The sequence below is a fragment of the Delftia sp. ASV31 genome (assembly GCF_016428765.1).
Taxonomy (GTDB): domain Bacteria; phylum Pseudomonadota; class Gammaproteobacteria; order Burkholderiales; family Burkholderiaceae_C; genus Comamonas; species Comamonas acidovorans.
Window position 1 is genome coordinate 1 of the sequence record NZ_JAELTK010000008.1, and the last position, 55,349, is coordinate 55,349.

General features: G+C 68.0%; 52 protein-coding genes and 2 pseudogenes (1 of these 54 running past the window's edge). 33 read left to right on the plus strand and 21 right to left on the minus strand.

The window, feature by feature from the left end:
• Nucleotides 1–729: AraC family transcriptional regulator (locus tag JHD82_RS04620; protein ID WP_199135550.1), on the plus strand; the 729-nt coding region annotated here is incomplete at its 5' end.
• A 76-nt stretch (nt 730–805) separates the two neighbouring features.
• Nucleotides 806–1,192, plus strand: coding sequence for a cupin domain-containing protein (locus JHD82_RS04625; protein WP_199135551.1), 387 nt, complete (start codon nt 806–808; stop codon nt 1,190–1,192).
• Between the two features lie 67 nt (nt 1,193–1,259).
• Here JHD82_RS04625 and JHD82_RS04630 read toward each other — a convergent pair whose 3' ends face one another.
• The 4 genes from JHD82_RS04630 to JHD82_RS04645 form a co-directional block, all read right to left on the minus strand.
• On the minus strand, nt 1,260–2,054 hold the full coding sequence (locus JHD82_RS04630) for an ABC transporter ATP-binding protein (protein WP_012206116.1): 795 nt from the start codon (nt 2,052–2,054) through the stop codon (nt 1,260–1,262).
• A 169-nt stretch (nt 2,055–2,223) separates the two neighbouring features.
• On the minus strand, nt 2,224–3,108 hold the full coding sequence (locus JHD82_RS04635; RefSeq protein ID WP_016446315.1) for an ABC transporter permease: 885 nt from the start codon (nt 3,106–3,108) through the stop codon (nt 2,224–2,226).
• 123 nt (nt 3,109–3,231) lie between these two features.
• Nucleotides 3,232–4,203, minus strand: a complete 972-nt coding sequence (locus JHD82_RS04640) for an ABC transporter substrate-binding protein (protein ID WP_012206114.1) — start codon at nt 4,201–4,203, stop codon at nt 3,232–3,234.
• A 404-nt stretch (nt 4,204–4,607) separates the two neighbouring features.
• Nucleotides 4,608–6,308, minus strand: coding sequence for an electron transfer flavoprotein-ubiquinone oxidoreductase (locus tag JHD82_RS04645; protein ID WP_034394846.1), 1,701 nt, complete (start codon nt 6,306–6,308; stop codon nt 4,608–4,610).
• A gap of 217 nt (nt 6,309–6,525) precedes the next feature.
• Here JHD82_RS04645 and JHD82_RS04650 point away from each other — a divergent pair, with 217 nt between their 5' ends.
• Together JHD82_RS04650 and JHD82_RS04655 are read left to right on the plus strand one after the other, a co-directional pair.
• On the plus strand, nt 6,526–6,945 hold the full coding sequence (locus JHD82_RS04650; protein WP_141831558.1) for a thioesterase family protein: 420 nt from the start codon (nt 6,526–6,528) through the stop codon (nt 6,943–6,945).
• A gap of 148 nt (nt 6,946–7,093) precedes the next feature.
• Nucleotides 7,094–7,675 carry a GDSL-type esterase/lipase family protein gene (locus JHD82_RS04655; protein ID WP_199135552.1) on the plus strand — a complete coding sequence of 194 codons (582 nt, stop codon included), beginning with the start codon at nt 7,094–7,096 and terminating at the stop codon, nt 7,673–7,675.
• Nucleotides 7,676–7,801: 126 nt separating this feature from the next.
• Here JHD82_RS04655 and argC read toward each other — a convergent pair whose 3' ends face one another.
• Nucleotides 7,802–8,776, minus strand: a complete 975-nt coding sequence (gene argC, locus JHD82_RS04660) for an N-acetyl-gamma-glutamyl-phosphate reductase (RefSeq protein WP_199135553.1) — start codon at nt 8,774–8,776, stop codon at nt 7,802–7,804.
• A 119-nt stretch (nt 8,777–8,895) separates the two neighbouring features.
• Here argC and JHD82_RS04665 point away from each other — a divergent pair, with 119 nt between their 5' ends.
• The 3 genes and pseudogenes from JHD82_RS04665 (at nt 8,896) to JHD82_RS04675 (ending at nt 11,720) form a co-directional block, all read left to right on the plus strand.
• Nucleotides 8,896–9,780 carry a LysR family transcriptional regulator gene (locus JHD82_RS04665; protein ID WP_012206110.1) on the plus strand — a complete coding sequence of 295 codons (885 nt, stop codon included), beginning with the start codon at nt 8,896–8,898 and terminating at the stop codon, nt 9,778–9,780.
• A 321-nt stretch (nt 9,781–10,101) separates the two neighbouring features.
• Nucleotides 10,102–11,028 carry an NAD-dependent epimerase/dehydratase family protein gene (locus JHD82_RS04670; RefSeq protein WP_199135554.1) on the plus strand — a complete coding sequence of 309 codons (927 nt, stop codon included), beginning with the start codon at nt 10,102–10,104 and terminating at the stop codon, nt 11,026–11,028.
• A pseudogene (locus tag JHD82_RS04675) lies at nt 11,025–11,720 on the plus strand (type 1 glutamine amidotransferase domain-containing protein). The gene JHD82_RS04670 and the pseudogene JHD82_RS04675 overlap by 4 nt, the downstream one beginning before the upstream one ends.
• 25 nt (nt 11,721–11,745) lie before the next feature.
• Here the strand turns inward: JHD82_RS04675 and JHD82_RS04680 are convergent.
• Nucleotides 11,746–12,240 (minus strand): MerR family transcriptional regulator, encoded by a 495-nt coding sequence (locus JHD82_RS04680; protein WP_199135555.1) that lies wholly within the window; start codon nt 12,238–12,240, stop codon nt 11,746–11,748.
• A gap of 222 nt (nt 12,241–12,462) precedes the next feature.
• Here JHD82_RS04680 and JHD82_RS04685 point away from each other — a divergent pair, with 222 nt between their 5' ends.
• Nucleotides 12,463–12,954: a hypothetical protein gene (locus JHD82_RS04685; RefSeq protein WP_199135556.1), complete on the plus strand. Its 492-nt coding sequence runs from the start codon at nt 12,463–12,465 to the stop codon at nt 12,952–12,954.
• An 86-nt stretch (nt 12,955–13,040) separates the two neighbouring features.
• Here JHD82_RS04685 and JHD82_RS04690 read toward each other — a convergent pair whose 3' ends face one another.
• From JHD82_RS04690 to JHD82_RS04710, 5 genes are all read right to left on the minus strand, one after another.
• Nucleotides 13,041–13,649: a DUF4337 domain-containing protein gene (locus tag JHD82_RS04690; RefSeq protein WP_012206105.1), complete on the minus strand. Its 609-nt coding sequence runs from the start codon at nt 13,647–13,649 to the stop codon at nt 13,041–13,043.
• Nucleotides 13,650–13,750: 101 nt separating this feature from the next.
• A complete protein-coding gene (locus tag JHD82_RS04695; protein ID WP_199135557.1) occupies nt 13,751–13,930 on the minus strand; it encodes a DUF2256 domain-containing protein in 180 nt (59 codons plus the stop codon).
• A gap of 20 nt (nt 13,931–13,950) precedes the next feature.
• The gene (locus JHD82_RS04700; RefSeq protein ID WP_199135558.1) at nt 13,951–15,009 is read right to left on the minus strand and encodes an NAD(P)/FAD-dependent oxidoreductase; all 1,059 of its coding nucleotides are present in this window, start codon (nt 15,007–15,009) and stop codon (nt 13,951–13,953) included.
• Complete coding sequence (locus tag JHD82_RS04705) at nt 15,006–15,638, minus strand: lipocalin family protein (RefSeq protein ID WP_233174623.1); 633 nt, start codon at nt 15,636–15,638, stop codon at nt 15,006–15,008. Before JHD82_RS04705 ends, JHD82_RS04700 begins: the two co-directional genes overlap by 4 nt.
• The gene (locus JHD82_RS04710; RefSeq protein ID WP_199135559.1) at nt 15,599–16,612 is read right to left on the minus strand and encodes a MerR family transcriptional regulator; all 1,014 of its coding nucleotides are present in this window, start codon (nt 16,610–16,612) and stop codon (nt 15,599–15,601) included. Before JHD82_RS04710 ends, JHD82_RS04705 begins: the two co-directional genes overlap by 40 nt.
• A 229-nt stretch (nt 16,613–16,841) precedes the next feature.
• Here JHD82_RS04710 and JHD82_RS04715 point away from each other — a divergent pair, with 229 nt between their 5' ends.
• Complete coding sequence (locus JHD82_RS04715; RefSeq protein WP_198819105.1) at nt 16,842–18,416, plus strand: methyl-accepting chemotaxis protein; 1,575 nt, start codon at nt 16,842–16,844, stop codon at nt 18,414–18,416.
• Nucleotides 18,417–18,501: 85 nt separating this feature from the next.
• Here JHD82_RS04715 and JHD82_RS30380 read toward each other — a convergent pair.
• Nucleotides 18,502–18,699, minus strand: a pseudogene (locus JHD82_RS30380) (hypothetical protein); the annotation flags it as partial.
• 308 nt (nt 18,700–19,007) lie between these two features.
• Here JHD82_RS30380 and JHD82_RS04725 point away from each other — a divergent pair.
• Genes JHD82_RS04725 through JHD82_RS04735 form a run of 3 tightly spaced genes read left to right on the plus strand, consistent with a single transcriptional unit; the run spans nt 19,008 to nt 23,585 of the window.
• Complete coding sequence (locus tag JHD82_RS04725) at nt 19,008–20,315, plus strand: dicarboxylate/amino acid:cation symporter (RefSeq protein WP_043782245.1); 1,308 nt, start codon at nt 19,008–19,010, stop codon at nt 20,313–20,315.
• A gap of 46 nt (nt 20,316–20,361) precedes the next feature.
• Entirely contained in the window at nt 20,362–22,242 is a 1,881-nt protein-coding gene (locus JHD82_RS04730; protein WP_012206097.1) for an ATP-binding protein, read from the plus strand.
• On the plus strand, nt 22,239–23,585 hold the full coding sequence (locus JHD82_RS04735; RefSeq protein ID WP_043821568.1) for a sigma-54 dependent transcriptional regulator: 1,347 nt from the start codon (nt 22,239–22,241) through the stop codon (nt 23,583–23,585). Before JHD82_RS04730 ends, JHD82_RS04735 begins: the two co-directional genes overlap by 4 nt.
• 6 nt (nt 23,586–23,591) lie before the next feature.
• Here JHD82_RS04735 and JHD82_RS04740 read toward each other — a convergent pair whose 3' ends face one another.
• Together JHD82_RS04740 and JHD82_RS04745 are read right to left on the minus strand one after the other, a co-directional pair.
• Nucleotides 23,592–24,749: a mandelate racemase/muconate lactonizing enzyme family protein gene (locus JHD82_RS04740; protein WP_199135560.1), complete on the minus strand. Its 1,158-nt coding sequence runs from the start codon at nt 24,747–24,749 to the stop codon at nt 23,592–23,594.
• 43 nt (nt 24,750–24,792) lie between these two features.
• Entirely contained in the window at nt 24,793–25,761 is a 969-nt protein-coding gene (locus tag JHD82_RS04745; protein ID WP_026061993.1) for a tripartite tricarboxylate transporter substrate binding protein, read from the minus strand.
• Nucleotides 25,762–25,990: 229 nt separating this feature from the next.
• Here JHD82_RS04745 and JHD82_RS04750 point away from each other — a divergent pair, with 229 nt between their 5' ends.
• Nucleotides 25,991–26,995 (plus strand): LacI family DNA-binding transcriptional regulator, encoded by a 1,005-nt coding sequence (locus JHD82_RS04750; RefSeq protein WP_199135561.1) that lies wholly within the window; start codon nt 25,991–25,993, stop codon nt 26,993–26,995.
• Between the two features lie 4 nt (nt 26,996–26,999).
• Here JHD82_RS04750 and JHD82_RS04755 read toward each other — a convergent pair whose 3' ends face one another.
• Nucleotides 27,000–27,794 carry an arylamine N-acetyltransferase gene (locus tag JHD82_RS04755; protein ID WP_199135562.1) on the minus strand — a complete coding sequence of 265 codons (795 nt, stop codon included), beginning with the start codon at nt 27,792–27,794 and terminating at the stop codon, nt 27,000–27,002.
• Between the two features lie 96 nt (nt 27,795–27,890).
• On the opposite strand from JHD82_RS04755, the gene JHD82_RS04760 reads away from it, so the two are divergent.
• Nucleotides 27,891–29,384, plus strand: coding sequence for a PLP-dependent aminotransferase family protein (locus tag JHD82_RS04760; protein WP_199135563.1), 1,494 nt, complete (start codon nt 27,891–27,893; stop codon nt 29,382–29,384).
• On the opposite strand, the gene JHD82_RS04765 is transcribed toward JHD82_RS04760, so the two are convergent.
• Both JHD82_RS04765 and JHD82_RS04770 read right to left on the minus strand, forming a co-directional pair.
• On the minus strand, nt 29,353–29,934 hold the full coding sequence (locus JHD82_RS04765) for a peroxidase-related enzyme (RefSeq protein ID WP_013801997.1): 582 nt from the start codon (nt 29,932–29,934) through the stop codon (nt 29,353–29,355). The genes JHD82_RS04760 and JHD82_RS04765 overlap by 32 nt on opposite strands.
• A 120-nt stretch (nt 29,935–30,054) precedes the next feature.
• A complete protein-coding gene (locus JHD82_RS04770) occupies nt 30,055–30,981 on the minus strand; it encodes a LysR family transcriptional regulator (protein ID WP_123693728.1) in 927 nt (308 codons plus the stop codon).
• Nucleotides 30,982–31,114: 133 nt separating this feature from the next.
• Between JHD82_RS04770 and JHD82_RS04775 the strand changes: the two genes are divergently transcribed.
• Both JHD82_RS04775 and JHD82_RS04780 read left to right on the plus strand, forming a co-directional pair.
• Nucleotides 31,115–32,017, plus strand: a complete 903-nt coding sequence (locus tag JHD82_RS04775; RefSeq protein ID WP_199135564.1) for an alpha/beta fold hydrolase — start codon at nt 31,115–31,117, stop codon at nt 32,015–32,017.
• Between the two features lie 469 nt (nt 32,018–32,486).
• A complete protein-coding gene (locus JHD82_RS04780) occupies nt 32,487–34,040 on the plus strand; it encodes a YdgA family protein (RefSeq protein WP_199135565.1) in 1,554 nt (517 codons plus the stop codon).
• A 40-nt stretch (nt 34,041–34,080) separates the two neighbouring features.
• On the opposite strand, the gene JHD82_RS04785 is transcribed toward JHD82_RS04780, so the two are convergent.
• Nucleotides 34,081–34,869 carry an IclR family transcriptional regulator gene (locus JHD82_RS04785; RefSeq protein ID WP_199135566.1) on the minus strand — a complete coding sequence of 263 codons (789 nt, stop codon included), beginning with the start codon at nt 34,867–34,869 and terminating at the stop codon, nt 34,081–34,083.
• 127 nt (nt 34,870–34,996) lie between these two features.
• Here JHD82_RS04785 and JHD82_RS04790 point away from each other — a divergent pair, with 127 nt between their 5' ends.
• From JHD82_RS04790 to JHD82_RS04830, 9 genes are all read left to right on the plus strand, one after another.
• Nucleotides 34,997–35,998 carry a tripartite tricarboxylate transporter substrate binding protein gene (locus JHD82_RS04790; protein ID WP_012206083.1) on the plus strand — a complete coding sequence of 334 codons (1,002 nt, stop codon included), beginning with the start codon at nt 34,997–34,999 and terminating at the stop codon, nt 35,996–35,998.
• A gap of 88 nt (nt 35,999–36,086) precedes the next feature.
• Nucleotides 36,087–37,022 (plus strand): amidohydrolase, encoded by a 936-nt coding sequence (locus JHD82_RS04795; protein ID WP_199135567.1) that lies wholly within the window; start codon nt 36,087–36,089, stop codon nt 37,020–37,022.
• Entirely contained in the window at nt 37,019–38,017 is a 999-nt protein-coding gene (locus JHD82_RS04800; RefSeq protein WP_199135568.1) for a tripartite tricarboxylate transporter substrate binding protein, read from the plus strand. Before JHD82_RS04795 ends, JHD82_RS04800 begins: the two co-directional genes overlap by 4 nt.
• 48 nt (nt 38,018–38,065) lie before the next feature.
• Nucleotides 38,066–38,752, plus strand: a complete 687-nt coding sequence (locus JHD82_RS04805; protein ID WP_199135569.1) for an RraA family protein — start codon at nt 38,066–38,068, stop codon at nt 38,750–38,752.
• Entirely contained in the window at nt 38,749–39,681 is a 933-nt protein-coding gene (locus JHD82_RS04810) for an NAD(P)-dependent oxidoreductase (RefSeq protein WP_199135570.1), read from the plus strand. The genes JHD82_RS04805 and JHD82_RS04810 overlap by 4 nt, the downstream gene beginning before the upstream one ends.
• Before the next feature lie 70 nt (nt 39,682–39,751).
• A complete protein-coding gene (locus tag JHD82_RS04815; RefSeq protein ID WP_199135571.1) occupies nt 39,752–40,756 on the plus strand; it encodes a tripartite tricarboxylate transporter substrate binding protein in 1,005 nt (334 codons plus the stop codon).
• Nucleotides 40,757–40,794: 38 nt separating this feature from the next.
• On the plus strand, nt 40,795–41,751 hold the full coding sequence (locus JHD82_RS04820; protein ID WP_088164457.1) for a tripartite tricarboxylate transporter substrate binding protein: 957 nt from the start codon (nt 40,795–40,797) through the stop codon (nt 41,749–41,751).
• Nucleotides 41,752–41,755: 4 nt separating this feature from the next.
• Nucleotides 41,756–42,673, plus strand: a complete 918-nt coding sequence (locus JHD82_RS04825; RefSeq protein WP_199135572.1) for an amidohydrolase — start codon at nt 41,756–41,758, stop codon at nt 42,671–42,673.
• Between the two features lie 22 nt (nt 42,674–42,695).
• Nucleotides 42,696–43,619, plus strand: coding sequence for an SMP-30/gluconolactonase/LRE family protein (locus tag JHD82_RS04830; RefSeq protein ID WP_199135573.1), 924 nt, complete (start codon nt 42,696–42,698; stop codon nt 43,617–43,619).
• A 57-nt stretch (nt 43,620–43,676) separates the two neighbouring features.
• Here the strand turns inward: JHD82_RS04830 and JHD82_RS04835 are convergent, their stop codons facing one another.
• A complete protein-coding gene (locus tag JHD82_RS04835) occupies nt 43,677–44,216 on the minus strand; it encodes a PadR family transcriptional regulator (protein WP_199135574.1) in 540 nt (179 codons plus the stop codon).
• A 160-nt stretch (nt 44,217–44,376) separates the two neighbouring features.
• Between JHD82_RS04835 and JHD82_RS04840 the strand changes: the two genes are divergently transcribed.
• Both JHD82_RS04840 and JHD82_RS04845 read left to right on the plus strand, forming a co-directional pair.
• Entirely contained in the window at nt 44,377–46,398 is a 2,022-nt protein-coding gene (locus tag JHD82_RS04840) for an NADPH-dependent 2,4-dienoyl-CoA reductase (protein WP_199135575.1), read from the plus strand.
• Between the two features lie 47 nt (nt 46,399–46,445).
• Nucleotides 46,446–46,886: a nuclear transport factor 2 family protein gene (locus tag JHD82_RS04845; RefSeq protein ID WP_199135576.1), complete on the plus strand. Its 441-nt coding sequence runs from the start codon at nt 46,446–46,448 to the stop codon at nt 46,884–46,886.
• 66 nt (nt 46,887–46,952) lie between these two features.
• On the opposite strand, the gene JHD82_RS04850 is transcribed toward JHD82_RS04845, so the two are convergent.
• Together JHD82_RS04850 and JHD82_RS04855 are read right to left on the minus strand one after the other, a co-directional pair.
• Nucleotides 46,953–48,404 carry a catalase gene (locus tag JHD82_RS04850; protein WP_199135577.1) on the minus strand — a complete coding sequence of 484 codons (1,452 nt, stop codon included), beginning with the start codon at nt 48,402–48,404 and terminating at the stop codon, nt 46,953–46,955.
• Between the two features lie 264 nt (nt 48,405–48,668).
• Nucleotides 48,669–49,211: a PAS and helix-turn-helix domain-containing protein gene (locus tag JHD82_RS04855; protein ID WP_199135578.1), complete on the minus strand. Its 543-nt coding sequence runs from the start codon at nt 49,209–49,211 to the stop codon at nt 48,669–48,671.
• A 73-nt stretch (nt 49,212–49,284) separates the two neighbouring features.
• Between JHD82_RS04855 and JHD82_RS04860 the strand changes: the two genes are divergently transcribed.
• From JHD82_RS04860 to dnaE, 6 genes are all read left to right on the plus strand, one after another.
• A complete protein-coding gene (locus JHD82_RS04860) occupies nt 49,285–49,992 on the plus strand; it encodes a CoA transferase subunit A (RefSeq protein WP_013802011.1) in 708 nt (235 codons plus the stop codon).
• A 2-nt stretch (nt 49,993–49,994) separates the two neighbouring features.
• The gene (locus tag JHD82_RS04865; protein WP_012206068.1) at nt 49,995–50,633 is read left to right on the plus strand and encodes a 3-oxoacid CoA-transferase subunit B; all 639 of its coding nucleotides are present in this window, start codon (nt 49,995–49,997) and stop codon (nt 50,631–50,633) included.
• 102 nt (nt 50,634–50,735) lie between these two features.
• The gene (locus tag JHD82_RS04870; RefSeq protein ID WP_013802012.1) at nt 50,736–52,100 is read left to right on the plus strand and encodes an HD-GYP domain-containing protein; all 1,365 of its coding nucleotides are present in this window, start codon (nt 50,736–50,738) and stop codon (nt 52,098–52,100) included.
• 90 nt (nt 52,101–52,190) lie between these two features.
• Complete coding sequence (gene imuA / locus JHD82_RS04875) at nt 52,191–53,075, plus strand: translesion DNA synthesis-associated protein ImuA (RefSeq protein ID WP_065346671.1); 885 nt, start codon at nt 52,191–52,193, stop codon at nt 53,073–53,075.
• Between the two features lie 6 nt (nt 53,076–53,081).
• On the plus strand, nt 53,082–54,581 hold the full coding sequence (locus tag JHD82_RS04880; RefSeq protein ID WP_199135579.1) for a DNA polymerase Y family protein: 1,500 nt from the start codon (nt 53,082–53,084) through the stop codon (nt 54,579–54,581).
• Nucleotides 54,574–55,349 carry the 5' portion of a DNA polymerase III subunit alpha gene (gene dnaE, locus JHD82_RS04885; RefSeq protein WP_199135580.1) on the plus strand. It continues 2,611 nt past the right edge of the window, so the window shows 776 of its 3,387 coding nt (coding positions 1–776); the start codon lies at nt 54,574–54,576; the stop codon falls past the right edge of the window. Before JHD82_RS04880 ends, dnaE begins: the two co-directional genes overlap by 8 nt.

Consider the following 55,349-nt stretch of genomic DNA (forward strand, 5'->3'; position numbering starts at 1 on the left):
GGGCACGGCTATGCGCCCCACAGGCACGACACCTATGCACTGGGCCTGACGCTGTCCGGCGTGCAAAGCTTTGCCTACCGCCGCAGCCAGCGGCGCAGCCTGCCGGGCGGTGCCATGGTGCTGCATCCCGATGAATTGCATGACGGCCACGCGGGCACCGACGCAGGTTTTCGCTACCGCATGGTCTATGTGGAGCCGGCCCTGATCCAGCAGGTGCTGGGCGGCAGGCCCTTGCCCTTTGTGGAGGGCGGGCTGTCTGCCGATCCGCGGCTCAAGGCCGCGCTGCTGCCGCTGCTGCAGGGCCTGGATGAAGACCTGGAGCCGCTGGCGCGCGACGACGCCATCTACGACCTGGCATGGGCGCTGGACGCCGTGGCGGGCCGGCGCAACGTCCGGCGCCTGCCGGACCTGGGGGCCGTGGAGCGCGCCCGCGCCTGCATCCACGACGCGCTGGAGCAGGGCGTGACCCTGGAGGACTTGGCTCGGGCCAGTGGCCTGGACCGCTGGCGGCTGTGCCGTGACTTCCGCGCGCTCTACGGCACCAGCCCCTACCGCTACCTGACCATGCGCCGGCTGGACACCGTGCGGCGCCTGCTGCTGGCCGGGCAGCCCGTGGCCGATGCTGCACTGCAGGCCGGCTTCTTCGACCAGAGCCACATGGCGCGCCAGTTCGCCATGGCCTATGGCGTGCCGCCCGCACGCTGGCTCAGGCGCCTGGGCGCGGCCTGAGCTGCACGATCGTGCAAGACCGCAGGGATGGCGCTTCCTAGCATGGAGGCTTCACACGCTTTCATAAGGTCTGCCCATGACGTTCCCCGTTGGAAACCGCCCCTGCGAGGCCATCAACTTCCCCGAGAAATTCAGCCACTTCACCGGCCAGTGGAGCCCCCGCGTCGTCGCCGAGATGAACGACTACCAGTTCAAGATCGTGCGCGTGCAGGGCGAGTTCATCTGGCACTCGCATGCCGACACGGATGAAGCCTTCCTGGTGCTGGACGGCGAGCTGCGCATCGACTTCCGTGATGGCCATGTGCTGCTGCGCCAGGGCGAGCTCTACGTGGTCCCCAAAGGCACGGAGCACAGGCCCAGCGCCGAGCGGGAAGCCCGCCTCATGCTGATCGAGCCGCGCGGCGTGCTGAACACCGGGGAGGAAGGCGGCGAGAGGACGGCGCCCAACGATATGTGGGTATAGCCAGCCCTTAGCCATCCCATGAACAAGGGGCGCCGCAGCGCCCCTTGTTCCCGGAAGTGCGGGGCGCTCAGCCGAGCAGCAGTGCGTCGTCGGCCAGCTTTTCGCCGCGTACCTTCTCGAACATGTGCAGCAGGTCTGGCACGTCCATGCGGGCACGCTCCTCGCCGCTGACGTCCAGCACGACCTGGCCCTGGTGCAGCATCACCGTGCGCTCGCCCACGTCCAGCGCCTGGCGCATGCTGTGGGTGACCATCATGGTGGTGAGCTTGGCCTCGGAGACGATGCGCGCCGTCAGCTGCAGCACGAAGTCGGCCGTGCGCGGGTCGAGCGCGGCGGTGTGCTCGTCCAGCAGCAGGATGCGCGAAGGCTGCAGCGCCGCCATCAGCAGGCTCACGGCCTGGCGCTGGCCGCCAGAGAGCAGGCCGATGCGGTCGGTCAGGCGGTTTTCCAGGCCCAGGCCCAGGATGGACAGGCGCTCGCGGAAGTTGTCGCGCATCTCGGCCTTGACGGCGCGGCTCAGGCGGCGGAAGGTGCCGCGGCGCTGGGCCAGGGCCATGTTTTCCTCGATGGTCAGGTCCTCGCAGGTGCCCGCCATGGGGTCCTGGAAGACACGGGCCACGCGTTCGGAACGTGCCCACACGGGCAGGCGCGTCATGTCCTGGCCGGCGATCTCGATGCGGCCCTTGTCCACGGACAGGTCGCCCGAGACGGCGTTCAGGAAGGTGGACTTGCCGGCGCCGTTGGAGCCGATGACGGTGACGAACTGGCCGTCGGGAATGTCCAGCGACATGCCGCGCAGCGCCCGCGTTTCGATGGGCGTGCCGGGGTTGAAGGTGATTTCGAGTTGTTGTGCGCTCAGCATGAGTGCAATCTCCGGTATTTCTTCGTTCAGTCGCTCAAGGCGTGGTGCTTGAACTGACGCTGTCCAAACTCAGGGACGCCTAGCAAGGGCCGCCCCGCAGCGATGGCGTCGTTCCCCTCCCTCGCGCAGCGAGTAGAGAGGGGGAAGCGGCATAGCCGCTCAGGGGGTGTCATTTCCTTTGTGCAAACTTGCGCTTCAGTTGGGGGATCACCAGGGCGACGGTCACCAGCAGGGCGGTGACGAGGTTCAGATCCTGGGCCTTGAGGCCGATGAAATCGCTGTTGAGGGCCGCTGCGATGAAGAAGCGGTAGACGATGGCACCCACCACCACGGCCAGCGTGGCCCAGACGATGCGGCGCGAGGGCAGGATGGACTCGCCCACGATCACGGCAGCCAGGCCGATGACGATGGTGCCGATGCCCATGGAAATGTCCGAGCCGCCCTGGGTCTGCACGAACAGCGCGCCGGCCAGGCCGACCAGGCCGTTGGAGATCGCCATGCCCAGCAGGATCATGGCGCCGGTGTTCACGCCCTGCGAGCGTGCCATGCGGGCGTTGGAGCCCGTGGCGCGGATGGCCAGGCCCCGCTCGGTGGCGAAGAACCAGTCCAGGCCCAGCTTGGCGAGCACGACGATGACGAACAGGATCAGCGGGCGCATCACATAGTCAGCCACGCTGTCGGGCTGCAGCAGGGTGAACAGCGTGGTCTCGTTGATCAGCGGCACGTTGGGGCCGCCCATGATGCGCAGGTTGACCGAATACAGGCCGATCATCATCAGGATGGAGGCCAGCAGATCCATGATCTTCAGGCGCACATTGAGCCAGCCCGTGATCAGGCCCGCGACGGCGCCTGCGGCCGTGCCGGCCAGCGTGGCCAGCCAGGGATTGGTGCCCGTGGAAATCAGGATGGCGCAGACGGCGCCGCCCAGCGGAAAGCTGCCGTCCACCGTGAGGTCGGGAAAGCGCAGCAATCTGAACGAGATGAAGACGCCCAGCGCCACCAGGCTGAAGATCAGGCCGATCTCGACGGCACCGAGCAATGAGAAAAGAGACATAGGAGGAGCGACAGGCGCGTGGGACAGAAAACGACTTAAAAAAAGGGCAGGGCCATGTTGCCATGGCGCCTGCCACCGTGGGCGCACTGCCCGGGTTGGTCCCGGGCAGGCAAACCCCGGGTATTACTTGATCACCTGGGCGGCCGACTTGACCAGCGCGTCGGACAGCTTGACACCCTGCTTCTCGGCGGCGCCGGGATTCACGAACAGCTCCATCTTGGTGCTGACTTCGGTCTTCATGTCGCCGGGCTTTTCGCCCTTGAGGATGCGCACCACCATGCGGCCGGTCTGCTCGCCCAGATCGCGGTAGTTGATGCCCAGGGCAGCCACGGCGCCGCGCTTGACGGAGTCGGTGTCCGAGGCCACCAGCGGGATCTTGGCGTCCTGGCCGACCTTGACCAGCGACTCGTAGGCCGAGACCACGTTGTTGTCGGTGTTGGTATAGATCACGTCGACCTTGCCGACCAGGCTGCGCGCGGCGCTGCTGACGTCCACGGAACGGGGTGCGGCGGCTTCCACCAGGGTCATGCCCAGCTTGGGCAGCAGGGCCTTGAGTTCCTTGACCACCACGGCGGAGTTGGCCTCGCCGGGGTTGTAGACCATGCCCACGCGCTTGGCGTTGGGCACGACCTGCTTGACCAGATCCATCTGCTTGTCCAGGGCCAGCAGGTCGGACACGCCGGTCACGTTGTTCTTGGACGGCTCCCAGCTGGGCACCAGCTTGGCGGCCACAGGGTCGGTCACGGCGGAGAACACCACGGGCACGGTCTTGGTCGATGCGACCACGGCCTGGGCCGAGGGCGTGGCGATGGCCACGATGGCGTCAGGCTTGTCGCCCACGAACTTGCGTGCGATCTGCGCGGCCGTGCCGGTGTTGCCCTGGGCACTCTGGTACTGCCACTTGAGATTCTTGCCGGCTTCGTAGCCAGCTTCCTTGAGCGCGGCCTGCACGCCGTCGCGCACGGCGTCGAGTGCAGGGTGCTCGACGATGGCGGTCACTGCGACCGACTTCTCGTCAGCGGCGTGGGCGCCGCCCGCGATGGCGGAAATTGCCAGGGCCAGCGCGCCCAGGGGCGCCCAAGACAAGTGCTTCATACGTGTATCTCCAACGTGCTTGTGTTTGTTCCTGTTTGCTCAGCAGAAGGCCGCACAGGACGGTCGCGGCGCTTCGCGGCAAAGTCTACTGCAGCCGCCCTGTACGCCTTGGCGTTTGGACGACCCGGTTTTCACCTATAGGTTTGTATCTAAAAATTGGCATGAAATCTGCGGGGAATGCCCTAGGTGCAACTTTTTCATGCGTGTTGGATAGGTTTGGCGGTGCAGGTTTGCGTCTTCAGGGGCTTGTTTTTGGCTTTGTCGTGCATTTTTATTGCGTGCAAGCGCCTTTCGGATGGCCTTCTATGCTTTCTGGGCCTGCATGGCTTTGACGGCGCTCAAAGAAAAAGCCTGCACAAGCAGGCTTGGGCAGGCTTCAGAGGAGGGCCGGTGTGGCGTGCGGATCACATGCCCGCGTAGTTCGGCCCGCCGCCGCCTTCGGGCGTGACCCAGACGATGTTCTGCGTGGGGTCCTTGATGTCGCAGGTCTTGCAGTGCACGCAGTTCTGGGCGTTGATCTGCAGGCGCTTGCCGCCCTGGGCCGTGTCGTCCACGAACTCATAGACGCCGGCCGGGCAGTAGCGCTGCTCGGGGCCTGCGTACTTGGCCAGGTTGATGGCCACGGGCACCGAGGCGTCCTTGAGCGTCAGGTGGGCGGGCTGGTCTTCGGCGTGGTTGGTGTTGCTGATGAAGACGCTGGACAGTCGGTCGAAGGTCAGCTTGCCATCGGGCTTGGGGTAGTCGATGGGCTTGCACTCGGCAGCAGGCTTCAGGTAGGCGTGGTCGGGCTTGTCGCGGTGCAGCGTCCAGGGGATGTTGCCCTTGAGCACGAACTGCTCGATGCCGTTCATCAGCGTGGCCGTGGTCAGGCCCTTCTTGAACCAGGCCTTGAAGTTGCGCGACTTGTTCAGCTCTTCGTACAGCCAGCTGTTCTCGAAGGCCTCTACATAGGCGCCCAGTTCGTCGCCCTGGCGGCCCGCGACGATGGCGTCATACGCGGCCTCGGCGGCCAGCATGCCGGTCTTGATGGCGGCATGGCTGCCCTTGATGCGGCTGACGTTCAGGAAACCTGCGTCGCAGCCCACGAGCGCGCCGCCCGGGAACACGAACTTGGGCAGGGACAGCAGGCCGCCGGCCGTGATGGCGCGCGCGCCGTAGCCCAGGCGCTTGGCCGGCTTGATGCCCTTGGACTCGTCGCCTTCCAGGTAGTAGCGGATGTTGGGATGGGTCTTCCAGCGCTGGAATTCCTCGAAGGGGCTCAGGTAGGGGTTGGCATAGTCCAGGCCCGTGATGAAGCCCAGCGTGACCTTGTTGTCGTCCAGGTGGTAGAGGAAGGCGCCGCCGTAGGTCTTGCTGTCCATGGGCCAGCCGGCCGTGTGCATCACGAAGCCGGGCTTGTGGCGTGCCGGGTCGATTTCCCACAGCTCCTTGATGCCCAGGCCGTAGCTTTGCGGGTCCTTGCCGGCGTCCAGCTGGTACTTGGCAATGATCTGCTTGCCCAGGTGGCCGCGTGAGCCTTCGGCAAAGATCGTGTACTTGGCGTGCAGCTCCATGCCCAGCTGGAACTCGCCCGTGGGCTCGCCGTCCTTGCCGATGCCCATGTTGCCGGTGGCCACGCCCTTGACCGAGCCGTCCTCGTTGTAGAGCACCTCGGCGGCAGCAAAGCCCGGGAAGATTTCAACGCCCAGTGCCTCGGCCTGCTCGCCCAGCCACTTGACCACGTAGCCCAGGCGAACGATGTAGTTGCCATGGTTCTGGAAGCAGGCCGGCAGCAGGAAGTTGGGCGTGCGCAGGGCGGATTTCTCACCCAGGAAGACCATGGCGTCGTCGGTGACGGGCTGGGTCAGGGGCGCGCCCTTTTCCTTCCAGTCAGGGATCAGCTCGGTCAGCGCACGCGGGTCCATGATCGCGCCCGACAGGATGTGGGCACCGGGCTCGGAGCCCTTTTCCAGCACGACGACGGAGACATCCTGGCCTTTTTCGGCCGCCAGCTGCTTGAGGCGGATGGCCGTGGCCAAGCCGCCGGGGCCGCCGCCAACCACCACCACGTCGTATTCCATGGCTTCGCGCGGCCCGTACTGGGCCAGGATTTCTTCGTTCGTCATCGGGGTGTCTCGCTTGGATATTGAAAAACAGGATGGTCGGCAGACCGAACGTTCGTTCGGCTGCAGCGCAAATGCCGCAATGCGGTGGATTCTATGACGTGCGTGGACCCCGTCGTTGCTGATAGGTGACAGCGCGGGAATCCGCCCTGCTGCACAGTGACCGGGGGCTGCGGGGCATGGTGCCTTGCGGTGGCGCTACAACAAGGAGACTGCAGGCATGCGCATAGAGATTCCAGAATATAAAAAATGGGTTCACGAGATGCGATTCAAAGTGCGCTGGGGCGACATGGACGCCATGGGCCATGTCAACAACGCCATGTATTTCCGCTATCTGGAGACTGCCCGCATCGACTGGATGGTCGAAGCGGGCATGGCGCCTACGCCGGGCGGGCAGGGGCCGGTCATCGTCAATGCGTTCTGCAACTTCCACCAGCAGCTGGCCTATCCCGACGAAGTGCTGCTCAAGATGTACGTCAGCGACCCCGGCCGCACCACCTTCGAGACCTGGGGAACCATGGAACGCATCTCCGAACCCGGCGTCATCTGCGCCGCCGGCGGCGGCACCGTGATCTGGGTGGACTTTCCCAGGCAGAAGGCCATCGAGTTGCCGGGCTGGGTGCGGGAGATGGTGGGATAGCGGCCCTGGCTTCCTTCAGATGATGTGCCTGGGCACTGCACGCCAAGCCATGGCGCCCGGAGTGCCTGCGGGCGAGGGAGTCTCGCGGATCATCGGATGAACGACACATGCCGTGTCGTCCATGCCCGCATTCCCCAGGAGGTTCGATATGGATTGGTTGCAAAAGCTGCTGTGCCGGCTGTTTGGCTATCGCTGCCCGTTGAGCATCGAGCTCAACGGCGACAGCATTCTCAACGGCTACGGCGTGGACATCACGCCGGTGCAGCGCATCCAGGCGGCACGCCCCTGGTGGACGCTGGATGACAGGTGCATCAACGGCCTGCGGCTGCAAAAACTCATGCTGACGTTTGCCGACGTGCCGCACAACAGCCGCGTCACGGTCATCGCCCTGGGCGCCAATGACGGCTTCGGCCTGGTCCCGCCAGACGAGTACCGGGCCGACCTGCTGGAGGCCGTGCGCATCAGCCGGGAATGTGGCTCCATTCCCGTGTTCACGGGCCTGCCCGGCATGCCGCTGGGGCGCTTTCCCGTGGAATGGACGGACAACCTGGACGCCCTGAACGCGGTGATGCACGACATCGCCACGCAACAGGGCATACCGCACGCCGGCTGGGATGCCGATTTTCGCGGTGACGAAGACCTGAACCCGGATGGCGTGCACCGCACGCAGGCGGCCAGCGACAGGTTGGCCCAGTTGCTGATCCAGACCATCGACAGGCTGCCCCGCTGAAACCGCAGGCCCGGGCCGCCGAGCCGCACGGTTTCAGGCCGACTGGCGCGGTACCCGCTTCGGTCTGGCTGGCAGCAAGGCTGCGGCCTGCTCGCCGCGCTCGGCAGGGTGCGCATGCCCCTTTGCTCAGAGGGGGAGGGGAATGCGCGACGGATTCGTTGAGCCGTGGAGCAGTGGCTGCAGCCCGAGCATCAGATCAAGGTTCTGCACCGCCGCGCCGGCGGCGCCCTTGCCCAGGTTGTCGAACACGGCGGTCAGCAGTACCTGCTGCTCCTGCGGCTGTCCGAACACCGCGAGCCGCATCCGGTTGCTGCCATTGAGTGCGCGCGGATCGAGCCGCTGCGCATCGGCGTCCTCCTCCAGGGGTTGCAACTCGATGCAGGGCTGGCCCTGATACCGCGCCTGCAGCGCAGCGTGCAGGCTGCGGGCGGTCACACCAGCGGGCAGCAGCCGCAGATGCAGGGCGATGGTCAGCACGATGCCTTGCCGGTAGTGGCCATAGGCCGGCACGAACACCGGCGCATGGGCCAGACCGGCATGCTGCTGGATCTCGGGCACGTGCTTGTGGTGCAGTCCCAGGCCATAGACCTGCAGGGGCACGGCAGTCGCGGCGGCAGCGCCCTCATGGTCCAGCAGTCCTGCGCGGCCCCGTCCCGAATAGCCCGATACCGCGTGAATGGCCAGCGGGTAGTCGGGGGGCAGCAGGCCCGCGTCGATCAAGGGCCTGAGCAGTGCCAGCGCACCTGTCGGATAGCAGCCGGGATTGCTGACGCGCCGGGCATGGGCGATGCGTTCGGCCTGGCCTGCCTCCAGTTCCGGCAGGCCATAGACCCAGCCCGGCGCGGTGCGATGCGCAGAACTCGCATCGATCACGCGCACGCCGGGCCGGCGCACCAGCGCCACGGCCTCGCGCGCAGCCTCGTCCGGCAGACACAGCAAGGCGATGTCGCAGTCGTTGAGCGCCTCGGCACGGTGCGCTGTGCTTTTGCGCTGGTCGGCCGGCAGCTGCAGCAGGCGCAGGTCGGTCCGATCCGCCAGCCATTCGCGCACCTGCAGGCCGGTGGTGCCTTGGTCGCCATCGATGAAAACAAGAGAGGTCATGGGTTGCTCCGATTGGGTGTGGAGCGCATGTTGCAGCGCCTGTCGCATGCAGGCCAGTTGAATCTGACAAACTACGGATTCATGATTCCTGAATTGCTGGCAACCTGGGATACCGCACCATGCGCGAAATCAATCTGGACCGTCTGCGCACCCTGCTGACGGTGGCCGACCTGGGCTCATTCGCTGCCGCCGCCAAGGTGCTGCACCTGGCGCCGCCCACGGTGACGCTGCATGTGGCGCAGCTCGAAGAGCGTCTGGGAACTCGTCTATTGCACCGCGCACCGGCCGGCGTCACCGCCACATCGGCGGGCAGCCTGCTGATAGACAAGGCGCGCCAGCTCCTGGCCGAGGCCGACGATCTCCTGCAGACCGTGCAGCGCCAGATCGCCACGCGCGGGGGCCGCGTGCGCCTGGGCGCCTCCACTGGCGCACTCGCGCACCTCTTGCCCCAGGCACTGGAAACCCTGGCCACCCGGCATCCCGAGATCGACGTGCAAGTGGCGGTGATGACCAGCGAGGAAGCCCTGGCGCGCCTGGCCGCCGGCAGCCTGGACATCGGCATCGTTGCCTTGCCGCAGCCCGTGCTGCGCGGGCTGCAGGTGCAGGCCTGGCGCCAGGACCCGGTGCTGGCCTTCATCCCGGCCGCCTGGAAGCCGCCGCGGCACATCACGCCCGCCTGGCTTGCGGCCCGCCCCCTGATCGCCAACGACCGTGGAACCCGGCTGTCGCGCCAGACCGCCGAATGGTTTGCCGCAGGCGGCGCCCGGCCGCAGGCACGCATCGAGTTGAACTACAACGACGCAATGAAGAGCCTGGTGGCGGCGGGCTACGGCGCCGCGCTGCTGCCCCACGAGGCCGGCGCACCGCAGCCTGACCCCCGCATCACCACGCGGCCCCTGCGGCCAGCACTGTCAAGGGCGTTGGGCATCGCGCACCGCAAAAGGCCGGATGACGACGCGACGACGGTGACGATTGAGGTTTTGATGGGGATGCGGGGGCGTTGACTTTGCTGATTGACGCCTGCTTGACAGCAGGAATCAATAGAGCCGGTGAGCGGACCGGAATAAACATCAGCTTCATCCCGGTCCGGTTCGGTGCCTTGTTGATGCGATGGCACCATCACCGGTTTGACACTACGCTGGAATGAAAACGCCTGTCGCGTCAACATTTGTGCCGGAGCGACCAAAGAGTCCACCCGCTGAGCGAGCCGGCGGGTTTGTCTTCGACCTGGTATCAGGGATCTGTAGTTTGCCGCTTGACCTTCAACTCAAGTTGAAGCTTAAGCTCCATATCCTCTCATCACACAAGATGCTGCAAGGATCGATATGCAAACCATTTTGGGCGCCAATGGCCAGATCGCGGTGGAGCTGGCGCGCGAGCTCCACCGCAACTACACGCAGAACCTGCGCCTGGTCAGCCGCAAGCCGCGCAAGGTGAACGATACGGACGAGCTGGTGTCCGCCGACCTGATGAATTCCGCGCAAACCCTGGCGGCCGTGCGTGGCAGCGAGGTCGTGTACTTCACCGCTGGCCTGCCACCAGACACCGAGTTATGGGAAAGGCAGTTTCCTGCCATGCTGCGCAACGCGCTCGATGCCACGCGGGCAGCGGGGGCCAGATTTGTCTATTTCGACAACACCTACATGTACCCGCAAACCGCGCAGCGGCAGACCGAGGAAACCGCCTTTGCTCCGGTGGGCCGCAAGGGGCGCGTGCGCGCCTTGATGGCCGAGATGGTGCTGGCCGAGATGCAGCGCGGCGATATCCCCGTCGCCATTGCCCGCGCGCCAGAGTTCTACGGCCCCGGCAAAACCCAAAGCATCACCAACACCCTGGTGATCGGCCCGCTCAAGGCGGGCCAGAAGGCCAAAGTGCCGGTCCGTGACGACAAGCTGCGCACCCTCATCTGGACGCCCGATGCAAGCCGCGCCATGGCAGCCATTGGCAATGCGCAAGATGCGTATGGCCAGACCTGGCATCTGCCTTGCTGGGACGAGCGGCTGACCTATCAGGCCTTTGTGAACCTGGCGGCTGCAACCTTTGGGGTTGAGCCGCGCTACAAGGTACTGAGCCACCTGGCCATGGTGGTTGCTGGCTGGGTCTCCAAGCCTGTGCGCGAACTGCGTGAACTGCTGCCACGCTACGCACACGACAATGTGTTTGATTCGTCCAAGTTCAAGCGCCGCTTTCCCGACTTTGCTGTCACCAGCTACGCACAGGGCCTCAAGCAAATCGCGCAGGAGTCTTCATGAGTACGCCACGTGTCTTGCATGTCGTCACCAATGTCGCCCATTACGACGACCCTGCGCACGCCACAGGGCTGTGGCTGTCGGAGCTGACCCATGCATGGGATGTGTTTGCTGCGCAAGGGTACTCGCAGCAACTGGTGAGCCCGCTGGGTGGCGCCGTACCGCTGGAGCCGCGCGCACTCCAATGGCCGTTCTTCGATGCTTAGGCCAAGGCCTGGCTCGATGATCCCGCGCGCATGGCCCTGCTGGCGAACACTGCGGCACCTGCCGATATCGATGCGAGCGATTTCGATGCCATCTACTTCACGGGAGGGCATGCGGTGATGTGGGATTTTCCCGATAGTGCGGGGCTGCAGCGCATCACACGCAGCATCTGGGAGCGAAGTGGCATCGTTGCATCGGTTTGCCACGGCTACTGCGGCCTGCTCAATACGCAGCTCAGCGACGGCTCTTTGCTGGTCGCGGGCAAACGGGTCACGGGTTTTTCATGGACGGAAGAAATCCTGGCCGGAGTGGCCCGGTCCATGCCCTACAACGCGGAGCAGGAAATGAAGATGCGCGGTGCGCGCTATCAAAAAGCCTTGCTGCCTTTTATGTCGTATGTGGTGGCCGATGGCCGCCTCATCACCGGGCAAAACCCGGGGTCGGCCAAAGCGACTGCAAAGCAGGTGGTGCAGGCTTTGGCAAGGCGCTAGGGCCGCGTTCCAAACTGGCGCAGGCCTATGCCACGCTTGCCCGCTTCTTGTGTCCGGTGCGCATGAGCTTGCCCATTTTTTCTTCAGCCGCTGCTTCAGAGGCCAGGGATTCGGATTGCTGGGCCAGTACATGTGAGAGCACACGGCGTGCGTTGTCGTGGCAATCCATGTTGTCTGGCCGCGCTTCAATATCGGACAACAAAGCCTGCAACTGCTTTTTGCTGGTTTGCAGCTTTTTCTCCATGGCCTTGATATCGGCAATTTTTTGGCGCAGCGCGCCCACGACGGCCTCATGGTCCCAGCCTTGCAGGCCGGGCGGCAAGAGTGCACGAATTTCATCCAGGCTGAAGCCCACGCCTTGCGCCATCGCAATCAGCTCCAGCATCTGCACCATCTCAGGCGGATAGCTGCGGTAGCCATTCAAGCCACGCTCAGCCGCTTGCAGCAGGCCGCTTTGCTCATAAAAACGAATGCGTGATGTGGACAGGCCTGTGCGTTTGCTCAGTTCACCAATGTTCATGCGCAACCTTCGGCAAGGGGTCCTTGACCTTCAACAAGACTTGAAGCTTATCGTACTCGCAAGCCCTTCGCTCCAGCGGCAATTTGCGGCGGGCGCAACGTGCGGGCGATGCAACCTGACGCAGCTCGGTCAGCCGCTGCCTGCGCAATAGACCCCCTGTGCGCGAACTGTATGGATGGACAGTAGAATTTCGGGCTCGATAGTTTCCACAAGGGTCTGGACATGTCCGCAGAACTCGAACAAGAAGTCGTCTCGATCTTCGAAGACCGCCTTTGGCATCACAACGGCTGGGAGGCCCGCGTCATCAAGAATGAAGACGACGATGGCTGGGCCGTTGCCATGACCCAGGACGGCCAGGTGGAGCCAAGTCTGGTCGGCCCGTGGACCATGGGTCGCGACAAGAAAAATCCCAAGCCGCTGGACGTTTCCGCCTTCAACACGCTCGTGAAGACGGCGCACGAGGTGATGCGCCGGCATGAGCAGCATCTGGCAGCACAGTTGCACAAGGATGTGCAGATCATGGTGAGCGGGTCACGCGTGACCGTCTCTCTGGATATCGAGCCCGATGAAGACAATCCCAGCGCCACGCTCACCGCCACTGCCGCCGACGGCAGCGAGCTGGCCAAGGTGGGAGTCAGGCCGGACCATCAGCTCACCCGGACGTCTGCGCAAGCCTGGGCACAGGCAGGCTACCCCCGTCCCAGCGAGGACTGAGCCGCGGGCAAGGCCGGGGAATCAGGGGAGTGCTTCACAGGTGCCTTCCAAGGCGGATATGCGGCTTTGCGGCTTTGCCACACGCTCTAGATGTGCAGCATGGCCAGCCCGCCCACGCCAAGGCCTAGCGCTGCCACGCCGAGCATGGCGTATTCCAGCCATTTCTTCTTGGTCAGCAGCGCGATGGCTGCAAGGGCAATGGCGACCTGCAGCGCGGTGGTGGCCTGCGCCCAGCGGTGATGCAGGTGCATCTGCATCTCTGACTTCTCGTCCCATTGCCGGGCCTCGGCTTCCAGGCGGTCGGCATCGCGCTTGATGTCGTCCTTTTCCTTTTCGTAGCGCTCCACCTTGGCCTGGTAGGCCGCCCGCCTGTCCTCCGTGGTCGCCAGATCACGTGCGAACTCGGACAGCGATTGCTTGGTGCTCTTGGCCTGGAAGAAGGCCCACTGGTTGGCCGCTTCGGTCTTCTTGATGGCTGCGTCGTTCTTGTACAGCCCGGCATTGGCCTGGGTGGCGCCGCCCATGTACGCGAAGATGGCTCCCACCGTGGCGATGACTGCCGTGCACATGGCGATCTGGTTGGTCAGACTGCCGCCGCCGATGCCGTGGTGGGCGGTTTGGCCATGCTCGCCCTGGGCAGCATGTTCGAGTTCGTGATCGTGTGGGCCGTGGACGTGAAAGCCGCCGGAAGACATAGGTGCCAATTCCTTGATGCAATGGGGTGGCGCATTATGGGGCCGGTCTGGCGGCAATCCAGGGCTCCCAGGGTGTGCGGGGCGCATGGCCCGTTTGGAGGTCAGCGCCTTGGCTGACGGCCTGCAGATGGGGGAGTGGGATCAGGCGGCAGTCGCGCGTTGCGGCAGCGCTGCGAGCAGTATTTGACCTCGTCCCAATCACGTGCCCATTTTTTGCGCCATGTGAACGCAAGACCGCAGCACGCACACAGCTTGGTGGGCAGGTGGGGCTTCTTGTGCATGGCGCGGGCGTTCCTGCAGTTCAGCGCGTCAGCGTGGCCAGAGCGCGCCGGGCCAGCGCCCGTCCGCTGAGCCAGGCGCCTTCGACGCCTGCGCCGCACATCCAGTCGCCGCACAGGCCCAGGCCCGCAGGCGCGTCCCACCAGCAGCGGTTGACCAGGTGCGGCGCCGGCAGCGCATAGCGCCAGCGGTGGGCAGTGACGCGCAGGCCGCCTGGCAGAGAGCCGGAAAGTGGCCCGGCCAGGGCCTCGAATGCCTGCAGCAGTTGCCGGGCCACGGATTCGGCGTCCGACTCGATGTGATCCTGACTCCACCGTGCACTGGCATGCAGCACCCAGGTCTGAGGTCCTTGCGGCACTTGCGGCCCTTGCCGCCCTGGCTTGGCGCTGTCGCGTGCCACCCAGCACAGCGGGCCATCCGTGATTTCTGCCGCATCCCAGTCCAGCGGCAGGGGGGCGTCGGTGCGCAGCATGGCCACCCAGCAAGGCTGCATGCGCGCGCTGGCAGCCAGTGCCGCCGCATAGGGCGAGACCGGCCCCAGCAAGGCTGCCGCCTGCGGTGCAGGCACTGCCAGCATCAGGGCGCAGTATTCCGATCCGATCTGCCCGTGTTCGGCGCAGTGCACAGTCCAGCAGGCAGATTCGTACTGCAACTGCTGAACCGTGGTTTGCAGGTGCAGCCGTGCGCCATGCCCCTGTTGTGCAAGCCGCTGGACAAGAAACGCTGCGGGAGAGGTCATGCGCGGCACGCCAACCCAGCGGTCGGGGCCTGCCTCTGCGGGCACCACGTCCGCGCCCTGCAGCCGCACTGCGCGCGGACGCCAGGTGGCGACAACGCCGTGCTGCTCCCACTGGCGCACCTCCTGCACAAACTCCGGGTCCTGGGCCGCAAACGATGGAGCACCGTGATCGCACTGCCACGCACCCTGCGGATCCTGCGCGCGCCGCGTGCTCATGCGCCCGGATGGGCCTCGGCTTTTCTCGAAGATATCCACGCGGCAGCCAGCCTCGGCCAGCAGCTGTGCACATGCCAGACCTGCCATTCCCGCGCCGATCACCGCGACGGGGGGCGCGCCGTTCACAAGGCCTCCTGACTGTGCGCTTCCTGGTGGCGCTCATGGCTGACCCAGATCAGCGCGCCGGTATCTACGCCCAATTCCGCGGCCTTGGCGACGATGGATTGCAGCGTCTGCGGGGGCAGTTTGGGCTCCCTGGCCAGTATCCAGCAGTACTGCGTGTCCGGCCCAAGGACCAGCGCCCAGCGGTAGTCAGGGTCCAGGGCGGCCACATGGTAGCCGCCGTAGAACGGGCCGAAGAAGGAGACCTTGAGCGAAGCCGTGTCCGGCTTGCCCGTGAACAGGGCCTTGCCGACGGCGCGCTGCCACTGGCCCCGGGGCACGGAAAACCCCCGGTTCACCACCTTCACGCTGCCGTCTGCCTGCGGCGTGTACTCGGCGGTCACATCGGTCATGCCCCGCTCGAAACCATGGTCCAGCCGTGCCAGTTCGTACCACAGGCCCTGGTAGCGCTGCAGATCGAACGGTGAGACGGGCGTGACCGAGCCGGGCGGGCGCATGCTGGCGCAACCGCTGGCCAGCAGGCCTGCGCCAAGGGCCGTTGCCAGCAGGGTGCGCCGCCTGGCGGTGAAGACGGGGCGGGGGGCGGGAAAGTTCATGCGGATGTCCTTGGTGTTCTTGTCGTCTGCCGCCATCGGGCGACCAGCTGTTGCAGATCCGTGAGATGGCGCACCGGCGTGATGCCCGCGACCGGGCTGGAATAAAGCGCCGGGCATGCTCCACCGGCCCACAACTCGATGGACGGCGGCAGGTGGCTGCGCAGCTCGCCCAGGCAAGCCTGCGCCATCGCTCCGTTGTGGGCGCTGCTGAAGCTCAGCCCCACGATGTCGGCGCGATGCGCCCGCGCGGCCTGTGCCACGTCGCCGATGGGCGTCTGGGTGCCCAGCGATACGCAGTTGCAGCCTTCCAGGGCCAGCAGGGCTTCGACCATGAGCAGTCCCAGTCCATGCATCTCCTGCGGCAGCGTGGTCAGCAACACCTTGGGCGCGGACGGCGGGGAAGGAGGGGCGAGCGAGACGATCGCCTGCCTCAGGACGCCGGTGAGCACCTCGGTGTACAGGTGCTCTTCGAACACTTCAAAACGCCCCTGTGCCCAGAATTCGCCGACCGCCGTGGTCAGCGGGGCCACGAGCGTGGTCACGAAACCGGCCAGGCCCATGCGCGACTGGGCCAGGCTCAGGCAATGCCTGAGTTGGGCGGGATCATGGGCAGCAATGGCGTTGAGCATGGGAGCGAAGCGGTCAGAGTCTGCTGCATTCTCTGAATTTGTCCTGGACAAATCCTTGCCCGGCGATGTGTCGGCGCGGGCCAGCAGCGCCTGCAGGCCATCCAGATCCACCCCCATCAGCTTGCTGGGACGCAGCCCCGTATCCATGAGCCGCCGGATCAGGGTCAGTTGTCGAACCTGGTCTGCCGGGTAGCGGCGATCGCCTGCCGAATCCCGTTCAGGCTTTGGAAAGCCGTAGCGTCTTTCCCAGACACGCAGGGTGTCCTTGGCAAGTCCGGTCTCGCGTTCGACGGCCGAGATGGGCAGCCCGGGGCCAGGCGCCGAAGGCAGGGGGTCAGAAAGTGGCGTCATTGATCTGAAGGGGACAAAACGTCCGGTCATGGCCGGGATGTTTTGAGGGATTTTGCGAATTGTCTAGGACAAAAATATGTTTTGTCCAATATATTACATAGAGAAACAAAGCGCAGGCCCGCTGGTCGCCACCCGGCAGCCGCTGGCGCGAGTGCTTTGTAGATCCCGGCCAGGAGATGACGGCCCCAGGCGCAGGCGAGGCTTCACACCATGATCGCCGCGCCCTTGTGCAGTCTTTCCGGCCACGCAGTTCGTACCGATGATCATCATGAATTTGTCCAACTGGCCACTGGCCCGCCGTCTCGCAGCTGCCTTCGCATGCGTCATCGCCATTTTTCTTCTTGTCATCGCGCTGGCCGTGAGCAGCCAGTCCCGGCTCAAGGAGGCCCAGCAATGGAACGAGCACACCTTCAAGGTCATGTCCCAGGGACAGCGCATGCTCACGGGCATGGTCAACATGGAGACGGCCTCGCGGGGCTATCTCCTGTCGGGCGACTCCCGTTTTCTTGCCCCCTGGGATGAAGGACTCAAGGAGTTCGAGGCCTCCTGGCAGGAGGCCGTACGCCTGACCGAGGACAACCCCGCCCAGCAGCGCCGGCTCGACGGAATCCGGCTGCGCCACCGTGAATTCGTGCAGGCGGTGCAGCCGCTGCAGGCGCTGCGGCGGCAAGTTCAGGACGGCACGGCAACGGTCGAGGATCTGGTTCGCGAGTTCTCTCTGGGGCGCGAGAAGGCGGCCATGGATGGGCTGCGCGCACTGCAGGCGGACCTGGTGCGAGAGGAGGAGCAGCTCATGGCCGAGCGCCTGACGCGCACCGAGTCGCTGGCGGCAATGACGCTGGCGTTCGAGCTGGGCGGCGCGCTGGTGGCTGTCGTGCTGGCCGCCTTGCTGGGGACCTGGGTCACGCGCTCCATCACCGGCCCCATTGGCCGTGCCATCCAGGTGGCACGCGCGGTGGCATGCGGGGATCTGACGCAGCGGGTGGAGGCCACCACCCACGATGAAGTGGGTACCCTGCTGCGCAGCCTCGGCGAGATGAGTGATGCGCTATCGCAGGTCGTGGCCGTCGTGCGCAGCGGCAGCGAATCCGTGGCAAGTGCAAGCACGCAGATTGCCCAGGGCAACACCGACCTGTCCTCTCGGACCGAGAGCCAGGCCAGCGCGCTTGAACAGACGGCGGCCTCCATGGAGCAGCTCGGAGCCACCGTGACCCAGAACGCTGATGGCGCGGGCAAGGCCAACGCGCTCGCGCAGCAGGCCAGCGGCGTGGCCGGGCAGGCGGGCGAGGTGGTCACCCAGGTCGTGGACACGATGAAGGGCATCAGTGAAAGTTCGCGCCGCATCGCCGACATCATCAACGTCATCGACGGCATCGCGTTCCAGACCAACATCCTGGCGCTGAACGCTGCGGTGGAGGCTGCGCGTGCCGGTGAACAGGGCCGTGGCTTCGCTGTGGTGGCCTCCGAGGTCCGCAGCCTGGCCGGCCGCAGCGCGGCGGCGGCCAAGGAGATCAAGGCCCTGATCTCCGACAGCGTCGAGCGGGTCGAACAGGGCTCTGTGCTGGCCGACCGCGCGGGGGGCACCATGGCTGAAGTGGTGACGAGCATACGCAGCGTCACCGACCTCATGGGAGAGATCAGCGCGGCTTCCGCCGAACAACGCAGCGGCGTTGCGCAGGTGGGCGAGGCGGTCATGCAGATGGACCAGGCGACACAGCAAAACGCGGCCCTGGTGGAGGAAATGGCGGCGGCAGCCACGAGCCTGCGGCAGCAGGCGCATGACCTTGTGCAGTCCGTGAGCGTTTTTCGCCTGGGGCCTCAGGCGCAGGGTTGAGGCAGGGTTGGCGCAGGGTTGACGCACCGGTGAAGACGCGGTGCGGGACCCTGGGAGAGCGGGCCCCTCTACAGGCGCCGGAGCATCAGCCGCTGCTGCCGTCCTGCCCGGGCACCGGCCGGTGTTCAAACAGTTGTGCCATGGCTTTGGCGGCTGCCTCGGCCGCTTCGGCGCGGCGCATCTCGGCCGCGTCTTCAAACCCGCAGCCCATGGCCTGGGCCTCGGTGCCGGCGTAGTCGGCCAGCGTCTCGGCGCTGTCGCGGATGCTTTGCAGGGCGCGGGCCGGGAGGGCCGGAGGCCGCAGGTCTTACCATCCGGTTTTCCGAACGGCGCCTGCACTTCATCGTTCGGATTTCCGTGCCACCTTATGCATAAAAGTAAGGTCGATATAGGCGAATCAAGCAGTTAGCGCGGGGTGCAGGTGCCGGATGCGGCTGGCACGGTCTGTGCACTGTCAGGCGCAGGCCACGTGCATCGTGGTTGTGTATGCAGGGAGACAAGCCCGTCTTCGCTGTGGCATCCGGCCCGTGCCGGCAGCCGTGGTGGCCGGGCTCGCTTGCAAGACCGAAATACGTCCAACGAAAAATCCGCATGAAATTCAACCGCTTGACCACCATGGTGCTTGTGGCCATGGTCCTCGGCGTGCTGGTGGGCTATGCCTGCAACAGCTACGCACCCACGCCCGAGGCCGCCAAGGAAATCGCCAGCTACTTCGGCATCCTCACCGATGTCTTCCTGCGCATGATCAAGATGATCATCGCGCCCCTGGTGTTCGCCACCCTGGTGTCGGGCCTGGCCAACATGGGCGACGCCAAGGCCGTGGGCCGCATCGGCGGCCGCGCGCTGGGCTGGTTCATCGTGGCCTCGTTCTGCTCGCTGGCCATCGGCCTGATCTATGCGAACGTGCTGCAGCCCGGCCATGGCCTGAGCGTGGCCCTGCCGTCGTCGGCCGAGGGCCTGAACCTCAAGACCTCGGCGCTGAACCTCAAGGACTTCATCGCCCACGTGTTCCCCAAGAACATCTTCGAGGCCATGGCCACCAACGAGGTGCTGCAGATCCTGGTGTTCGCGCTGTTCTTCGGCATTGCGCTGGGCAACCTGCACAACCAGGCCGCGCGCTCCATGGTAGGCCTGATGGACGAAGTGGTCCACATCATGCTCAAGGTCACCGACTACGTGATGCGCTTCGCCCCCGTGGGCGTGTTCGGCGCCGTGGCCGGCACCATCACCATCCATGGCCTGGGCATGCTGTCGGTGTTCGGCAAGTTCATGCTGTGCTTCTACCTGGCCCTGGCCACGCTGTGGGTGCTGCTGATCGTGGCCGGCTACTGCGTGCTGGGCCGTGACATCTTCCGCCTGCTGAGCCTGATCCGCGGCCCGCTGCTGGTGGGCTTTTCCACGGCCAGCAGCGAATCGACCTATCCCAAGCTGATGGAGCAGCTGGAGAAGTTCGGCATCAAGCCGCGCATCATCGGCTTCGTGCTGCCGCTGGGCTACTCGTTCAACCTGGACGGCTCGATGGTCTACACCACCTTCCTGGCCATCTTCATCGCCCAGGCCTACGGCATCGACATGACGCTGACGGCCCAGATCACCATGCTGCTGGTGCTGATGGTCTCCAGCAAGGGCATTGCCGGCGTGCCGCGCGCATCGCTGGTGGTGGTGGCCGCCGTGCTGCCCATGTTCGGCCTGCCCGAGGCCGGCATCCTGCTGATCCTGGGCATCGACCACTTCCTGGACATGGGCCGCACCCTGACCAATGTGCTGGGCAATGCGATCGCCACGGCCGTGGTGGCCAAGTGGGAAGGCGCCGTCGATCCGACCGCGGCCACGGATGACGACGAGTCCCTGCTGCCCACGGACCATTCCGAGCAAGGGCGGCCCGCTGTCTCGGCCTGAGGCCCAGGCGGCGCGGGGGGGCACTGATAACATCGGTGCCTTCACCATGCCCGCCCGCCGCCCCCTGCGCCAGCTCATCCTGCTTTTGCTGTGGCTTGCCCTGAGCGGGCTGAGCGGCTGGGGTGCGTACCTGCTGGCGCAGCGGCTGGGCATCGCCGATCTGCGTGCCACGGGCATGCACCGGCTGGAGCTGTACGGCGCCAGCCTGCAGCGCGAGATCGGCAAATATGCCTTCCTGCCCGACGTGCTGGCACTGGAAGGCAATGTGCAAAGGCTGCTGGCCGAGCCCGGCGACGAGCAGCTCACCAACCGCGTCAACGCCTACCTGGAGCAGCTCAACGACCGCGCGGGCACGCTGACCGCCTACCTGGTCGATGCGCGCGGCCACGTCGTGGCCTCCAGCAACTGGCGGCGCTCCGACAGCTACATGGGCGAGGACCTGAGCTTTCGCCCCTACTACCGCACCGCCATGGCCACGGGCAGCGCGCGCTTCTTCGGCATAGGCACCACGCGCGGCGAGCCCGGCTACTACCTGGCCTCCACCCTGGGCGACGACACCCACACCCTGGGCGTGGCCGTGGTCAAGGTCAGCCTGGACCAGCTGGAGCAATCGTGGTCCACGGTGGAGGCGCCCGTGCTGGTGGGCGACGAGAACGGCGTCGTCATCCTGGGCACGGTCTCCGACTGGAAATTCACCACCTTGCGCACGCTGGACGAGGGCACGCGCGCCGCCTTCGACCACACGCGCCAGTACAACCGCCGCGCGCTGGAGCCGCTGGGCCTGCAGGTGCTGCGCGACCTGGGCCAGGGCGCGCGCCTGGTGCGCATTGCCCGCCATGGCGAGGAATCGCCAGGCTCGGTCTACCCGGTCAGCGGCCGCTTCCTGGCCCAGTCTCGCCAGCTGCCGGGCACGCCCTGGACGATCACCGTGCTCTCGCACCTGGAGCAGGTCGACCAGCTGGCCCAGAGCCGCGCGCTGGCCGCGGCCGTGGGCGCGGCCTTTGTGCTGCTGCTGGCCATGATGGTCAACGAGCGCCGCCGCCACCTGCGCGACCGGCTGGCCGCGCGCGAGGCGCTGCAGGCCGCGCACGACGAGCTCGAGCGCAAGGTGGAGCAGCGCACGGCCGACCTGTCGGCCGCCAACGAGGCGCTGCAGGCCGAGGTGGCCGAGCGCACACACGCCGAGGCCACGCTGCGCGCCGCCCAGGACGAACTGGTGCAGGCCGGCAAGCTGGCCGTGATAGGCCAGCTGTCCACGGGCGTGGCCCATGAACTCAATCAGCCGCTGACGGCGCTGCGCACCCTGGCCGGCAACAGCCAGCGCTTTCTGGAGCGCGGCGATACCGAAACCACGCGCGTGAACCTGGAGCGCATGGCGCAGCTGGCCGACCGCATGGGCCGCATCACCGGCCAGCTGCGCAACTTCGCGCGCAAGTCCAGCGGCGCCAGCCAGGCCGTGCCGCTGGCGCATGCGCTGGACAATGCGCTGGCGGTGCTGGAGTCGCGCGTGGCCGAGACCGGCGCCCGCATCCTGCGCGATGACGGCGTGCCCGAGGCCGTGGCCTGGTGCGACCGCAACCGCATCGAGCAGGTGCTGATCAACCTGATCAACAACTCCCTGGACGCCATGCGCGGCCAGCCCGCGCCCTGCCTGGAGCTGGCCTGCGCCGTGGCCGATGGCCGCGCCCAGGTCACCGTGCGCGACCACGGCCCTGGCCTGAGCGAAGCGGCGCAGGCCCATCTGTTCCAGCCGTTCTTCACCACCAAGGAAGAGGGCGTGGGCCTGGGCCTGGGGCTGGCGCTGTCGGCCGGCATCGTGCGTGAATGCGGCGGCACGCTGACGGGCAGCAACCATCCGGGCGGCGGCGCCGTCTTCACGCTGAGCCTGGCCCTGGCACCCTCCACACCCTCTGCCGACACACCATGACCGACGCCCTCAAAGTCCTGATCATCGAGGATGACCCCGACATCGTGCTCGGCTGCGAGCAGGCTCTGCAGCTCGAAGGCATCGCCTGTGAAAGCGTGGGCAGCGCCGAGCAGGCGCGCCGGCGCCTGTCGCGCGACTTCGCGGGCATCGTGGTCAGCGACATCCGCCTGCCGCGCATGGACGGCATGGCCTTCCTGCGCGAGCTGGTGGCCATGGACCCGGAACTGCCCGTGGTGCTGATCACCGGCCACGGCGACATCTCCATGGCCGTGCAGGCCATGAAGGACGGCGCCCAGGACTTCATCCAGAAACCCTTCGCCCCCGAAACCCTGGTCGGCGCCGTGCGCCGCGCCCTGGAGCGCCGCCGCCTGGTGCTGGAAGTGCGGGCGCTGCGCCAGCAGCTGGACCAGCGCGACAGCCTGGAGCACCGGCTGATAGGCCGCGCGCCCAACATGCGGCAGCTGCGCCAGATGCTCACGGGGCTGGCGCAGAGCGCGGCCGATGTGCTGATCCAGGGCGAGACCGGCACGGGCAAGGAACTGGTGGCGCGCTGCCTGCACGAAGCCAGCGCGCGGCGCGAGGGCAACTTCGTGGCCGTCAACTGCGGCGGCCTGCCCGACACGCTGTTCGACAGCGAGATGTTCGGCAGCGAGGCCGGCGCCTATACCGGCGCGGGCAAGAAGCGCATCGGCAAGCTGGAGCACGCCAGCGGCGGCACGCTGTTCCTGGACGAAATCGAGAGCATGCCCCTGCCCATGCAGATCAAGCTGCTGCGCGTGCTGCAGGAACGCGTGCTGGAGCGCCTGGGCTCCAACACCCTGATCCCCATCGACTGCCGCGTGATCGCGGCCACCAAGGTGGATCTGCTGGAGTTGAGCCGGCAAGGCCTGTTCCGCGCCGACCTCTACTACCGCCTGAACGTGGCCACCGTCTCGCTGCCGCCGCTGCGCGAGCGGCGCGAGGACGTGCCGCTGCTGTTCGAGCACTTCGCGCTGCAGGGCGCCGCGCGCCACCAGCGGCCCGTGCCCGAGCTGACCACCGCGCGCGTGCAGCAGTTGCTGGGCTATGACTGGCCCGGCAACGTGCGCGAGCTGCGCAACGTGGCCGAGCGCACGGTGCTGGGCATCGAGACCGGCTCGCCCCCCTTCGGCCAGCCGGCCGGCACCACGGCGCAGGACGCCGCGCCCCGGCCGCTGTCCGCCGCTGTCGAGGCCTTCGAGCGCGCCCTCATCGCCGACGCCCTGCGCCGCCACGCCGGCAGCCTGGCGCGCACGGCCGAAGCCCTGTCCATGCCCAAGACCACGCTGCACGACAAGATCCGCAAGTACGGGCTGGATGGGTAGGGACCCTCAACCCCGCTCCCCGAACTCCACGCTTTCGCGCGTCCAGCGCCGCGCCTGCTCGCTCAGGCTCAGTCCCAGGCCGGGGCGCGTGGGCACGAGCATGCGGCCATCGGCGATTTCCAGGCGTTCGTTGAACAGCGGCTCCAGCCAGTCGAAGTGTTCCACCCAGGGCTCGTTGGCGCAGGTGGCGGCCAGGTGCACGTGCAGTTCCATGGCGAAGTGGGGCGCCAGGCTCAGGTGGGCCAGTTCGGCCTGGGCCGCGATCTGCAGGAAGGGCGTGATGCCGCCCACGCGCGGCGCGTCGGGCATGAGGAAGTCGGCGCTGCGGTGGCGTATGAGATCGCCGTGCTCGGCGGCGCTGGTCAGCATCTCGCCGGTGGCGATCGGCGTGTCGAAGCGCGCGGCCAGCGCGGCATGGCCTTCGTGGTCGTAGGCGTCCAGCGGCTCCTCGATCCAGACCAGGTTGAATTCCTCGAAGACACGGCACATGCGCTGGGCCGTGGGGCGGTCCCATTGCTGGTTGGCATCGACCATGATGGGCGCGGCATCGCCCAGGTGGGTGCGCATGGCCTCCACGCGCCGTATGTCCAGCGCGCAGTCGGGCTGGCCCACCTTGAGCTTGATGCCGCCAATGCCGCGCTCCAGCGAGGCGCTGGCGTTGCGCTTGAGCTCATCGAGCGGCGTGTGCAGAAAGCCGCCCGAGGTGTTGTAGCAGCGCACGGATTCGCGCTGCGAGCCCAGCAGCTTGGACAGCGACAGGCCTGCGCGGCGCGCCTTGATGTCGTACAGCGCCACGTCAAAGGCCGCGATGGCCTGCACGGCCAGCCCGCTGCGGCCCACGGAGGCGCCGGCCCAGCACATACGTGTCCACAGCCGTGCGATGTCGCTGGGGTCCTCGCCCAGCAGGGTGGGCGCGATTTCGCTGGCATGGGCGAATTGGCCCGGGCCGCCTGCGCGCTTGGCGTAGCTCAGGCCCAGGCCCCGGTGGCCGTCGCGGGTCTGGATCTCGGCGAACAGCATGGCGACCTCGGTCATGGGCTTTTGGCGGCCCGTGAGCACCTTGGCATCGCTGATGGGCCGGGCCAGGGGGAGGTAGCAGGACGACAGGCGTATCCACTGGATGCGGTCCTGGCTGGTGGTTTCGGAGAGCGCGGAAGAAGTCATGGATGCGGGAGTGCGGTGGTTGGGAAAAGGACAGGGGCAGGCATCAGTCGATGCTGATCTTTCCGGCCTCGATGACCGACTTCCAGCGCGCGTATTCCTGGCGCTGGAACTCGGCGAACTGCTGGGGCGTGCCGGCCACCATCTCGTAGCCGATGGAGACGAACTGCTCGCGCACCCGGGGATCGTTGAGCGCCTCGACAAAGGCCGCATGGGCCTTGTCGCGCAGCGCAGGCGGCAGGCCCTTGGGCGCGACGATGGCCTGCCAGGAGGCGACTTCCACGTTCTTCACCCCGGCCTCGGCCAGCGTGGGCAGGTCCGGCAGCACGGGCGAGCGGCGCGGGCTGGTCACGGCCAGGGCGCGCATCTTGCCGGCCCGGATGTGCTGGATCACGGCATTGATGTTCTGGAACGAGGCATCGACCTGGCCGCCGATCAGGTCGGCATGGGCGGGCGCGCCGCCCTTGTAGGGGATGTGCACGCCCTGGGTGCCCGTTTGCTGCCAGAACAGTTCGGCCGTCAGGTGGTCGCTGGAGCCGTGACCGGCCGAGGCAAAGCTCATCTTGCCCGGATGGGCCTTGAGGTGGGCGACCACGTCGGCCACGCTTTTGTGCGGCGAGCTTGCGGGCACGACCAGCACGTTGGGCGACTGCACTGCCACGGTGATCAGGTCGAAGTCCTTGAGCGCGTCGTAGGGCAGGTTCTTGATCAGGTGGGGCACGATGACCAGCGGGCCCAGCGAGGTGACGAGAAAGGTCTGCCCGTCCGCCGCCGCGCGCTGCACGAAGGCCGCGCCGATGGTGCCCGTCGCGCCGGCCTTGTTCTCCACCACGAAGGACTGCCTGAGCTTCTCGCCCAGCCTGGGCGCCACGGCGCGCGCGACCTGGTCGGTGGAGCCGCCGGCGGGGAAGGGCACGACCAGGGTGACGGGCCTGTCTGGCCAGGCCTGGGCCGATGCAGAAAAGGCAGCGAGCGCGGCCAGGGCCAGCGCCATGGCACGAAGAATGTGATTCATCTTGTCTCCTGATTTGTGAATGACATCGTTGTCATTTCCGGGGAAATGAAAAAGCGCCGATGCCATTTTTTAGATGCAAGGATTTGCGCTTTCAGCAAAATGATATCGTTGTCATTTTGGCTGTCAATCACGATTTCTGCGATGCAGGGCAGGCCTGGCGCCCGTGCGTGGAGGGCGGTCTGCTATCTTCAGGCCCGTCCCCGATACCAGCCCGCGATCGCGCTTGCCCATGAACACACCCACACCACCCAGGCCCGCCACGCTGCACGACGTGGCCGAGGCGGCCGGCGTCTCGCTGATCACGGCCTCGCGCGCACTGGGCAATCCTTCCATCGTTTCGGAGAAGACGCGCGAGCGCGTGCGCCAGGCCGTGGAGGCCACGGGCTATATCCCCAACCTGCTGGCGGGGGGGCTCAAGTCCAGGCGCAGCCGCATGGTGGCGGGCGTGGTGCCCGCGCTGTCGGTGTCGCAGTTTCTGCCCACGGTGCAGTCATTGACGGCCACGCTGGCGCAGGAGGGCTATAAGCTGCTGCTGGGCCAGACCTTCTACGACGAGCAGCGGGAGGAGGAGGTGCTCAACGCCATGATCGGGCGCCAGCCCGACGGCATTGTGATGATGGGCCTGGTGCAGTCCGACAAGGCGCGCGAGCGGCTGCGCAGGACCGGCATTCCCGTGGTGGAAACCTGGGACTTCAGCGACCGGCCGCTGGACATGGTGGTGGGCTTTTCCCACCTGAAGGTGGGCAGCGCGCTGGCCGGCTATTTCCTCTCGCGCGGCCTGCAGCGCGTGGGCATGGCCACGGGCAGCGACCACCGGGCCCAGCAGCGGCGCGAAGGCTTTCTCGCAGCCTGGGGCCGCGAGGTGCCCACGATCACCGTGTCCGCGCCCGGCAGCCTGGAGCTGGGCCGGCAGGCGCTGGGCCAGTTGCTGGCGCAGCAGCCCGATCTGCAGGCCGTGGTCTGCAGCTCGGACATGCTGGCCCACGGCATTTTGGTGGAAGCCCAGGCGCGCGGCCTGCGCGTGCCCGTGGACCTGGCCGTCTCGGGCTTCGGCAATGCCGATTTCGCGGCCCACCTGCTGCCGTCGCTGACCACCGTGCATGTGGACGGACCGGGCATAGGCCGTCTGGCCGCCGAACTCGTGCTGGCACGCTGCAAGGGCCACAGTGCCGGGCGCTCGGCGTTCGACCTGGGGTTCGAGCTGATCGAGCGGGATTCGACCCGCCGAACCTAGAGGGTCAGCACACGGCAGCCGCCTGGCGCTCGGTCGCCAGCCCGAACAGGCTGCCCAGCACGTGCTGGATTTCATTAGGGGCCAGCTGCCTGGTCTCGGTGCCGCTGGCCGTGATGGTCTTGAGCGCGTCGCCCACCAGGATCATGCGGCCGGCCGGCTGGTGCAGCACCACCACCCGCTTTTGCACGAAGATGGCATCCGGGTGCGTGGAGTTCAGGTAGTTGGCGGGGGCGAAATCCACCCATTCCTGGGGCGACAGGTTGAAGGCGTACTGGTTGGCCCATTCACCGTCCACGCGGGCCTGCAGCAGGTATTCGCCCTGGTCGTCCAGGCTCAGGCGGAAGGTGTCGCCGTCCTGGCGGACCTCGGTGTCCAGCACGTCCAGGGCCATGGGGGCGCGTATGCCGTAGCTGCCAAAGCCCAGGTCGCACAGCCAGCGCCGTCCCTCGACCTCGGCCACCAGGGCCATGTGGGTGCGGGGGCGGCGGGCAGGGTAGAACATGGGCCGCGCCGCCACAAAGCGGTAGGCAATGCCCAGGGCCTGCAGCGCCATGGCGAACAGGCCGTTCACCTCGTAGCAGTAGCCGCCCCGGGCGCCGCCGAGGATCTTGCCCGCAATGTCTTCGGGCACCAGAGAGACGATCTTGCCGGCCTGCACGTCGAGGTTCTCGAAAGGCACCGCGAACAACTGGTGGCGCATCAGCGCATGCAAGGTGGCGGTATCGGCCTTGGCGGAGTCACCGGCACTGAAGCCGATGCGGCGGAAATAGGCCTGGAGATCGAAATTGCTGGCTTGCATGGGTTTCCTCGGGTTGCTTGATGGCTGCAACGATAAATCCGGGCAGCCAATGCCTGTATAAGCAGAATCCAAGAAAACTGACCTGTACAGATTGGTATGCCCACCACCAACGAACCCTTGCCCCAGTACCGCCGCATTGCCCAGGCCCTGCGCCAGACGCTGGCCTGCGGCGCACTGCGCCCCGGCGACAGGCTGATCTCCGCCCGCAGCCTGGCCGAGCGCGAACAGGTCAGCCTGCCCACCGCATTGGAGGCGCTGCGCTGCCTGGAGGCCGAGGGCCTGATCGTGGCGCGCCCGCGCTCGGGCTACTTTGTGCGGCAGGCAACCGGCGGCGCGGCGCTGCAGGCGTCCCGCCCGTCGTCGCGTCCCGTGCCCGTGACCCTGTCGGCCCTGGCGCGCTCGCTGTTCAGCAGCCCCGACACGCGCCTGATCCCGCTGGGTGCGGCATTGCCCGATCCGGCCTGGCTGCCCACGGCCCGGCTGCAGCGCGCGCTGCAGACCGCCGGGCGCCGCCTGGACGCGCACGGGCAGACCTACAGCATGCCGCCGGGCCGCGCCGACCTGCGCGGCCAGATCGCGGCCCGGGCCGCGCAATGGGGTGCGCGCTTCGGCCCCGATGACCTGGTCCTGACGGCAGGCGCCACCCAGGCCGTGCGGCTGGCCCTGCGCGCCGTGTGCAAGCCCGGCGATGTCGTGGCCGTGGAGCGGCCCGCCTATTTCGGCAGCCTGCTGCTGCTGGAGGACCTGGGCCTGAAGGCGCTGGAGATTGCCACCGATCCCCGCGAAGGCCTGCTGCTGGAGCCGCTGGCCGAGGCCATTGCCCGCCACCGGCCGGCTGCCGTGCTGGCATCGCCCACCGTGCAGAACCCGCTGGGCGCCAGCATGCCGGTGGAGCGCAAGCAGGCCCTGGTGGCGCTGCTGGAGCGGGCGGGCATTCCCTTGATCGAAGACGATGTCTATGGCGACCTTGCAGGCGACGGCCAGCGCCCGCCGGCCTGCAAGGCCTTCGACGGCAGCGGCAACGTGCTGTATTGCGGCTCCGTGTCCAAGACCCTGGCGCCGGGCTGGCGCGTGGGCTGGATTGCGGCGGGCCGCTTCCATGCCCAGGTGCTGCAGGTGCGCCTGGCGGGCGACTGGGCCGGTGCGCCGCTGCTGGAGGCTGCCGTGAGCGAGGTGCTGGCCAGCGGCGACTACGACCGGCACCTGCGCCGCCTCAAGTCCCGCGTGCAGGCCGGGGTGCAGGCCGTCACGGCCAGGGTCGAGGCCAGCTTTCCGCCCGGCACCCGCGTCTCGGCCCCGCGCGCGGGCTTTCTGCTGTGGGTGGAACTGCCGCGCCAGGTGAATGCACTGGAGGTGCACCGCCGCGCGCTGGAGCTGGGCATTGGCGTCAGCCCCGGCCCGCTGTTCTCATCGCGCTCGGACCTGCCCAACCACCTGCGCCTGAACTGCGCCAACGAGCCCACGCCGCGCCTGCTGGGGGCCGTGGGGCAGGTGGGGGAGATATGCCGGGGTTTGGTCGAGGGTGCTGCGGCGCGCCAGGGGGCACAGGTCGGCCTGCCTACTTCTTCTCGCGCGGCACGCGCCCCATGAGGAAGAACTCGGGATTGGGCTGCATGCCGGCAAAGCTGGCCATGCGGTTGGACAGGCCGAAGAAGGCGGTGATGGCGGCGATGTCCCAGATGTCCTCGTCGTCGAAGCCATGCGGGTACAGCGCCTCGAAGTCGGCCTCGCAGATTTCATGGCTGCGTTCGCAGACCTTCATGGCGAAGTCCAGCATGGCGCGCTGGCGGGCGCTGATGTCGGCCTTGCGGTAGTTGACCGCCACCTGGTCGGCCACGTAGGGCTGCTTTTCGTAGATGCGCAGGATGGCGCCGTGGGCCACCACGCAGTACAGGCACTGGTTGGCCGCGCTGGTGGTGGTGACGATCATCTCGCGCTCGCCCTTGGTCAGGCTGCCTTCTTCCTTGAGCATGAGCGCATCGTGGTAGGCGAAGAAGGCGCGCCACTCGGCAGGGCGGCGCGCAAAGGCCAGGAAGACGTTGGGAATGAAGCCTGCCTTTTCCTGCACTTCAAGGATGCGGGTGCGGATGTCCTCGGGCAGGCTGGACAGCTCGGGCTGGGGGTAGCGGGCGGTGGCCATGTGTCTTGTCTCCTGGGTGTGGTGGTTGTCGCTGCGGGCCATGTTCGCATGGCCTGCGCTGCGCGGGGTGAACGCGCATGACAGCCTGTCTGCCGCCGAGGTTGCAGATTGCGCCCGGGCTCAGGCGGGCGCCATGTCCGGCTCAGGCCGTTGTGCAAACCAGTCGCCCAGAAAGCCGGTGAGCGCGCGGATTCTGGCCGACATCTCGCTGCGCGTGGCGTGCACCAGGTAGATGTCGGCCGCAGGCAACTGCCATTGGGGCAGGACCTCGCGCAGCGCACCTGCGGCCAGCGGCGCGGCCACATCCCAGAGCGAGCGCTGCAGGATGCCATGCCCGTCCAGCGCCCAGGTCAGGGCCGCTGCGCCGTCGTTGGTGCTCATCACGCCGTTGACCTTGATGTTGTGCTCGCTCAGGCCCTGGCGCGTGCGCCGGCTCAGGCGCCAGCTGCCATAGGTTTCGTCGCTTTCGCGGATCACGATGCAGCGGTGGGCCTGCAGGTCGGCAGGCTGGCGCGGCTCGCCGTGGGCGTTGAGGTAGGAGGGCGCGGCGCACAGCACGCGGCGGTTGGGCAGCAGCAGGCGGGCGGTGAGGGCGGAGTCGGGCAGGGCGCCAAAGCGCACCACGGCGTCAAAGCCCTGCTCGACCAGGTTGACGGGCCTGTCCGTCAGTTGCAGTTGCACCTGCACCTCGGGATAGGCGCGGGCAAAGGCCGACAGCGCAGGCGCAAGCCGCTGGCGGCCAAAGCCCAGCGTGCAGGCAATGGACAGCGGGCCGCGCGCCGTGGCGCGCGTGCCCGAGATGCTGCGCTCCAGCGCCTCCAGGTCGGCCAGGATGCGCGCGCCGTCCAGCAGGTAGGCTTCGCCCTCGGGCGTCAGGTGGATGCGCCGTGTCGTGCGCTGCAGCAGGCGCACGCCCAGGCGCCGCTCCAGCAGGGACAGGCGGCGGCTGACGGCGGGCGGTGTCACGCCCATCTGCTGGGCCGCGGCGGCCAGGCTGCCTTCGCGGATCAGCAGCGAGAAGAAACGCAGGTCGGAAAAGCCGTCCATGGTGGATGCGGTGGATGGTTGATTCGTAAATTGAACTGATGGATCAATGCAGTATTTTGCTATTTATGCAGCCTGGTTTACTGATTAGCATGGCAGGCTGACAGTCATGAACAACGTAGAAGGAATCTCCGGGATGCACACAGATCCATGGATGCCGGGCCTGCGCCAGCAGCGCGTCACGGTCGATGACGGGGTGGAGATCAACGCCTGGGTGGGCGGCCAGGGGCCGGCCCTGCTGCTGGTGCACGGCCACCCGCAGACCAGCGCCATCTGGCACCGCGTCGCGCCCCGGCTGGCGCAGCAGTTCACCGTGGTGCTGGCCGACCTGCGCGGCTATGGCGACTCCTCGCGCCCGGCCGGCGACCCCGAGCATGCCAACTACAGCAAGCGCACCATGGCCCGCGACCTGCTGCGGCTGATGGCCCGGCTGGGCCATGAGCATTTCAGCGTGCTGGCGCATGACCGGGGCGCGCGCGTGGCGCACCGGCTGGCCATGGACTATCCCGCCAGCGTGCAGCGTCTGGTGCTGCTGGACATTGCGCCCACACTGGCCATGTACGAGCAGACCGGCGAGGCCTTTGCGCGCGCCTACTGGCACTGGTTCTTCCTCATCCAGCCCGCGCCGCTGCCCGAGCGCCTGATCGAGGCCGACCCCGCCGCCTATGTGCGCGAGATCATGGGCCGGCGCAGCGCCGGCCTGGCGCCCTTCGATCCCCGGGCGCTGGCCGAGTACCAGCGCTGCCTGGCGCTGCCGGGCAGCGCGCACGGCATGTGCGAGGACTACCGCGCCTCGGCCGGCATCGACCTCGACCATGACCGCGAAGACCGCCAGCTCGGGCGCAGGCTGCCCATGCCGCTGCTGGTGCTCTGGGGCGAGGAGGGCGTGGTGCACCGCTGCTTCGATCCGCTGCGCGAGTGGCAGCTCGTGGCCGACGATGTGCGGGGCCGGCCGCTGGCCTGCGGACACTACATCGCCGAGGAAGCGCCCGATGCGCTGCTGGACGCGGCCCTGCCTTTCTTGCTGCAGGCCGGGTGAATGCGGCCATTGCCGGCATGTGGCCGGCATACGGTGGGCATACGACCTGCATGGGGGGCGCAATGACAGGCCGCATTGGCAGGCCGCATTGGCAGGCCGCATTGACGGCAAGTGAAGACACCGCAAAAGCCGAAGAATTCCGCAAAGGCCTGATTGACGCCATATCCATGGCGGCATAGCGTGCGTTGCGCATTCCATTGGCATGCCAATCATGCGCGGCAATGGTAAGCAATTGAAAAAACCGGGCGCCTGTCGCGCCTGGGCAATTCCATGGGCGCGGGCCTTGAGAACGGCGCAAGACAAGGCCTGGCAAGGGCTGCGCAAAGGCGTGCGCCCACATGGGCCTGCCACGGGTGGCTCAGATGCGCCATTGCATGGGCCATTGCCGTTCCGTGGTGAAACGCCGAACTGATACAGTCGCGCGGCCCGCCCGAGGGGGAGGGGTCTTATTCATCACGGGATATTCACAATGAGCAACAAGAAAACCGCAGTGGCCGCTGCCGTGGCATTGGCCGTCGTGGCCTATGGAGGAACCACCTGGTATACCGGCCAGCGGGCCGAGGCTGGCTACAAGGAGGCCGTGGCCGAATTGCGCAAGGTGCTGGGCGAGAAAGTCGTCGTGACCGACGAGTACCACAAGGGATTCCTCTCCTCCCAGGCCAAGCTGGTGCTGCAGTGGCCTGCGGCGCAAGCTCAGGCAGCCGAGGCGGCTGACGCGGCTGACGCGGCAAAAGCAGCCGACACAGCTGAAGCGCCCGCCGCCGCAGAACCGGTCGCTGCGTCCAAGCCCGTGCGCCTGGTGGTGGACACCACGGTGCGCCACGGCCCGCTGGCCGGTGGCCGACTGGCGGCAGCGGTTTCCGAGACACGCTTTGCGCTCGACGGCCTGGACGAAAAGAGCACGCAGGTGCTGGCCAAGGCCGCAGCCCCCACGCTGACCAGCGTGCACCACTTCACGGGCGGCCAGGATGTGCGCCTGCTGCTGCCCGCCGGCGAGCTGGGCGACCAGGAAGTCACCATGCGCTGGCAGGAAATGGTGCTGGACACGGCCCTGGGCGGTGGCAGCGTCAAGGGCACCTGGCGCTGGCCCGAGGTGGCCCTGCTGGGCCTGCCCAGCCGCGACAAGTCCATGGGCGTGGAAGAGGAAGAGGGCGAGGAGGAGGAATCCGACAACGACGAGGCCCTCCCCACCCAGCCGGCCGCAGTGCCGGTGGAGCGCACCAGCATCATGCTCACGGGCCTGGAGAGCAGCTTCGAGAACAAGGTCATCGACGGCCTGTGGGGCCTGGGCCCCGGCAAGGCCAGCGTGCGCATCGCCCGCTTCGGCATGAGCAGCACGCCCGCCGAAGGCGGCGAGGCCAAGACGCTGCTGGACCTCAAGAACGTGGACGGCAGCTCGGTCATCGAGTCCGACAAGACCACGCTGGGCATGACCACCCAGGTCAAGGGCACGGGCCGCATCGGCCCCATCGATTTCGAGTCCGTGGGCTACGAGGAAAAGATCCAGCGCCTGGACATCGAGGCGCTGCGCGGCTTCCAGCGCGTCATGGTCGAGGGCTACCGCAAGGAGGGCCTGGCCAAGGCGCTGGAATCGCTGGAAGAGCAGGGCATGGGCGTGCTGATGCAGAACGCCCCGCGCCTGGTGGCGGCCCTGCCGGCCTACTCCATGAAGCTGCAGGCCACCTACCAGGGCCAGACCGGCCACCTGGAGTACGGCGCCGAAGTGCAAAGCGCGCCCACGCAGGAGCAGGTCGCCCAGGCCGGCTGGATGCCGGCGCTGCTCAAGACCTCGGCACTGCAGGCCAATGCCAGCCTGCCCAAGGCCTGGCTGGAGCCGCTGCTCAAGGCATCGGGCAAGCCCGATGTCTCGGCCGAGGATGTGGAAGGCATGCTGGGCATGGCCCAGGCCACGGGCTATGCCCGCCTGGAAGGCGACAAGCTGGTCAGCGCGCTCAAGATGCAGGCCGGCCAGGTCACGCTCAACGGCAAGCCCATCGCCCTGCCCATGGGCGCGCTGCAGTAAGCGGCCATCCACCTTCCGGGCTTCGCGCCGGAAGGGGTTCTCAGGGGTGCCACTGGCTGGCGCGCACCACAGGGGCCTGTGTGCTGGCGCTGCCCGCCAGCGCATAGGACAGCTGGTTGGCCGCCGCCACCACGGTCTGCGCCATGGCTTCCAGCCGGGACTCGGGCAGGCGCGATGCCGGCCCGGAGATGCACACCGATCCCATCAGCCGCCAGTGCATGCCGAACACCGGCGCCGACACCGTGGCCACGCCCTGTTCGCGCTCGCCGATGGACCAGTGGTAGCCGCGCTGGCGGATCTGCTCGTACACCGGCCCCGGCTCGCCTGAAAACGCCAGGATCACGCGCCCCGGCGAGCCCTGGTCCAGCGGCAGCCCCTCGCCCATGCGCGCATGGTGGCGCAGGGCCTGCGGCCCTTCCACGCGCACGAGGCAGGTTCGCACATTGCCCTCGCGCACATAGAAGGCCGCGCTCTCGCCGCTGGCCTGCGTGAGCGCGCGCAGCGCGGGCTCCAGCACGTTCTGCACATCGAAGCCCGCCTGGTAGCGGGCACCCAGCCAGCCTGCGGCCGGGCCCAGGCGCCAGTCCCCATCGTCCCTTTGCACCATGAAGCCCGACTGCGCCAGCGTGCGCGCCAGCCGCAGCACCGTGGTCTTGTGCAGCGCGCAGCGCCGGCTCAGTTCCGCCAGGGACAGGTGCGACTCCCCGAGGGCGAAGGCGCCAAGCAACTGCAAGGCACGCGTGACGGCGATGACGCCGCCGTCCTTGGCCGCGCCGGCCCTGTCATCGGGTGGCTGCGCCGGGGAAGGGGTGCTGGGGGGCTTGTTCATGGTGCAAGGCATGCAATTGGTTGCGCTGTATGAAACGGCATTGTATGGGTTGAAACGTTTTCATAAAGTTCGTCCCACGCACCGCAGACATGCGGGCGTTGGACACAACAAACGGAGACAAACCGCCATGCCGATTCCCTCGCTTTCGCGTTGCCTCAACGCACGCCTTCTTGCCGTCCTGGTCGGCGTTGCCGCCATCGTGCCCATGGGCGCTGCCCAGGCCCAGGACGCCTATCCCCGCAAGCCCATCCGCCTGGTCGTGCCGTTTCCGCCCGGTGGCGGCACGGACATGATCGCGCGCACCGTGGCCCAGCGGCTGGCGGACCACAACAAGTGGACCGTGGTGGTGGACAACCGGCCCGGCGCCGGCGGCAACCTGGGCGTGGATGCCGTGGCCAAGGCCGCGCCGGACGGCCATACCCTGGTCATGGGCCAGACCAGCAACCTGGCCATCAATCCCTCGCTGTACGCCAGGCTGCCCTATGACCCGCTGAAGGATCTGGTGCCCGTGGCGCTGGTGGCTTCCGCGCCCATCGTCATGGCCGCGCCGGCCAACTCGCCCTACAAGACCTTTGCCGACCTGGTCAAGGCCGCCAAGGCCAAGCCCGACGGCCTCACGCTGGGCTACCCGGGCAACGGCACGGTGGCACACCTGGCCGGCGAACTGGCCGAGAACGCGGCCGGCATCAAGCTGCGCCATGTGCCCTACAAGGGCGCAGCCCAGGCCATGACCGACCTGGTGGGCGGGCAGATCGATTTCTACATGTCCGCCGTGCCCACGCTGCTGGGCCAGGTGCGCAACGGCAAGCTGCGCGCGGTGATGGTCACCTCGCTCAAGCGCTCCGCCCAGCTGCCGCAGACGCCCACGCTGGCCGAGTCCGGCTACCAGGACTTCGAGGCCGTCACCTGGTTCGGGGTGCTGGCGCCGGCGGGCACGCCGCAGGCCATCGTGCAGCAGTTGAACAAGGCCATCAACGACGCGCTGCTCGTGCCCGAGGTGGCCGAGAAGCTACGCTCCGAAGGCGGCGAGGTGCTGGGCGGCTCGTCCGAGAAGTTCGCCGCGCTGCTGCGCGCCGAGGTGCCGCGCTGGGCACGCATCGTCAAGGACTCGGGCGCCAGCCTGGACTGAGCCCGGGGGCAGGGGCGCCAGCCCTTTCGCTTCCTTCTCGCTCCCACCTCCCTTCCTTTCCTTTCCTTTCCTCCATCGAGATCTCGCCATGGACTGCGACAGCCTTGCCGTGCCCGTCCGTTTCTCGCAGGGCAGCGCCCGGCCCCGTGCCACGCTGCCCCCGGATGCCTGCGACTGCCATGTGCATGTCTATGACGGCCGCTACCCGGCAACCCCGGGCGCGCGGCTGCTGCCGCCCGACGCCTCGGCCGGCGACTACCGCGCGCTGCAGCGGCGCCTGGGCACCTCGCGCTGCGTGCTGGTCACGCCGTCCACCTACGGCAGCGACAACCGCTGCATGTTGGATGGGCTTGCCGCCCTCGGCCCGCAGGCGCGGGGCGTAGCTGTGATCGATGGCAGTGAAAGCGATGACCAGCTGCAGCGCCTGCACGGCCTGGGCGTGCGCGGCGTGCGGCTGAACCTGTCGCTGGGCGTGACGGGCACAGCCGAGCTGCTGGTGCCGCTGGCCCGCCGCATCGCGCCGCTGGGCTGGCATCTGCAACTGCTGATGGCGCCGGACCTGCTGGCGTCGCTGGCCGGCGTGCTGCGGCAATTGCCGGTGCCGCTGGTGTTCGACCACTTCGGCCGCATCGCCCCGGTGCAGGCGAGGTGCCATGCGGGCCATGCGCTGCTGCTGGAGCTGCTGGAGGGCGGCAGGGCCTGGGTCAAGTTGTCCGGCGGCTACATCGTCAGCGCGCTGCAGTCGGTCGAAGACCCGGCGCTGGATGCCCTGGCCGCCAGCTTTCTGCGCTGCGCGCCCGAGCGCGTGCTCTGGGGCAGCGACTGGCCGCATGTCAGCGCCTTGGCAGGCATGCAGCCCCTGCCCGATGACGCCCGCCAGATCGACCGCCTGGCCGACTGGACCTCCCATGCCGGCGGTGCCGCCACGCTGCAGCGCGTGCTGGTGGACAACCCCCGGGTGCTGTACGGCTTCGAGACGGCAGCGCCGACATCGCTTTGCACACAAGCAGGAGACAAACCATGAACACCTTCCATCCCGCGCGCCGCACACTGCTGGCCGCAGGCGGCGCCGCCCTGCTGGGGCCGCTGTGCAGCCCCGCCGCCCAGGCGCAGCCCGCATGGCCGGCAGGCAAGCTCATCACCTGGGTCGTGCCTTACCCGCCCGGCGGCAGCACCGATGTGCTGGGCCGCCAGGTGGCACTGCAACTGGGCAAGGCCCTGGGCAGCAACGTGATCGTGGACAACCGCGCGGGCGCCACGGGCACCATCGGCGCGGCCTATGTGGCCAAGGCGGCACCTGACGGCCACACGCTGCTGGGCACCTCCATCGGCCCGCAGGCGATCGCGCCCCACCTCATGGGCAAGCTGCCCTATGACCCGATCGCGGGCTTCGAGCCGGTCATCACCATAGGCACCATCCCCCATCTGCTGGTGGTGGGCGCGGCCCAGCCCTTCCAGTCGGTGGCCGATCTGCTGGCCACCGCCAAGGCGCAGCCGGGCCGGCTGGCCTTTGCCTCGGGCGGCAGCGGAACCATCTTGCAGATGCAGGGCGAGCTGCTGCAAAGAAAGGGCGGCGTGCGCTTCATCCATGCGCCCTACAAGGGCGACACGCCCGCGCTGCAGGACACGCTGGCGGGCCAGGTGCAGTTCATGTTCGCCCCCGTGGCCGCGGCGCTGCCCCATGTGCAGGGCGGCAAGCTGCGTGCGCTGGCCGTGACCTCGGCGGCGCGCCTGAAGGCCCTGCCTGACGTGCCCACCATGGCCGAAGCCGGCATCGGCGACTTCGTGGTCGAGCAGTGGCAGGCCGTCTTTGCGCCGGCCAGGACGCCGGCCGCCATCGTGCAGCGGCTGAACCAGGAGATCGGCCAGGCGCTCAAGGACCCGGCCGTCGTGGCACTGGCCGAGCGGCTGGGCGTGGCCCTGGTCGGCGGCACGCCGCGGCAATTGGGCGAGCTGCAGAAATCCGACTCCGCCAAGTGGGCCCAACTCATCCGCGAGGCCGGCATCAAGGCCGACTGAACCGCTTGCCTCTTCCTGTTTTCCTTCACCTCATCTCACTGGACCATCATGAGCCAACTCCCAGAAATCATCCGTGACATAGAGCGCGTGGACGCCCAAGTCGTGCAACGCGCAGCAGGCTTTCAGGCCGCCATCCTGGCCGACGTGGCGGGCCGCCGCGGCACCATGCATGCGCGCGTGGCGCCCGTGCACCAGGGCATGAAGGTGGCCGGCCCGGCCTTCACCGTCGAGGTGCGCCCCGGCGACAACCTCATGATCCACGCCGCCATCGCGCTGGCCCGGCCCGGCGACGTGCTGGTCATCGACGGCAAGGGCGACCAGACGGCCGCGCTCATGGGCACGCTGATGCTCAGCGCCTGCAAGAAGCTGGGCCTGGCCGGCGTCATCGTGGACGGCGCCATCCGCGACCGGCTGGAGCTGCTGGAGCTGGACTTCCCCGTGTTCAGCGCAGGCTTCAATCCCGCAGGCCCGACCAAGTTCGTACCGGGCCGCATCAATCACGCCATCTCCGCTGGTGGCGCGACGGTTCACCCGGGCGACCTGGTGGTGGGCGATGCCGATGGCGTGGTCGTCATCGAGCGCGCCAAGGCCCCCGCCATGCTGGAGCTGGCCGTGAAGAAGGTGGCGGACGAAGCCGCCCGCATCGAGGCCATTGCGCGCGGCGACACCGCATCGAAATGGCTGCCCGCAGCCCTGCGCGCGGCCGGCGTGCTCAAGGAAGGGGAATCGCTGTGAGCACCATCATCGTCACCGGCGCCGATCTGGCGCAACAGGCGCTGGAGCTGCTGGCGCAGCACGACATCGTCTATGCGGGCAAGACGCCCACCGAAGAGGACCTGGTCGCGCTGTGCCGCGCCCATGATCCCGTGGCCATCATCGTGCGCTACGGCAAGGTGGGCGCGGCCGTGATGGACGCGGCGCCCTCGCTGCGCGTGATCTCCAAGCACGGCAGCGGCACGGACACCATCGACAAGGTGGCCGCCGCCGAACGCGGCATTGCCGTGGTGGCCGCCGCTGGCGCCAACGCGGCGGCCGTGGCCGAGCAGGCACTGGCCCTGCTGCTGGCCTGCGCCAAGTCGGTGGTGGCGCTGGATGCCCGCATGCACGCAGGCCACTGGGACAAGGCCACGCACAAGAGCCTGGAGCTGGGCGGGCGCACCGTGGGCCTGGTGGGGCTGGGCGCCATCGGGCTGCGCTTTGCGCGCATGGCCGATGCGCTGGGCATGCGCGTGATCGGCTTCGATCCGTTCGCAAAGAACCTGCCCGCCTACGTGCAGCCCGTGGACCTGGAGACCATCTGGCGCGAGTCCGACGCGATTTCGCTGCACTGCCCGCTGACCGAGGAAAACCGGGGCATGCTCGGCGCCTCCACGCTGGCGGCCTGCAGGCGTGGCGTGATCGTGGTCAACACCGCACGCGGCGGCCTGATCGACGAGGCCGCGCTGCTGGCTGCCGTGCGCTCGGGCCAGGTGGCGGCCGCAGGGCTGGACAGCTTTGCGGTGGAGCCCATGGTGGCCGGGCACCCGTTCCAGGGCGAAAGGAACTTCGTGCTCAGCCCCCATATCGGCGGCGTGACCGGCGATGCCTACGTGAACATGGGCGTGGGCGCGGCCCGCAATGTGCTGGAGGTGCTGGCCCGCGTGCCTGCGGCGGCCGGCGCCTGAGCCAGGGCAGGGGCGCCGTGCGCGCCCTTGGCCCATGCATGTGCATGCATGTGATTTGAGGAGACAAGCGATGTCGAGGAATTTCCAAGAGGTCCGCCGCCTGGCCTTGCGCGGCGGCCTGCTGGCCGCCGTGGGGCTGGCCGCGCTGGGCGCCCAGCCCGCGCTGGCGCAGAAGGACTATCCGGCCAAGCCCGTGCGGCTGGTCGTGGGCTTTGCGGCGGGCGGCCCCACCGACGTGGTGGCGCGCGCCTTTGCCGACCATGCGGGCAAGGCGCTGGGCCAGCCCTTCGTGGTGGACAACAAGCCCGGGGCCAACACCATCGTGGCCGCGCAGGCCGTGGCTGGTGCGCCGGCCGATGGCTACACCCTGCTGTTCGGCGCCACCAACCACAGCATGATCCCGGCGCTGTACCAGGGCCGCGTGAAGTTCGACGTGGTGCGCTCGTTCCGGCCGCTGTGCACGGTGGCCAGCAGCCCCACGGTGCTGGTCGTGGGGCCGGGCATGCCGGCGCGCAGCCTGCAGGAGTACATGGACCAGGCGCGCAGCCGGCCCGGCAGCGTCACGGCCGGCACGGCGGGCATGGGCAGTTCGGGCCATTTCGCCACCGAGATGTTTGCGCGGGCCAAGGGCCTGAAGCTCAACCACGTGCCCTACAAGGGCGCGGCGCCCGTGGTCACGGATCTCATGGGCGGCCAGCTCGACAGCTCCTTCGCCACGCTGGGCTCGGTGCTGCCCCAGGTGCGCAGCGGCAAGCTCACGGCGCTGGCCGTGGCCTCGCCCAAACGCGCGTCCCTGCTGCCCCAGGTGCCCACCTTTGCCGAAGCGGGCGGCGGCGACTACTCGGCCGATGTCTGGTACGGCGTGCTCGCGCCGGCCGGCATTCCCGACGGCGTGGCCCAGGCGCTGGAGCGCGTGGCCGTGGAGTTTGCCAAGAGTGCATCGGCCGCGGACAAGCTGCACGGCCTGGGGATGGATGCCGAGTCCAGCTGCGGCAGCGCCTTCGCGCAGCGCGTGGCCAGCGAAGCGGCGTCCTATGCGCAGATCGCCCGCGAACTGAACCTGAAGGCGGATTGATTCGGCCGCCGCCCCTCAAAAAAATCTGGAGACAAGCCATGAAATTCCTTGCCGGAACCCTGATCGCGGCCTGCGCCCTGGCCGCCGCCGTGGCCCAGGCCGCCTTTCCCGAGCGGCCCATCACCCTGGTCGTGCCCTATGCGCCCGGCGGCGGGGCCGACGCGGCCGCGCGCCTGCTGGCCACGCGCATGGGCGCGCGGCTGGGCACCAGCATCATCGTGGACAACCGGCCCGGCGCCAGCGGCACGATTGGCGCCAGCCAGGTGGCCAAGGCGCGCGCCGACGGCTACACGGTGCTCTACGACGCCACGCCGTTTTCCATCAACCCGCATCTGTTTGCCAGGCTGCCCTATGCGCGCAGCGCGCTGCAGCCGCTGTCGCTGGTGCTGCTCATGCCCAATGTGGTCGTGGTCAAGGCCGACTCGCCCGTGCGCAGCGTGGCCGACTTGGCGGCCAGGGCCAAGGCGCAGCCGGGCAAGATCAACTTCGCCTCGGGCGGCAGCGGCACGGTGCAGCGCCTGGCGGCCGAGCTGTTCCGCCAGCGGCTGGATCTGGACATGGTCCACGTGCCCTACAAGAGCGGCGGGCCGGCCATTGCCGATGTGATGGGCGGGCAGGTGGACTTCATGTTCGGCACCATGGCGGCCACCTATCCGCTGGTCACGGGCGGCAAGCTGCGCGCCCTGGCCGTGGCCGCGCCCCAGCGCTCGGCCCGCCTGCCCGATGTGCCCACCGTGTCCGAGACCGTGATTCCCGGCTACGAGGCCTATGAGTGGAACGGCATCTTCCTGCCCACGGGCACGCCCGAGCCCGTGGCCGCGCGCCTGCACCAAGCGCTGTCCGAGGTGCTGCAGGAAGCCGAGGTGCGCCAGCGACTGAGCGACCTGGGCGCCCAGCCCATGGCATCGACGCCGGCCGAGTTCGCGGCCTTCCTCCAGAAGGAAGACGCCAAGTGGGGCGAGGTGGTGCGCAAGGGCGCCATCGTGCTGGACTGAGCGCATGGCCATGAACGCATCGACCATCGCCGTTGCGCATTCGGCCGGCACGAACCGGCCTTTGCGCACGCTGCCGTCGCTGGCCTGCGACAGCCACATGCACATCTTCGATGCGCGCTTTGCGCCGTCGCCGCACTGGCCGCGCACGCCGCCCCATGCCGACGTGGCCATGTACCGGCAACTGCAGCAGCGCCTGGGCACTTCGCGCGCCGTGGTGGTCACGCCCTCGACCTATGGCACGGACAACGCCTGCACGCTCGATGCGCTGGAGCGCCTGGGCGATGTGGCACGCGGCGTGGCCGTGGACGCCCACGACGTGGCCGATGCCGAGCTGGACCGGCTGGCCGCGCACCGCGTCTGCGGGGTGCGCGTGAACTTTGTCTCGCCGCAGTCCTGGGGCGAGACCACGGCCCACATGCTGGTTACGCTGGCGCACCGGGTCGCACGGCTGGGCTGGCATGTGCAGGTCTTTGTGCAGCCCGAACAGCTGGTGGCGCTGGCGCCTGTGCTGGGTGCGTTGCCCGTGCCCCTGGTCGTGGACCACCTGGGTCGCATCGACCCGGCCGAGGGCATGGAGGGCATGGAGGGTGTGGCTGGCGTGGAGCGCGCGGCCCATGCCGCGCTGCGCCGGCTGCTCGATGGTGGCAACACCTGGGTCAAGCTCTCCGGCGCCTATATGCGTTCATCGGTGGGCGGCCCTTCCTATGCCGACACGCTGCCGCTGGGCCGCGACCTGGTGCGCGCTGCACCCGAGCGCCTGGTCTGGGGCAGCGACTGGCCGCACACCACCGAGGCGCCGGGCTCCGTCAACGACGCCGACCTGGTGGACCTGCTGCAGGCCTGGGCGGGCACGGACGAGGCCATGGACCGCATCCTGGTGGACAACCCCGCAAGGCTGTATGGCTTCGACGGCGCGGCCTGACACTCCAAGAAAGACAGACACCATGTTCCTGCTGCAAGCCCCCCAGGTCTGCGAACTCGAATCGTTCACCACCATGCCCGACGCCCTGCGCCGCCCCGAGCGCAGCGACTGGGCCGATGCCAACCGCAGCGGCGCCGTAACCGACTCCTTCCTCGAAGGGCCGGTGTTCGACGCGGCCGGCCATCTGTACGTGGCCGACATTCCCTGGGGCCGCGTCTTCCGCATCGATCCGCAAGGCGCCTGGACCCTGGTGGCCGAGTACGACGGCGAGCCCAACGGCATGAAGTTCCTTGACGAGCGCACGCTGCTGATCACCGACTACAAGAACGGCCTGATGCGCCTGGAGGTGGCCACGGGGCGCATCAGCCCCTATCTGCAGCGGCGCAACAGCGAGCGCTTCAAGGGCGTGAACGACCTGGTCTTCGATGCCGAGGGCAACCTCTACTTCACCGACCAGGGCCAGAGCGGCCTGCACGATCCCAGCGGCCGCCTGTACCGCCTGCGGCCGGACGGCCGGCTGGACCTGCTGCTGGCCAACGTGCCCAGCCCCAACGGCGTGGCGCTGTCGCCCGACGGCCGCGTTCTCTACCTGGCCGTGACGCGCGGCAACTGCGTCTGGCGCGTGCCCCTGCTGCCCGATGGCAGCGTGGCCAAGGTGGGGCAGTTCTTCACCTCCTACGGCCCCAGCGGCCCCGACGGCTTGGCCGTGGATGACCAGGGCCGGCTGCTGGTGGCCAACCCGGGCCTGGGCCTGGTGTGGGTGCTCAACCACCGTGCCGAGCCCGTGCAGGTGCTGCGCGGCGTGCCGGGAAGCTCGCTCACCAACCTGGCCTTTGGCGGCGCGGACCGCCGCACGCTGCATGTGACGGACTCCACGCACGGGCGCATTCTGCGTGCCCGGCTGGAGGCGCCGGGGCTGGCGCTGCACGGCTTGAACAAGGGCTGAGGCGGCCGTCGCGACCTTCTCAGCCGTCTCGGCCGTCTCAGTCGTCGCAACCGTTCCTCAGGGCCTGGCCGGCATGTTCAGGATCTCCCGGGCTTCCTGCAGCAGGCCTATCCACAGCTGCTCCTGCTGTATGCCGGCCTTGAGCACCAGGTGCTGCAGCCGCCGCTCGCGCGTAGGCGGCTTGTCCAGGAAGTCGCGCTGCTCCAGGCGCTGGTAGACGTCCAGCTGCGCCTGGTGCAGTGCCAGCAGCCGCTGCACTTCGTCCTGCAGTCCGCAGGGTCCCACCACCGCCTCGGCCCGCAGGCGGACCATCCATTCCTCGCGCAGCGGCTTGGGGTCTTCCTGCTCGGCCACCCAGCGCTTGAGCTCCTTGCGGCCCGTGGGCAGGATGCGGTACTGGCGCTTGCGGCCCCGGCCGGATTCGGCGGGCAGGGCCTCGATCCATTGCGCCTCTTCCAGCCGCGCGAGTTCGCGGTAGATCTGCTGGTGCGTGGCGTTCCAGAAGTAGCCGATGGAGCGGTCGAAGCGCTCGGCAAGTTCCGAGCCTGAGCAGGGGTGCTCGACCAAGGCGGTGAGAAGGGCGTGTGGCAGGGACATCGGCAACAAAGGGACTGGCGCTGGGCGCCATCTTACGGGCGTGCATGGAGGTGTGGCCAAGCGCTGCAGTCATTTCTGCAATTTTTTGCGCAACCAGTTGCATAAATAAAGGAGGCTGACTACATTCATGCAATCAGTTGCATAAAAAAGCGAGACAGGCATGACCCACTACCCCCACCTGAATGCCGAACTGGACCTGGGCTTCACCACGCTCAGAAACCGCGTGCTCATGGGCTCCATGCACGTGGGCCTGGAAGAGGCGCCCAACGGCTTCGAGCGCATGGCCGCCTTCTACGCCGAGCGCGCGCGCGGCGAGGTGGGCTTGATCGTCACGGGCGGCATCGCCCCCAATGAGCGCGGCCGGCCCATGAAGGGCGGCGCCATGATGGTCAACGAACACGAGGCGGACCAGCACCGCATCGTCACGCAGGCCGTCCATGCCGAGGGCGGCAAGATCGCCATGCAGATCCTGCACTTCGGCCGCTATGCCTACCAGCCCGGGCTGGTGGCGCCCAGCGCGCTGCAGGCGCCCATCAACCCCTTCGTGCCGCATGCGCTGACGGGCGACGAGGTGGAGCAGACCATCGAGGACTTCGTGCGCTGCGCAGCCCTGGCCCGCCATGCGGGCTACGACGGCGTGGAGATCATGGGCTCCGAGGGCTATCTGATCAACGAGTTCATCGCCGCACGCACCAACCACCGCGATGACGAATGGGGCGGCAGCTACGCGGGCCGCATGCGCTTTGCGGTGGAGATCGTGCGGCGCACGCGCCAGCGCGTGGGGCGGGACTTCATCATCATCTACCGCCTGTCCATGCTGGACCTGGTGGAGGGCGGCTCCACGCTGGAGGAAGTGATCGCGCTGGCCCAGGCCATCGAGGCCGCGGGCGCCACGCTGCTGAACACGGGCATAGGCTGGCACGAGGCGCGCATTCCCACCATCGCCACCAAGGTGCCGCGCGCCGCGTATGCCTGGGTCACGCAGCGCGTGATGGGGCAGGTGGGCATCCCGCTGATCACCTCCAACCGCATCAACACGCCCGAAGTGGCCGAGCGCCTGCTGGCCGAGGGCTATGCCGACATGGTGTCCATCGCCCGGCCGCTGCTGGCCGATGGCGACTTCGTGCGCAAGGCGCGCCAGGGCCGGGCCGACGAGATCAACACCTGCATTGCCTGCAACCAGGCCTGCCTGGACCATACCTTTGGCGGCAAGATCACCTCCTGCCTGGTCAACCCGCGCGCCTGCCATGAGACCGAGCTGGTGATTGCGCCCGCGCCCGCCGCCAAGCGCATCGCCGTGGTGGGCGCCGGCCCGGCGGGCCTGAGCTTCGCCGTCACCGCCGCGCAGCGCGGCCATGCGGTAACGCTGTTCGATGCGGCCAGCGAGATCGGCGGGCAGTTCAACATTGCCAAGAAGGTGCCCGGCAAGGAGGAGTTCCACGAGACGCTGCGCTACTTCCGCCGCCAGTTGGAGCTGGGCGGCGTGGCGCTGCGGCTGGGCCACCGCGTGGAGGCTGCCCAGCTCATCGAGGGCGGCTATGACGAGATCGTGCTGGCCACGGGCATACGGCCGCGCGTTCCCGCCATCGACGGCGTGGACCATCCCAAGGTGCTCGGCTACCTGGACGTGCTGCAGGGCGACAGGCCCGTGGGCGAGCGCGTGGCCATCATCGGCGCGGGCGGCATAGGTTTCGATGTGGCCGAGTACCTGACCCATGCCGGCGACAGCGGCGCCGTGGCGCCCCGCAAGTTCTACGCGGAGTGGGGCATAGACACCGGCTACGCCCAGGCCGGCGGCCTGGCGCAGCCGCAGGCCGAGCCCTCGCCGCGCCGCGTGCACCTGCTGCAGCGCAAGTCCACCAAGGTGGGCGACCAACTGGGCAAGACCACGGGCTGGATACACCGCACCTCGCTGAAGGCGCGCAGCGTGGCCATGGGCTCGGGCGTGGCCTATGAGCGCATCGACGACGCCGGGCTGCACATCACCGTGGACGGCCAGCCGCAACTGCTGGAGGTGGACAACGTCGTGCTCTGCGCGGGCCAGGAGCCGCAGCGCGAGCTGCATGCGGCCCTGAGCGCGGCGGGCTGCAGCGTGCACCTGATCGGCGGCGCCGACGTGGCGGCCGAACTCGACGCCAAGCGCGCCATCGTGCAAGGCACCACGCTGGCGGCCAGCCTTTGAGGGCGCCGCCCGATTCCGTTTTCCACCTCAACCATCAGGAGACAAGCATGTCCCAGCCCCCGAAGAACGCCCATCCCGCAGTCGCCCGCTCCCTGGAGCTGTGGCATCGCATGGTTGCCGCCATCGACCTGGGCGAGCTGCACTCCATCGTCCATCCCGATGCAGTGTTCCGCTCGCCCATGGCGAACACGCCCTATGCCTCGGCACCCGCGCTGATGCTGGCGCTGTCCACCGTGGTCCAGGTCTTCGAGAACTTCACCTACCACCGCCAGATGGCCAGCGATGACGGCCTGGACGTGGTGCTGGAGTTCAGCGCCAGCGTGGGCGGCAAGAACCTCAAGGGCATCGACTTCATCCGCTTCGACGAGCAGGGGCTGATCCGGGAATTCGAGGTCATGGTGCGCCCCATGAGCGGCCTGCAGGCCCTGGGCACGGAGATGGGCAAGCGGCTGGGCGACAAGCTTCCCGCCTTCAAGGCCGTGGCCTGAGGGCAGGGCGCGCCATGAAAAACGCCCCCGGCGATGCGGGGGCGTTTTGCCGTGGGCATCAGCCGGTCAGAGCGTGCCGGCCTTCTGGCGGGCAATGGCATCGGCCACGCCCTTGCCGTAGGCCGGGTCGGCCTGGGTGCAGTGCGCTATGTGCTTTTGCACGATGTGCTCGGACACGCCGGCAATGTTGCGCGCCGTGTTCTCGAACAGGCGCTGCTGCGCATCGGGCGTGAGCAGGCGGAACAGGTCGCCGGGCTGGGTGAAGTAGTCGGCATCGTCCTCGCGGTAGTTCCAGCGGTCGGCCGCGCCGTGCAGGGCCAGCGGCGGCTCGGCGAAGGCGGGCTGCTCCTGCCACTCGCCCTTGGTGTTGGGCTCGTAGGCGATGGTGCCGCCGTAGTTGCCGTCCACGCGCATGGCGCCGTCACGGTGGTAGGCGTGGTAGGGGCAGCGCGGCGCGTTCACGGGGATCTGGTGGTGGTTCACGCCCAGGCGGTAGCGCGCGGCATCGCCATACGAGAACAGGCGCGACTGCAGCATGCGGTCGGGCGAGGGGCCGATGCCCGGCACCAGGTTGGCTGGCGTGAACGAGGCCTGCTCCACATCGGCGTGGTAGTTGCGCGGGTTGCGGTTGAGCTCCATCACGCCCACTTCGATCAGCGGGTAGTCCTTCTTGCTCCAGACCTTGGTCAGGTCGAAGGGGTGGAAGCGGTAGGTCTCGGCTTCATGCTCGGGCATGATCTGCACGCACAGCTTCCAGCGCGGGAACTCGCCGCGCTCGATGGCTTCGAGCAGGTCGCGCTGGCTGCTTTCACGGTCGGAGGCGACGACGGAGGCCGCCTCGGAATCGGTGAAGTTCTCGATGCCCTGCTGGCAGACCCAGTGGAACTTGACCCAGTGGCGCTCGTTGCTGGCGTTGATGAAGCTGTAGGTGTGCGAGCCGAAGCCGTGCATGTGGCGGTAGCCGCGCGGAATGCCCCGGTCGCTCATGACGATGGTGATCTGGTGCAGCGCCTCGGGCAGGCCGGTCCAGAAGTCCCAGTTGTTCTCGGGCGAGCGCAGGTTGGTGTAGGGGTCGCGCTTGACGGCCTTGTTCAGGTCGGGGAACTTGAGCGGGTCGCGGAAGAAGAACACCGGCGTGTTGTTGCCCACCAGGTCCCAGTTGCCTTCCTCGGTATAGAGCTTGACGGCGAAGCCGCGGATATCGCGCTCTGCGTCTGCCGCGCCGCGTTCGCCGGCCACGGTGGAAAAGCGCGCGAACACTTCGGTCTGCTTGCCGATGTCGGAGAACACCTTGGCGCGGGTGTAGCGCGTGATGTCACCCGTCACGGTGAAGGTGCCGAAGGCGCCCGAGCCCTTGGCGTGCATGCGGCGCTCGGGAATCACTTCGCGGTTGAAGTGGGCCATTTTTTCCAGATGCCACAGGTCCTGCAACAGCATCGGGCCACGCGGGCCGGCCGTGAGCGAGTCCTGGTTGTTGGCAACCGGGGCGCCTGCGGCGGTGGTGAGCTTGTGGGTCATGGTCTCTCCTTGATCGAGGGGTGGTAGCGGCGCCGGCTTGCACGCAGGCAGCGCGGCGCTTGGAAAATCAATAGCTGCGTGCTATCGAATTGCTTTTATTGTTGTTTCTTTCTATGGATGCGGCAAGGCTTTGGCGATTGGCAAATCTCAACTGCGCCATAGCCAAAAAATTTCACCGCCCCCCGCATGCGCCGTGCCGGGCATGCTTTTTGCCAAGGCATTGTGTTGCGCGGGCGGATACGGCCCGTGTAGGCCGTCGCCCTGTCAGCCAGAGACCAGCTTGTGGACCAGATCGGCGGCCGTGGAGGCGCCGTACTTGCGCATCAGCCGTGCGCGGTAGATCTCCACCGTGCGGTGGCTGATGGCCAGGGCGCGGCCGATTTCCTTGGAGGTCAGGCCTTCCAGCAGGCGGGCGGCCACTTCGCGCTCGCGCCCCGTGAGCTCGGCCTTGACGGGACGGTGGGCGCTGAGGTCCTCGAAGCTCCAGATGCCCGAGGCATGCGGGTCGCTGCGGTCCAGCGTGCGGCCCGTGACATGGCACCAGAACGTTTCGCCGTTGGCGCGCTTCATGATGCGGTTGTCCGAGTAGAAACCCCGGGCGTTGAGAATGGGCGCGATGCGCGCGCCCAGCCGCTCGTACTCGTCGGCGCTGGGGTAGAGGATCTGGAAGGTCTGGCCGATCAGCACCTCGCGCGAGGCCTCGAACATCTCGCAGACCTGGCGGTTGCAGTCGATCATGGTGCGATTGCGCGAGATCACGAGGCCGACGGGGGCGGCTTCGAACGCCAGCCGGTAATCTATTTCCATGGGCAAATCTTTACGAAAAACTACCTATGCAAGTACGTAGTATCGTAGCGCATCCAATCTGAAGGAGACATGTGTGAAAAAGCTCTACCCCTCCGCGGAGCAGGCGCTCCAGGGCGTCGTGGCCGACGGGCAATTGCTGGCTGTGGGCGGCTTCGGCCTGTGCGGCATTCCCGAGGCCCTGATCGACGCGCTGCGTGACAGCGGCGCCAAGGGCCTGACGGTGATTTCCAACAACGCGGGCGTGGACGGCTTTGGCCTCGGCAAGCTGCTGGAGACGCGCCAGATCAAGAAGATGATCTCGTCGTATGTGGGCGAGAACAAGGAGTTCGAGCGCCAGTACCTGGCCGGCGAGCTGGAGTTGGAATTCACGCCCCAGGGCACGCTGGCCGAGAAGCTGCGCGCAGGCGGCGCCGGCATTCCCGCCTTCTTCACCAAGACCGGCGTGGGCACCATGGTGGCCGAGGGCAAGGAGCTGCGCGAATTCGACGGCGAGACCTATGTGATGGAGCGCTCGCTCGTGCCCGATGTCTCCCTGGTCAAGGCCCACCGGGCCGACAAGAGCGGCAACCTGCAGTTCCGCCTGACGGCGCGCAACTTCAACCCTGCCGCCGCCACGGCCGGCAAGGTCTGCATCGTGGAAGTGGAAGAGGTGGTCGAGGTCGGCGAGATCGCACCGGACGACATCCATCTGCCCGGCATCTACGTGCACCGCATCGTGCACAACCCGAATCCCGAAAAGCGCATCGAAAAGCGCACCATCACAGAAAAACAAGGAGCCTGACCATGCCGTGGACCCAAGACCAGATGGCCGCCCGCGCGGCCCAAGAACTCGAAGACGGCTTCTACGTCAACCTGGGCATCGGCATTCCCACCCTGGTGGCCAACCACACGGGTGACAAGGAAGTGTGGCTGCAGTCCGAGAACGGCATGCTGGGCATCGGCCCCTTCCCGACCGAGGATGCCGTGGACGCCGACCTGATCAACGCCGGCAAGCAGACCGTGACGACGATTGCCGGCTCGTCCATCTTCGGCAGCGACCAGTCGTTCGCCATGATCCGCGGCGGCAAGATCAACCTGTCCATCCTGGGCGCCATGCAGGTGTCCGAGAAGGGCGATCTGGCCAACTGGATGATTCCCGGCAAGATGGTCAAGGGCATGGGCGGCGCCATGGACCTGGTGGCGGGCGTCAAGCGCGTCATCGTGCTCATGGAACATGTGGCAAAGAAGAAGGACGGCACGACCGACCTCAAAATTCTTCCCGCCTGCACCCTGCCTTTGACCGGCGTGGGCGTGGTGGACCGTATCATCACCGACCTGGGAGTGATGGACGTGACGCCGCAGGGCCTGAAGCTCGTGGAACTGGCCCCCGAAGTGAGCTTCGAGGACATCCAGTCCAAGACCGGCGTGACGCTGATTCGCTGATGTTGCCGTGCACGGCCTGCCTTGGCAGGCCTGCGCAACGAGAGCCCGCCTTGCGCGGGCTCTTTTGCTTATATTTCAGATTTCGAGCCAATGGGAGCCTCTATGACGGATGTCGCGGCCGTGCGCAATCCACCGACAGCGCAGGGATGGAAGGACGAGGGCGTGCATTTCCTGCGCGCCGTCACCGACATGGCCGAGCATTGCAACGTGGTCACCGGCGAGCCCATCTTCAACGACAAGGGCGTCAAGCTCGTGGACAAGGGTGCGCGCATCGACGGCAACATGTACGAGCGCCTGGTCAAGCACAAGCTGCGCGACCCCATCGACAAGCACCTGGGCGTGGACAACCGCGTGGACGTGCTGGCCATCGAGGCCCAGGCCATGGTGCAGTGCGAGACCGTGGACCTGATGCGCCGCCTGGTGCAGTCGCTGGGCGGCACGGACCGGCTGCTGGCGCCGCTGCGCCTGATGGTGCTGCCGCCGCAGATCGCCTTCAAGCTCACGGTCATGCGCGAGCAGCGGCCCGAGCTGTTCGCCCACAGCCTGCAGATGATGCTGGTGGCCATCTACCTGGCGCTGCAAAGCGAATGGAGCGAGCGTGAATGCGGACCGCTAGCCACGGCGGCCCTGCTGCACGACGTGGGCATGCTCTACATGGACCCGGCCTGGACCGACCCCAACTACCGGCTCACGGGCGCCGAGCGCAAGCACCTGGTGGCGCACTCGGTCACGGGCATGCTCATCATGCGGGGCGCGGGCGCGTATTCGCAGGACGTGGAAATGGCCGTGCTCGAGCACCACGAGCGCATGGACGGCACGGGCTATCCGCGCGGCGTGCATGGCGAAGCCATCTCCAAAATGGGCCGTATCCTGTTGCTGGCCGAGGTGGTCTCGGCCTTCTTCGACAAATTCCAGGACCTGCCCGGCCAGCGCCTGTCGCTGATGCTGCGCATGAACCACCGCCGCTATCCGGCCGATCTGGTCGGCATCCTGCTGCCGCTGCTGTACGACGAGATCTCGCCGGGCACGCCGCTGCCGCCGCTGCAGGCCGAGGTCACGCACAGCGTGGCAGCGCTGTCGGCCGCCTTCCAGATGTGGGACACGTTCAGCCAGGCCTTCCCCGAGCGCTGGCAGGCCATGCCCGACCACCAGGCGGCCGTCTACATCGACTCCAGCATCGGCGGCCTGCAAAAGCAGCTGGCCGAGGCCGGCCTGCATCCCAGCCAGCAAACCGACCTGCTGGCCTACCTCAAGGACGATGTGCAGGGCATGAGCGAGCTGGCCCTGCTCAGCCGCGAGGCGCTGTGGCAACTGCAGGCCATCGTCAACGCCTGCCTGCGCCGCTGGCCCGCCATCAACGCCCGCACCCACGCCGTGGACACAGCGGTCGCGCAGTGGTGCGAAGCCTGCATGCAGATCGACGCCACACCCCCAGCGGGCGGCGCAGCGAGAGCGCCAGCGCACTGAGACAGCCGGGCTTGCCCGGCTTTTTTACATCCGTGGATCTCTTGGAAATCAAGAGTGCTGTATATTCATACAGTATTTGAGATTTCCCCCATGACCACGCCCCACGCCTCCCAACCTGCGCAGCCCGCCCCCATGGCGGGCGCGGCGCGTGTGCTGCCTCAGTTGCAGGGCGTGTGGCGTGGCGATGGCTGGCAGCAGGCGCTGCAGCAGCGGGTCCAGCCTTCGGGTCATGCGCTGCTGGATGCGCAATTGCCGGGCGGGGGCTGGCCGCTGGGCGCCATGGTCGAGCTGCTGCAACCCGCCCATGGCCATGCCGAGTGGCCGCTGCTGCTGCCGGGCCTGGCCGCTCTGATGCAGCGCAGCGCGGGCCAGGTGGTGCTGGTGGCGCCGCCTTGCAGGCCTTTTGCACCGGGGCTGGAAGCGGCAGGCGTGGCGGCGCACCGGCTGTGCTGCGTGGAGGCCGACACCCACCCGGGCGCCCACCCCGGCGCCCACCCGGCAGGCGATGGGGCAGGGCTGGCCTGGGTCTGTGAGCAGGCACTGCGCTGCCGCGACGTGCTGGCCGTGCTGGCCTGGCTGCCAGCCGGTCTGCCCATGGCCACGCTGCGCCGGCTGCAATGGGCGGCCGCTGCGCAGGGGCGCATTCTGTGGCTGTGGCGCGAGGCCTCGGCCGCCCTGCAGACGGTGGCCTCGCCCGCGCCGCTGCGGCTGCGCGTGGAGACAGAGTTGGGGGAGCCGGGCGAAGGCGGCACGCCAGCCTGCCTGCGCGTGCAGTTGCTCAAGCGCCGGGGGCCTGCGCTGGAGCATCCCTTGAAGCTGCCGCTGCACCACTGGGCCTGGCAGGACGTGCTGCAGGCCCAGGCCCAGCGGCGCACCCGGCAGGCGGACGAGGCGCAGCGCTGGCTTCATGGACACGGGCAGCTGCTGCCCGCCGAGGCGCCCGCCCTGCAGGCGGCAGCGCACACCCTGGGGTGAGATGCCATGGCACAGCCGAATCAAGCACTGCACTGGATTGCCTGGCCGCTGCATGTCGCGCAGGGCGATGGCCAGGGCAACGGCGACAGTGATGGCGAAGGCAGTGCCTGCGCGCAGCAGGCCTGGTGGGCCCTGCGCTGGACGCCGCGCGTGGCCCTCTGGTACGGGGCAGGGCAGGCCGTGGCGTTGATGGAGGTGGGCAGCGTGGAGCGCCTGTGGGGCGGCCGCCAGTCCATGCTGCTGGGCCTGCTGCGCGCGCTGCGCGAACAGCAGCCCGAGGGCGGTCAGGCGGGCGGCCCCCGGATGCCGTTCTGGGCCCGGGGCGCCACGGCATGGGAGGCGCTGGCGCGTCTGCGCTGGCGCATGCAGGGCACGGATTCGCGCCAGCCCTGGCCGCCTGCCGACGCACTGCCCATCTGGACACTGCCCGCACTGGAGCCGCATGCGCCGGCCCTGGAGCGCATGGGCTGCCGCCGCTGGGGCGAGCTGCGCGCCCTGCCGCGCGCGGGCCTGGCGCGGCGCATCGGGCTGCCGGCGCTGCTGGCGCTGGACCAGGCCTATGGCAGCAGCCCCCATGCGCTGGACTGGCTGGAGCTGCCCGAGCACTTTGCATTGCGCGCCGACCTGGGCTATCCGGCCAGCGACGCCCAGGCCCTGCTGCAGGCCGCCCGGCCCATGCTGCGTGCGCTGCAGGCCTGGCTGCAGGCCCGCCACCAGGGTGTGCTGGGCCTGCAACTGCGCTGGCACCACGATCTGCGGCGCGTGGACGGCACGGAGCTGCCGGCCTGGGAAGCGCTGGACATCCGCACGGCCCGCCCCGCCCAGGCGCTGGAACACATGGAGCGCCTGCTGCGCGAACGCCTGGCCCGCACGCCCTGGCGCGCGCCTGCGGACATGCTGGAGCTGGTGGCGCTGGACACCGCGCCTTTCGCGGCCGATGCCGGCAGTTGCCTGCCACCGGCCGCGCCCGGCCCGGCGCCGCTGGGCGAGGCGGCAGGCGCGACAGACGCGGCCAGCGGCATGGCCTGGCATGAATGGGTGGAGCGCGTCTCGGCCCGTCGTGGTGCGCAGGGCGTGCGGGTGGCGCAGCTGCAATCGGACCACCGGCCCGAGGCCATGCAGCGCTGGACCCCGGCCTGCGAGGCCCTGCAGACCCCGCAGGCGCCGCGGCGGCCCGCGCACGCGCGCAAGGCGGCCAACCCCTGGCAGGACCTGCTGCCGCCCTGGCTGCTCGATCCGCCCCAGCCGCTGCTCCTGCAGGGCAGCCGCCCTTGCTGGCAGGGGCCGCTGCAATTGCTGGCCGGCCCCTATCGGCTGGAGGCCGGCTGGTGGGGAGAGCCGCAGGCCGATGCAGCGCTGGCTGTGCGTGACTATTTCGTGGCGAGCAACGCGGCTGTCGGCCATGTCTGGATCTACCGCGAGCGCACGCCTGCATCGGAGCGGCTGCCTGGCATGCCGGCCCTGTTGTCGCCCGCCGCCTGGTTTGCGCAAGGCATCTATGGCTGAACAGGACATCCTGCTGGAGCCGCCGCCCCCGCAGCTGCAGCGGCTGCAGCCCCCGCCCCAGGCCACCGGGCCGGTGTCCGGCATGGCATCGGGCCCGGGCCTGCCCGGCTATGCGGAGCTGCACTGCCTGTCGAACTTCAGCTTTCTGCGCGGCGCCTCTTCGCCCGCCCAACTGGTGCAGCGCGCCAAGGCCCTGGGCTACCAGGCGCTGGCCCTGACCGACGAATGCTCGGTGGCCGGCGCCGTGCGGGCCTTCGAGGCCGCGCGCGACTGCGAGATGGCCCTGATCCATGGCAGCGAATTCGCCTGGGGGCCGCTGCGCGTGGTGGCGCTGGCGCGCGATCTGAACGGCTGGGGCAACCTCTGCGAATTCATCAGCGCGGCGCGCGCCCGTGCCGAAAAGGGCCGGTACCTGGTCGATGCCGACAGCCCCTGGCATCTGCTGCGTGAAGGCTGCGAATGCATCGTTGTGCCGCAGCGTGCGCAGCTGTTGCCCGGCGATGTGCCCGCCATGGCCGAGGCCGTGCAGGCCGCCATGGCGCAGCTGGGGCCGGGCTGCTGGCTGGGCGTGGAGCTGCTGCTGGCGCCCGACGACAGCCTGTGGCTGCAAAGCCTGCAGGACGTGGCAGGGTTGCTGGGCCTGTCCTGCGTGGCCTGCGGCGACGTGCACATGCATGCGCGCTCGCGCAAGCCGCTGCAGGACCTGGTGACGGCGCTGCGCCTGGGCTGCACGGTGGCCGAGTGCGGCTTCGAGCTGCACCCCAATGC

Bases quoted from the DNA above. Each gene is read 5' to 3' on its own strand.
- JHD82_RS04740 (WP_199135560.1), bottom strand. From the start codon at position 24,749: ATGACTTCTTCCGCGCTCTCCGAAACCACCAGCCAGGACCGCATCCAG.
- JHD82_RS04635 (WP_016446315.1), bottom strand. From the start codon at position 3,108: ATGTCTCTTTTCTCATTGCTCGGTGCCGTCGAGATCGGCCTGATCTTC.
- JHD82_RS04880 (WP_199135579.1), top strand. From the start codon at position 53,082: ATGGCACAGCCGAATCAAGCACTGCACTGGATTGCCTGGCCGCTGCAT.
- imuA (WP_065346671.1), top strand. From the start codon at position 52,191: ATGACCACGCCCCACGCCTCCCAACCTGCGCAGCCCGCCCCCATGGCG.
- JHD82_RS04650 (WP_141831558.1), top strand. From the start codon at position 6,526: ATGCGCATAGAGATTCCAGAATATAAAAAATGGGTTCACGAGATGCGA.
- JHD82_RS04830 (WP_199135573.1), top strand. From the start codon at position 42,696: ATGTTCCTGCTGCAAGCCCCCCAGGTCTGCGAACTCGAATCGTTCACC.
- JHD82_RS04735 (WP_043821568.1), top strand. From the start codon at position 22,239: ATGACCGACGCCCTCAAAGTCCTGATCATCGAGGATGACCCCGACATC.
- JHD82_RS04745 (WP_026061993.1), bottom strand. From the start codon at position 25,761: ATGAATCACATTCTTCGTGCCATGGCGCTGGCCCTGGCCGCGCTCGCT.
- JHD82_RS04790 (WP_012206083.1), top strand. From the start codon at position 34,997: ATGCCGATTCCCTCGCTTTCGCGTTGCCTCAACGCACGCCTTCTTGCC.
- JHD82_RS04770 (WP_123693728.1), bottom strand. From the start codon at position 30,981: ATGGACGGCTTTTCCGACCTGCGTTTCTTCTCGCTGCTGATCCGCGAA.
- JHD82_RS04645 (WP_034394846.1), bottom strand. From the start codon at position 6,308: ATGACGAACGAAGAAATCCTGGCCCAGTACGGGCCGCGCGAAGCCATG.
- JHD82_RS04725 (WP_043782245.1), top strand. From the start codon at position 19,008: ATGAAATTCAACCGCTTGACCACCATGGTGCTTGTGGCCATGGTCCTC.
- JHD82_RS04685 (WP_199135556.1), top strand. From the start codon at position 12,463: ATGTCCGCAGAACTCGAACAAGAAGTCGTCTCGATCTTCGAAGACCGC.
- JHD82_RS04775 (WP_199135564.1), top strand. From the start codon at position 31,115: ATGCACACAGATCCATGGATGCCGGGCCTGCGCCAGCAGCGCGTCACG.
- JHD82_RS04665 (WP_012206110.1), top strand. From the start codon at position 8,896: ATGCGCGAAATCAATCTGGACCGTCTGCGCACCCTGCTGACGGTGGCC.
- JHD82_RS04840 (WP_199135575.1), top strand. From the start codon at position 44,377: ATGACCCACTACCCCCACCTGAATGCCGAACTGGACCTGGGCTTCACC.
- JHD82_RS04815 (WP_199135571.1), top strand. From the start codon at position 39,752: ATGTCGAGGAATTTCCAAGAGGTCCGCCGCCTGGCCTTGCGCGGCGGC.
- JHD82_RS04655 (WP_199135552.1), top strand. From the start codon at position 7,094: ATGGATTGGTTGCAAAAGCTGCTGTGCCGGCTGTTTGGCTATCGCTGC.
- JHD82_RS04805 (WP_199135569.1), top strand. From the start codon at position 38,066: ATGAGCCAACTCCCAGAAATCATCCGTGACATAGAGCGCGTGGACGCC.
- JHD82_RS04715 (WP_198819105.1), top strand. From the start codon at position 16,842: ATGATCATCATGAATTTGTCCAACTGGCCACTGGCCCGCCGTCTCGCA.
- JHD82_RS04820 (WP_088164457.1), top strand. From the start codon at position 40,795: ATGAAATTCCTTGCCGGAACCCTGATCGCGGCCTGCGCCCTGGCCGCC.
- JHD82_RS04755 (WP_199135562.1), bottom strand. From the start codon at position 27,794: ATGCAAGCCAGCAATTTCGATCTCCAGGCCTATTTCCGCCGCATCGGC.
- JHD82_RS04680 (WP_199135555.1), bottom strand. From the start codon at position 12,240: ATGAACATTGGTGAACTGAGCAAACGCACAGGCCTGTCCACATCACGC.
- JHD82_RS04695 (WP_199135557.1), bottom strand. From the start codon at position 13,930: ATGCACAAGAAGCCCCACCTGCCCACCAAGCTGTGTGCGTGCTGCGGT.
- JHD82_RS04670 (WP_199135554.1), top strand. From the start codon at position 10,102: ATGCAAACCATTTTGGGCGCCAATGGCCAGATCGCGGTGGAGCTGGCG.
- JHD82_RS04705 (WP_233174623.1), bottom strand. From the start codon at position 15,638: ATGGCGGCAGACGACAAGAACACCAAGGACATCCGCATGAACTTTCCC.
- JHD82_RS04690 (WP_012206105.1), bottom strand. From the start codon at position 13,649: ATGTCTTCCGGCGGCTTTCACGTCCACGGCCCACACGATCACGAACTC.
- JHD82_RS04625 (WP_199135551.1), top strand. From the start codon at position 806: ATGACGTTCCCCGTTGGAAACCGCCCCTGCGAGGCCATCAACTTCCCC.
- JHD82_RS04845 (WP_199135576.1), top strand. From the start codon at position 46,446: ATGTCCCAGCCCCCGAAGAACGCCCATCCCGCAGTCGCCCGCTCCCTG.
- JHD82_RS04760 (WP_199135563.1), top strand. From the start codon at position 27,891: ATGCCCACCACCAACGAACCCTTGCCCCAGTACCGCCGCATTGCCCAG.
- JHD82_RS04855 (WP_199135578.1), bottom strand. From the start codon at position 49,211: ATGGAAATAGATTACCGGCTGGCGTTCGAAGCCGCCCCCGTCGGCCTC.
- JHD82_RS04780 (WP_199135565.1), top strand. From the start codon at position 32,487: ATGAGCAACAAGAAAACCGCAGTGGCCGCTGCCGTGGCATTGGCCGTC.
- JHD82_RS04850 (WP_199135577.1), bottom strand. From the start codon at position 48,404: ATGACCCACAAGCTCACCACCGCCGCAGGCGCCCCGGTTGCCAACAAC.
- JHD82_RS04630 (WP_012206116.1), bottom strand. From the start codon at position 2,054: ATGCTGAGCGCACAACAACTCGAAATCACCTTCAACCCCGGCACGCCC.
- JHD82_RS04640 (WP_012206114.1), bottom strand. From the start codon at position 4,203: ATGAAGCACTTGTCTTGGGCGCCCCTGGGCGCGCTGGCCCTGGCAATT.
- JHD82_RS04710 (WP_199135559.1), bottom strand. From the start codon at position 16,612: ATGACCGGACGTTTTGTCCCCTTCAGATCAATGACGCCACTTTCTGAC.
- JHD82_RS04765 (WP_013801997.1), bottom strand. From the start codon at position 29,934: ATGGCCACCGCCCGCTACCCCCAGCCCGAGCTGTCCAGCCTGCCCGAG.
- JHD82_RS04865 (WP_012206068.1), top strand. From the start codon at position 49,995: ATGCCGTGGACCCAAGACCAGATGGCCGCCCGCGCGGCCCAAGAACTC.
- JHD82_RS04800 (WP_199135568.1), top strand. From the start codon at position 37,019: ATGAACACCTTCCATCCCGCGCGCCGCACACTGCTGGCCGCAGGCGGC.
- argC (WP_199135553.1), bottom strand. From the start codon at position 8,776: ATGACCTCTCTTGTTTTCATCGATGGCGACCAAGGCACCACCGGCCTG.
- JHD82_RS04750 (WP_199135561.1), top strand. From the start codon at position 25,991: ATGAACACACCCACACCACCCAGGCCCGCCACGCTGCACGACGTGGCC.
- JHD82_RS04785 (WP_199135566.1), bottom strand. From the start codon at position 34,869: ATGAACAAGCCCCCCAGCACCCCTTCCCCGGCGCAGCCACCCGATGAC.
- JHD82_RS04835 (WP_199135574.1), bottom strand. From the start codon at position 44,216: ATGTCCCTGCCACACGCCCTTCTCACCGCCTTGGTCGAGCACCCCTGC.
- JHD82_RS04730 (WP_012206097.1), top strand. From the start codon at position 20,362: ATGCCCGCCCGCCGCCCCCTGCGCCAGCTCATCCTGCTTTTGCTGTGG.
- JHD82_RS04795 (WP_199135567.1), top strand. From the start codon at position 36,087: ATGGACTGCGACAGCCTTGCCGTGCCCGTCCGTTTCTCGCAGGGCAGC.
- JHD82_RS04870 (WP_013802012.1), top strand. From the start codon at position 50,736: ATGACGGATGTCGCGGCCGTGCGCAATCCACCGACAGCGCAGGGATGG.
- JHD82_RS04825 (WP_199135572.1), top strand. From the start codon at position 41,756: ATGGCCATGAACGCATCGACCATCGCCGTTGCGCATTCGGCCGGCACG.